We start from the raw sequence: 57,671 nt of genomic DNA on the forward strand, positions 1-57,671 counted from the left end.
AAGTAGGCATTATCCATATGAACGGAAGGTTGTACGATCCGTTATTAAGAAGATTTTTAAATGCGGATGAAAATATACAGGATCCTTACAATACCCAAAATTATAATAAGTATGGATATGTAATGAATAATCCTCTGATGTTCAATGATCCGAGTGGGGAATTTCTTTTCGGATTGGTTGAGTCAGCAATTGTTGCAGCTTTAATTATTGGAGCGACAGTGGGAGTTGTAAGCTATACAGCAATAACTTTGATCGCTGGTGAAAAGTTAACGTTCTTTGGGTTTTATAGTTCTTTAATAATGGGTGCCGTCACAGGTGCCGTTACGGCGGGTATAGGCGAAGTATTTTTGGCCACTACCCATACCTTGGGCAACACGTTGCTTCAGGGGCTCGCTCATAGTACTTTTCAAGGGGTATTGAGTGCCATGCAAGGAGGTAATTTCTGGAGTGCTGCCGGCGCAGGGCTTTTAGGTAGTTTAGGAGCTTCAGCATTTGGAGCAGTTGCGAAAGAAGCAGCTAGATCTGCTGTAGGTCAAATTGCCTTTGGTGCTGTAGCGGGAGGTGTAGGCTCAGAACTTGCAGGAGGTAATTTTTGGCAGGGTGCTTTGATTGGTGGGGTTGTTGCAGGGCTAAATCATGCGCTGCATAAAGTTTCTAACTCTATTGAATATAAAGAACAACTCACTCAATTTTTAAAGGATAATGGAGTAGATCCATCTGCAAAACCTACACAAGCAGTTTTAGATACATATAAAAGTATATTTAAAGAATATTGGGGTCAAAGTGCTCAATGGGCAGAATTTGCAGATGAAAAAACTATTGCACAGTGGGAAAAAGGAGACGGCTCTAAGCTGTCAGTTACTACGCGAGGAACTTTGAAACTTAGTACAGGAGGTAATGCTTGGGGAATTACAAATTCTAAAGGAGAAGTAATTTTAGCACCAGGTCTTCTCTCAAAAAACAATTATAGACTTGCCTCTACATTTATACATGAAATGAGACATTCTATAGATTATATTTCAGGTTTTTATAATACATTTTGGCAGTTACCTAATATTACCCATATCATGGAATATAGAGCATATTTTGAACAATATAAATGGACGGGAACTATGGATGCAGAAGGTTATAATAATAAAGTGAAAATAGGGTATGTACCCTCTTTCTTACTCATAAAATAATATAAAAATGAAAAGATTTTATTGCTTTTTTGGAATGTTTATATTCGGGCTTTATTTTTCCCAAATAAAAGTAAATAAAAGAAAAGATGTAGAAATTTTCTTAATGGATTCAGCTGTATCAATGGGAAGGTATCTTGATGCAAATAAAGCATACAAATACAAAATTGTAAATCATACAAATAATAATTATATTATAGATCCTCAAGGTTTTCGGGGTAAAACTTATGTATATGAATGTAATGAATTATACAGTCATCCAGAAAAGATGATTCCAAAAGGTTATTATTCGAGAGACTTAGAAGATTGTAAAGAAGATATTTTAATATTAAAAAAGAAAGAGTCTTTAGTAGTAGAAATGGCTATTTTGAATATTGACTTTTTTTACCATATCAAACCTAACAAAAGTTACTATTTAGATATTGAGTCTAAGCATAATGAGTATACTGCTACATTATTAGGTTGTACGGATTATATTAAGAATTTAAAAAAACAAGGTTATAAAGTCTTTGAGGATCAGATAAAAGTAAGAATACCATTAAAACCTTGATGAGAAGCGAATGTCAAAATTTAATAATCCCTACAGATATAGTAGGGATTATTAAATTTTGTATCGTCAGATATGAACAAGCAGTTGTAGATGCCTTATTGATTATGATTTAAAAAAAATGATTATTATTTTGAAACTTTAGAAGCTGAAATTTTTTTTTACTATCAAAAAATATTTTACAAGATTTAAGTAAATGATCAATCACACATTTTTTCAGTGACCTTAAAACATTAATCTGTAAGTCCCCCCGAACATTGGACAGAATTACACCCTCATTTCTTTATGTAAAACTATAAATATTTCATCCTGTTATTGTTGGTGTTGAAAAAATTTGATGGAAGGGAGGAAACTCTGTTTTGGGATTAGGGTTGGGTGAGTTTTCCTCTTTCAACAAATATTGTATTGGAGATAGATTTCCCAAGCTTTCATGAGGTCTATTGTTGTTGTAATGTTCCATCCAATCAGAAGTTATTTCCCGTACTTCTACCAAATTATTAAAAATTCTTGTATCTAAAACTTCTGTCCTATAACTTCTGTTGAACCTTTCAATAAAAGCATTCTGAACAGGTTTCCCCGGTTGAATGTATCGGATTTCAATTCTGTGTTTATGACACCAATTCGTAAAAACAGAACTCGTAAACTCGGGACCATTATCAGTTCGTATTGCTTTTGGCTTTCCTCTTTCTTTTACAATCCGCTTTCAGGTCTCGTACAGACAGCAAAAGAAGTAAAGCAGTATGTAAAAAGCGTCTTCGGTGCATCAAGCACGCAGTATAAGCAGATCAACGGCATAGAATTTAAAACGTATAAAGGAGCTTAAAAAGTAAGCACCTGATGTTGTAAATCAAGCAATTGATATTATAAAACAGGCACCGTAAAAGATATAACAAGCGACGCCGGCAATAAAACTTTTAAAGTCTCATTCATAATAAGCAATGTCATTTATAAATTTCATATCGAATAGAATAATGTAAGCGTCGGCAAGTATATAACAAGCGATGTCTGTAACAAAACTCTTGATGTCTTGTATAAAGTAAGCAATGTCATTCATAAATTTCATATCGAATAGAATAATGTAAGCGTCGGAAAGTATATAACAGGCAATGTCTGTAACAAAACTTCTGATGTCTTTTATAAAGTAAGCACCTGTACATATAAATTTAGCATCGGAAAATATAATGTAATTAATAGCAGAAAAGAACTTCTAAAGATCATTGTTATAAATTACATGCGTGTCTCAAAAGTCGTAAAGTTGCTGCTAAGAAACTTTACGGTTTCTTATAATTACCCTAAATTTGTACTATAAAGTTTGATTATGAGTAAGAGATTATATTTAAGCATGGCTATTCTTCTGTGCTTTTTTTCAAATGCGCAGCAGAAAACCTATTGTAATCCGATCAATATAGATTACGGATATACACCATTCAAAAATTTTTCAAGTCAGGGGAAACACCGTGCGACAGCGGATCCGGTAATTGTAAATTTCAAGAACAAGCTTTTTCTTTTTTCGACCAATCAGGAAGGATATTGGTACAGTGATGATATGCTCGACTGGAAATTTGTTCACAGAAAATTCCTAAGAGACAACAAATATATTCATGATCTGAATGCTCCGGCGGCTTGGGTGATGAAAGACACTTTATATGTTTATGGCTCAACATGGGAACAGGATTTTCCGATCTGGAAAAGCACAAATCCTACAAAAGACGATTGGCAGATTGCGGTAGATACTTTGAAAGTTGGTGCTTGGGATCCCGCTTTTCATTATGATGAAGATAAAAATAAGCTGTATTTATATTGGGGATCAAGCAATGAATGGCCATTGCTGGGAACCGAAGTTAAAGTTAAAACTTTACAGTCTGAAGGTTTTGTAAAACCTATTTTAAGATTAAAACCCGAAGATCACGGTTGGGAAAGGTTTGGTGAATATAATGATAATGTTTTCCTTCAACCTTTTGTGGAAGGAGCGTGGGTGACTAAATATAAAGACAAATATTATATGCAATACGGCGCTCCGGCAACCGAATTTAGCGGTTATTCAGATGGAGTTTATGTCAGTAAAAATCCTTTGGAAGGTTTTGAATATCAAAAGCACAATCCGTTTTCTTATAAACCCGGAGGTTTTGCAAGAGGAGCGGGACATGGGGCAACTTTTGAAGACAATTTCAAAAACTGGTGGCATGTTTCCACGATCTTTATTTCCACAAAAAATAATTTTGAAAGAAGACTTGGGATCTGGCCGGCCGGATTTGATAAAGATGATGTAATGTACACAAACACCGCTTACGGAGATTATCCTACATTATTGCCACAATACGCTCAGGGAAAAGATTTTTCAAAAGGCCTTTTTGCAGGTTGGATGCTACTTAATTACAATAAACCGGTTCAGGTTTCGTCAACTTTGGGCGGTTATCATTCCAATTATGCAGTCGATGAAGATATAAAAACATATTGGAGCGCAAAAACTGGAAATTCCGGAGAATGGTTTCAGACAGATTTAGGAGAAATTTCTACAATTAATGCTATTCAGATTAATTATGCAGATCAGGATGTTGAATTTTTAGGCAAAACTTTAGGTAAGATGCATCAATATAAAATTTATGGTTCAAATGACGGTAAAAAGTGGAAGGTGATTGTAGACAAAAGCAAAAATACAAAAGATGTTCCTCATGATTACATTGAGCTTGAAAAACCTGCAAAAGCAAGATTTCTGAAAATGGAAAACCTGAAAATGCCAACCGGTAAATTTGCTTTAAGCAGTTTCCGGGTTTTTGGAAAAGGAGCGGGAGCTGTACCTGGAAAAGTTCAGAATTTTGTCCCGTTAAGAGCTGATCCTAAAAAATATGGTGAAAGAAGAAGTATTTGGATGAAATGGCAGCAGAATTCAGACGCAGACGGATATGTGATCTATTGGGGAAAATCTCCCGACAAATTGTACGGAAGCATTATGGTTTACGGGAAAAATGAATATTTCTTCACCGGCGCCGATAGAGTAGATTCGTATTATTTTCAGATTGAAGCTTTCAATGCCAACGGAATTTCGGAAAGAACGGAAGTCGTGAAATCAGAATAAATTATTTTAAAACGCTTTGAAATTTCAGAGCGTTTTATTTTTATCAATCTGTTTTAGAAATTCATCGATTTTGTTAACTAAAAATCGCACATTATTTTCTTTGTTCCAATCAAGATGTCCGCCATCAAACTCAAATGATTCATTTTTTACGTTATTTACAGTTAATGCTGAATCTAAAATTTCTTTCTGTGATAAGGGAATAACCTGATCATTATTGCCATAAAAAGAAATTGTTGGTGGAATGTTTGTATTGATCCATTTTACAGGACTTGCAAAATTTTCCTTAGAAATGGTAGAAGGAATTTGTTTTGGATCAACTAAATTTTTTTCAACAAAATAATAATCACTGTAATCTTTAAAATTTTCATCAGCTAAATCAGAAGGTCCGACGATATTTACAACGGCTTTTACTTTTTTACCTTTATCAGACTTATAAGCATACAACATCGATAAATGGCCTCCTGCACTGTTTCCGATAAGAATGAATTGAGGTTTGTATTGCAGCTTTTTTTCCAGATAAAGAATAACATCATTGATGTCATCAGTCTGGTTCGGAATTGCAAAACGTTTGTTCGAAGCCAATCTGTAATTGATGTTTGCAAAAACATTATTAGAAAACTTTTCCATCATTGAAAATGTAAGCGATGAAATTTCTGATTTATTTCCACTTCTCCAACCACCGCCATGAATCATTATAAATACATCTTTACCTTTATGAAGTTGCGTAGGAATGTAAAGATCAATTTCCTGTTCAGGATCGTTTCCGTAAGAAATGTTCTTTCTGATTTCAAAAGATTTGTCAGTTCCCAGATTTACTGTTTTTTCTTTACAGGAAACCATTAAAAAGATCAGAAAAGTAAAAAGTAAAAATTTATTCATAACTAAAGATAAAAAAAACCTGCTGATTTCTCAACAGGCTTCGTACAAAATAATAAATATGAAGATGATTGTTTTCTATCTCGTTCTGCTTTTGATATCATCAGAAGCGCTTTCAATGTTTCTTACTTTCTTTACTTTTTGGTTTCCGAAAGTGTAAGTAATGCTGAATGTTCCGCCTCTGTTGTATCTGTTTTGGTGAATGTAATTGTAGTTTCCGTTTGCCTGATAATCTTCTATTTCAACAATGTTGGTATTTAAAATATCATTTACATTAAGTGCAAAAGTCCAGTCGTTCCAATTCTTTTTTAAGCTTATATCTAAACTCATCAAGTTTCTGAGTACTCCCAATTCTATTTGCTGTTTATCCACAAAGAAATAATTTACACCTAGAAACCATGTTTTCTTTTTGTCTAAACGAATGGTGTTGTTGGTTTGGATTATAAGACTTGTAGAGCTTCTTTTGTTACTGTAGACAACAGGTTTTCCGTCAATATCCTGAAAGCTGTCGCCTGTAGTAGGATCAATTGCTAAAGTTCCGTTGTTGATATTATGTTGTACACCAACATTGAAGTTTGTAGTCAGATATTGTTTGAAGAATGTCTTTTGCATACCAATCATTGCAGACATTTCCTGCTTGTCACCAAAATTGGTTCTGATATACCTCAATTGGTTTTGCATACCAACTTCTCCGGACGGACTTACCGGATAGCCTTGCAATGGAACTTGAGTAATTTGATCTTTGAAATATGAATGATTCAGAATCAGGAAATAAGAATTTTTATACATATATGTCAATTCCTGATTATAGGTTGTTGAAGCTTTTACAAAAGGATTGTTTTGAGTGTAGTTGTCTTCTGTCAGAATATTTCTTACCGGATTGATTTCCCAGAAGCTTGGTCTTCTCATTCTGCTGGAAAATGCATAAGAAATATTATTCTTATCATTAATAGCGTAATTTAAACTCAAATAAGGCAATATATTATTGTAATTTCTTTCAATTCTTCTGTATTCCGGAGCAGCGTTGTCGGATGTACCCAAGCTATTGGTGATTTCATATCTTGTACCTATTTTCCCTGAAAACTTATCGGAGAACTTTTTTTCTGCCGTTAAATAAAATCCATAAATGTTTTCATCATAAATAAAATGATTGGGTCTTAATACAGCAGCTTCACCTTCTTTGAATGTGTCATTTCTGGTATCATTATCGGTTTTCGTTTTATTATAATTTCCTCCAACTGAAATTGTAAGATCATTTTTAAACTTTTGAATATAATCAACTAAGCCGGAAAAATTATTTATTTTTTGAGGAAGATTCTGAATAATTGTTTGGCTTAATCCTGTATCATTTCCAAAAGCGTCTGCAAAATAAGTCTTGTTATCCGTAAACTGGAATCTTTTATAATTAAGATATGCAGCGTTCATATTTAGTTTACTTCCTAAAGAATCTGTTTTTAATTCATAATTTAAATTTACAGAATTGTTGTAAGAACGTGCATTTTCTACGTTTCTTGAGTTAGTATATCTTGTAACATATTCTTGGGTATCTTCATCATAAGAACGAATTGTATTAAACAGATTTACCGTCGAATTATAACTCTTGTTAGCAGAAGTATTCCAGGATAAGGCAAGATTGCTTTTCTCTGTCAGCTGATAATCAATATTCAGATATCCGCCAAGATATTGATTAGGATCGTCAATATCTCCTACAGATTCATTAGAAGCAGTACTATTTCCGTTTTTAAGTGTATAACGCTGCGCCTGAATGTTTTCTCCGCCATTTAAATTTGCAGAAATCCCCAATTTGTTTTTTCTGTAATTTGCTGAAAAGCTTGCAGAGTTTGCGTTGTATTTATTCTGAGAGTTTGCCATTCTCATGTTTCCATTCAGTCCGTCGCTCATTTTCTTTTTTAAGACGATATTGATGATTCCGTCCGAAGATTCAACCTGAAATTCACTTCCCGGAACCGTAATCACTTCAATTTTCTGAATATTTTCTGCTGGAGTATTTTTTAAAAACTGCGTTAAGGATTCCGCATCCATATTTGATTTTCTGCCATTAATATAAATCAGAGCATTGTTTTTCCCTGCAATTTTTAAAGTTTTATCATCTGTTGTAGAAAGCAACGGAGTTTGTCTTAAAAGGTCGAAAGTCGTATTTCCTTTTGCAACAGGTGATGCGGCAACATCATATACAAAACGGTCGCTTTGCTTTTTGAAAACCTGCTTTGTCAAGGTTACTTCTTCAATATTTTTAGTTTTTGTGGTATCTGATTTTTTTTCTTGTGCAGAAGCTAGTCCTGCGAAAAATATGGCTGCAATGAGAAGTGGCGTTTTCATGATTTTTAATTTAATAGTTTATAGATGCTTGTATTCGTTATTATTTTACATTGCAAAGATATATAATAAATTTAGTATCTTGCAATACAAAGTAGTAAAAATATTTTTATTTTTAATATAAATTGTTGATTATCAGATGATAAAATTTTATAAGTTTTTATTTTCTACCTTAATATTCTATACAATAAGACAACAGTAAGCATGGATTTGTTACAAAAATTATGAAAATTTGCTTACGATGTTTAAAACTTAATGTAATTATCGAGGTAAATGCTGTTAGAAAAGCTTGAAGATATTTCTGTTTTTTAGGAATACAGCAGAATTGATTAATTATCAATTATAATTAATTATGTAAAATATTTTGAATTTTTTTATTCTCTATCGAAGCGAGCCAGCTTTTTATCAATCCAGATTGTGGCAAAAGGAAAAAATGCAGCAATCAAAGCGAAAACTGAATCTTCATCGTCCCAAGTATATATTTTTCTTGTGGCAGGCAAAAATAAAAGGTAAAGTGTAAAAAAGAATCCGTGAATGCTTCCGATCGTACTTATGTAAACGATTGGCAAGATGCCTTCAGGATCAACTCGGATCCAGATCATTGCTGTAAACAGAAAAAACCATGACAAAGCTTCAGCCAGACATATTTGTTTAAACCATTTGATAACTTTTTCCTGAGGATATTTTGAGAAAAATTTTTCGATGAATTCCATTGTAAATAAAATTAATTCTGTCTAAACTATTTATAAAAATTACTTCCGTCCAAATACTCAAAAACTTCGGGAGGAAGCATTGGGCGTACATTTTTCCCATCTTTTATCATATTCCGGATTTCCGTCGCCGACAATTCAATAACCGGAGCCTTGATCATGGAAATATTTTCATGCTGAAGATATTCAGAATCTTTTTTCTCGCCATCAAAAACTCTTGGATAAATGATAATATGATGTTTTTTAATTAAAATGTCAGCATTTTTCCATTTATGAAGGCTGCTGAGGTTATCTTCACCCATGATTAAGCTGAAAGAATAATCCGGATGTTTTTCTTCAAGATAAGCCAATGTGTCAATTGTATAGCTTGGCGTGGGTAATGAAAATTCTACATTTGAGGCGCGCATTTGAGGATAATTTTTCACAGCAAGCTGCACCATATCCAGTCGGTTGTGATCTTTCAGAAGAGACTTTTTTTCTTTAAAAGGATTTTGTGGACTTACAACAAACCACAATTCATCCATATCCGAATTTTCAAGAATATAATTGGATAAAATCAAATGACCAATATGAATTGGATTAAATGATCCGAAAAAAAGACCGATTTTTTTCATTGTATTAAAAGTCAATTGTCAATTTCTGCTTTGTAAATCAATTCGCTGCACTTGTCAAATTATTCTAATTTCATTTTAAATTTACTATTCACTTTCTCTAAACTTCACATCTCGGATATTCAGATAATGTGTTACATTTCCTTTCCAATGGTTTTCTTCCAAAGTAAAGGCGATGTCAAAAGTCTTATTTCTAAAATCATCAGCAAACTGGCCGAGTTTAAAGCCAACACATTCTATATTTCTTCCGGTAGATTCCTGCTTGATGTAGAATTTCAGGTGATTATTATCTTTGCCCATTGTTTTTACATAACCTGCAATTTTCTGATTCCTCAAAACCAGATTAGGCTTCATATTGTGTGGACCAAACGGAGCCAATTTTCTGTGAAAATTAATAAAATCTCTGTTTATTTCGTCAATTTCCACATCAGAATCAATCGTAATGGAAGGTTCTTTTTGATGATCTTTTATTTTTTCGGCAACTATTTTTTCAAATTTTATTTTAAATTCTTCAAACTTATATTTTTCCATAGAAAGCCCGGCTGCCGCATGATGACCTCCAAACTTCAGGAAATATTCTGAACATAAATCCAAAGCTTCATGCACATCAAAATCTGAAACCGATCTTGCCGAAGCAACCATTTCTCCGTTATTTCCGTCCGTAAAAACTAAAGTAGGTTTATAATACGTTTCGGTAAGCCTTGAAGCCACAATTCCTATTACACCTTTATTCCATTCTGGGTGATAGACGATTGTAGCGTATTTGGTTTCCTGCTGAGATTCTATAATTTGATTTAAAGCGGAAAGAGTCGAATTCATATCGAGCTCACGCCTTTCATCATTCAAGTTCATGATGTCACCTACGATTTGCTGGGCATGTTTCAGGTTGTCTGAAACCATTAATTCCACAGCAGCTTTTCCGTGAGAAATTCTTCCGGCGGCATTTATTTTTGGAGCAATTTCAAAAACAATATTCGAAATTTCAAAATGCGAAAGCTTATCTTCCGGAATCAATAAACGAAGACCCATATTTCGGGTTTTTCTGAGAACTTTCAACCCCATTTTTGCTAAAACACGGTTTTCGCCAGTCATAGAAACGATGTCTGCGGCAATAGAAATAGCCAAAAGATCAGTAAGTTCAAACAATTCTGTCTCCGGAATTTTATAAATTGTATTTAAACCCTGGCAAAGCTTAAAACCAACTCCACATCCTGAAAGTTCTTTAAAAGGATATCGGCAGTCACTTCTTTTAGGGTCCAAAACAGCAATGGCATCAGGGATTTCGTCGCCTGGTAAATGATGATCGCAAATGATAAAATCAATGCCTAAACTTTTAGCATAATTAATCATATCACTTGCCTTGATTCCGCAATCTAAAGCGATAATCAACGAAAAGCCATTTTCTTTGGCAAAATCAATTCCTTCGGTTGAGATTCCGTATCCTTCAGAGTTTCTGTCCGGAATGTAAAATTCTAAATATTTTTTGTGAACTATTTTTCTAAGATATAAATAAGTCAGCGCAACGGCAGTCGTTCCGTCGACGTCATAATCGCCATATACCAATATTTTTTCGCCATTTTCAATCGCTGTGGCAATACGTTCCACTGCTTTTTGCATATCCGCCATTAAAAAAGGACTGTGAATGTCGGTAAAGTTCGGCTTGAAGAATTCTCTGGCCTTCTGATAATTGTCTATTCCTCTGAGAACTAGCAATTTGGATTCAAAAGTCCCAAAACCAAGCGACGAACTCAATCCATCAACAATCTCTTCATCAGGTTCGGTTTTATAAATCCACTTTTGACTCATTTCACAAAAATAGGGAAAATTTATTTTAAAATCACTATTGAAATATGGTCATAAAAAACAATTTATGGCTGTTTTTTATTTGGATTATTTTCAATGTTTTAAGGCTAATCTGATGTTTTTCTCAATAATTTTTAAAAATTTCAACTTTTAAAAAACCAATCTTGAGCAATTGTCGTAGATACTTTAAAATACTAAACCTTTTAAAAATAATATTATGAAAAAAACAGTCAATGTTTCCAGCCAGGGAGCCACTCTGGATACCAGCAGAAGAAACTTTTTAAAACTAAGCGGCATTGGTATTGTCGCTGCGGGGCTTACTTTGGTAGGCTGCGAAGACGATGATTTTGAATACAATGATAATAAAATATTTGATTTGGGAACCGGCGATGTAGGAGTTTTAAATTATGCATACGCTCTTGAACAATTGGAAGCCGATTTTTACACCAAAGTGGTCAATAATTTTTATGCAAATATCTCGACTAAAGAAAAAGAAGTTCTTATAGATTTGTATCATCATGAGGTCATTCACAGAGATTTTTTCAAAGCAGCGATTTCCGGTGCGACACCTAACGTTTTGCCAACACTTGAATTTCAATATCCAAACGTGAATTTCAATGACAGAAATTCTGTTTTAGCAACAGCAAAAGCCTTAGAAGATACCGGAGTTGCAGCGTATAACGCAGCAGGAAAGTATATTACAAATCCTGCTTATCTGGTACTTGCCGGTAAAATTGTTTCGGTAGAAGCGAGACATGCTTCTGCAATCAGAGATCTTATTAATCCCGGTACGGCGGCTTTTTCAGGTGATGATGTGATTGATGCCAACGGGCTGGATGTTGCTAAAGAACCTGCAGATATCGTAATGGCAGCAGGAGGATTTATTAAAACTCCATTTACCTGGAAAGAAAGAGGCATTAACTAAATTATTCATTTCAAAAATCTTATTATTATGAACATTCTTAAATTATTAGATAAACTTTCTGACGATTCATTTTTTACAAAACAGACGTCGAGATTGGAAAGTCTTACAGATATATCTTCATTTGGTAAAAAAGCGGCTGTTGCGGCTTTACCTTTAGGATTAGGAAGCTTTATGGCTACTTCGGCAAAAGCTGAAACTACAACGCCCGATACAGGTCTTGCGATGAAAAGCGCGCTTACAGATGCTTTGCAACTTGCATTGACTTTAGAATATTTGGAAGATGAATATTATAGAATCGGACTTAACACAGCGAATTTAATTCCTACCGCAGACCGGACTGTTTTTATGCAGATTTCGAAACATGAAGCAGCGCATGTTTCTTTTCTGAAAAACACGCTCAATTCATTAGGAACTGCTCCTGTAGCAAAACCTACTTTTGATTTTACGGCTGGAGGTAATTTTATGCCATTTAATGATTATCAGCAATTCCTTGTTTTGGCACAGGCTTTTGAAGATACCGGCGTAAGGGCGTACAAAGGACAAGCAGGAAATGTAATGTCAAACGGAGCTGTTTTGCAGGCTGCATTGCAGATCCATTCGGTTGAGGCGAGACATGCTTCTATGGTGAGAAGAATGAGGGCCAATAAAGGCTGGATCGAACTGGCGAACGGCGGAAATATGCCAGCTGCCACCAACGCTGTTTATGCAGGGGAAGATGTTACGGTACAAGCAGGTTTCAATACGGCAAATGCTTTTGGAGCGGCGGCAGGATCTGCGGCTTATGATGAGATTCTTACAGGTGCTGAAGCAACGGCTATTGCTTCATTATTTATTGTATAGTTTTTATAATATAATTTTGGTGAGCCTTTTCCGATGTTTTTCGGAAAAGGTTTTTAGTTGAAATTTTTAATATAAAAAACCGCTCAAGAAATTGAACGGTTTTGTTTTTTTAAGATTAAATCTTTATTTTTAAGAATACATCTTTTCTCTTAATTCTTTTACTCTTTTATCCGCAAGATATTCGTCGTATGTCGTTTCTCTGTCGATAATTCCGTTTGGAGTCAATTCGATAATCCTGTTACAAACTGTCTGAAGCATTTCGTGGTCATGTGATGACAATAAAAGATTTCCTTTAAAGTTTGACAAAGAGTTGTTCAAAGTCGTAATACTTTCAAGATCTAAGTGGTTTGTAGGTTCATCAAGCAAAAGAACATTTGCTTTCTGAAGCATCATTCTGCTGAACATACATCTCATTTTTTCACCTCCTGAAAGCACTTTACAAGATTTCAAAGCTTCATCACCAGAGAATAGCATTCTTCCCAAAAATCCTCTCATGAATTCTTCGTGACGTTCTTCATCGTTTTTAGTAAATTGTCTCAACCAATCAACCAAACTGATGTCTTCCTGAAAGAATTTGGTGTTATCTAAAGGCATGTGAGATTGGTTTGTCGTAACTCCCCAAGCGACAGTTCCTTTGTCTGGTTGAACATTTCCGGCTAAAATCTCGAAAAATTCTGTGATTGCCAATGAGCTTTTAGACAAAACAGCAACTTTATCACCTTTTTTAAGGTTTAAATCGATGTTTGAGAACAATAATTCTCCGTCTTTCGTTTTTTCTAAACCTTTTACATCCAAAATCTGATCACCAGCTTCTCTTTCCATTTCGAAAATAATGGCAGGGTATCTTCTTGAAGAAGGCTTAATATCGTCGATGTTTAGTTTATCGATCATTTTCTTTCTTGCAGTCGCCTGTTTAGCTTTTGCAACGTTTGAGCTAAATCTTGCGATGAAATCCTGAAGTTCTTTCTTTTTATCTTCCGCTTTTTTATTAGCCTGAGCTCTTTGTCTCGTCGCTAATTGAGAAGCTTGATACCAGAAAGAATAGTTACCTGTATAAAGATTAAGTTTAGCATAATCTAAGTCACCGATGTGCGTACAAACCGTATCCAAAAAGTGACGGTCGTGAGAAACAACGATTACCGTGTTTTCGTAATCTGCAAGGAAATCTTCTAACCAAGAAATTGTATCAATATCAAGGTCATTGGTAGGTTCATCCAGAATCAATACATCAGGATTTCCGAAAAGAGCCTGAGCCAAAAGAACTTTTACTTTGTCCTGATTCTCAAGTTCGCCCATCATTTGCCAATGCATATGATCTTTAATGCCAACATTTGAAAGCATGGTTTGCGCATCAGATTCTGAATTCCAACCGCCCATTTCGTCATAAATTACGCCCAATTCACCTGCTTTGATACCGTCTTCATCAGAGAAATCTTCTTTAGCGTATAAAGCGTCCATCTCTTCTTTTATCTCAAATAATCTCTTGTTTCCTCTCAAAACAGTCTCAAGAACAGTAAATTCATCATAAGCAAAGTGATCCTGCTCAAGAACTGACATTCTTTTTCCAGGTTCTAAAGATACGTGTCCTGTTGTTGGGTCTTGTTTTCCTGTTAATATTTTAAGGAATGTAGACTTTCCTGCACCATTTGCTCCGATGATTCCGTAGCAGTTTCCTTTGGTAAACATAATATTTACCTCGTCAAAAAGAACTCTTTTCCCGAATTGTAAAGATAAGTTAGATACTGTTAACATATAGTTTTGTAAATTTGGCGCAAAATTACGAAAAGAATTTGGGTAATTTATAATAATGTAATATTCAAGTTTTTAAATGGAAGCATTTTTGTATATACTTGAAAGAAATTTTAACATATGAAGATCGAGAAAACAGTCAATATATTTAATAAAAGAGCAAGATTCGAATACGAAATCATGGAAGAACTGGAAGCCGGAATGGTGCTTACCGGTACTGAAATAAAATCTTTGCGTTCTTCGAAAGCCTCTATAACAGAAGCTTTCTGCCAGTTTATTGACGGAGAATTGTATATTATTAATATGATGATTGATGAATATAAGCTGGGAACATTTTATAATCATAAAACAAAAAGGGAACGGAAATTGCTGTTGCACAAAAGAGAATTGTTAAAACTCGAAAAAAAACTAAAGGACGCAGGGAATACTATAATACCTCTAAAACTATATATAAACGATCGAGGCAAGGCTAAAGTGCTTATAGCATTAGGCAGAGGTAAAAAGCTTTTCGATAAGAGAGAGACAATAAAAGACAGAGAAAATAAACGCACACTCGATAGAATATTAAAGAAAAGTTAAAAATCATCCTGAAAACTTTGTTTTTAAAGAAAAATTATATTTATTTTGCATTATCAATTATTTAATCATTTAATTCTATGAAAAATCTAAAATTAGGAATTTCAGTATTGGCACTTACAGTTGCTTCTACTGTTTTCGCCCAGACTACCAACAATCCGTGGATGATCGGGGTTGGTGCTCATGCGGAAAACCATACAGCACAACGTGGTAACTTCAGCAACACGTTTTCTGCTAAAAATTTAACGAAGAATATGTTCAATATGAACAACTTCTCTATCACTCCACCATTATCAAAGCTTACAGTTGCTAGAAATATTGGTAAAGGTTTGGTAATCGACTGGCAAACTACTGTTGGTAATGTTGATAACAAAAGATTCAACATGGGGAAAGAATTCATGTTAATGACAGGTCTTGGTTTTCAAGCTAAAGCAGCTGGTCTTATCTGGGACGAAGAGTCTTGGTTTGACCCTTACTTAAGAGTAGGTGCTAACTATTTGAGACATGACTACACTTCTCTTACTTTCCCAAGACAGAGCTACATCGATGGAAGCCCTGCTGAAATGATTTCAAACGGAGAAAACGGTAATGAGAACGGTAAAGCTAACTTCTTTACAGTTGCTACAGGTGCTGGTATCAACTTCTGGTTGACTAAGAACTTCGGTCTTGGTGTTCAAGGAGATTATGTTTCAACTCCAGGCGATAAATCTACAGTTGCTAACTTCTGGCAAGCTTCCGCTTCTTTGAACTTTAGATTCGGAAACAGAGACAGAGATAAGGATGGTATCTTAGATAAAGACGATTTATGTCCAGATACACCAGGTTTACCAGAATTCCAAGGATGTCCTGATACTGACGGAGACGGAGTTCCTGATAAAGACGATCAATGTCCAGATGTTGCTGGTCCAGTTGAAAACAACGGTTGTCCTTGGCCAGATACAGACGGTGACGGTGTAATCGACAAAGATGATGCTTGTCCTACAGTTGCAGGTCCTGCAGAAAACAATGGTTGTCCTTGGCCAGATACAGACGGTGACGGTATCTTAGATAAAGATGATGCTTGTCCTACTGTTCCAGGTCTTCCAGAATACAACGGATGTCCTAAGCCTAAGGAGCAAACTGCTATTGAGGTTGAAACTAAATTAGGAAGCGTATTCTTTGATTTCAACAAAGCTACAATCAGACCTGAGTCTAAAGATGCTCTAGATTCTGCTGCAGATCTTATTAAGAAAGATGGCGGTAACTATCTATTAGAAGGTAGAACTGATGCTAAAGGATCTGAAGCTTACAACTTGAAGTTATCTAGAGAAAGAGCTGCTGCTGTAGTTGCTGCTTTAGATGCAAGAGGTGTAGATGCTAATGCTCTTAAATCTGTAGGTGTTGGTGAATCTAAAGCTACAGTTTCTGAAAAAGCTTCTGACGCTGAAAGACAAGTAGACAGAAAAGTAGTTGTAAAAGCTATCGAAAACATGGACGAGTGGAACGCAATCAAGAAAAGAGATTACGAAGATGCTCCAGTGAAGAAAGCTCCAGCTAAGAAAAAATCTACTAAAAAAAGAAAATAATTAATTTTTCTAAATAATAAATACCTCCAGTTTTCTGGGGGTATTTTTTTTATTGTTCATTTTAAGTAATTTTGTGAAAATTTAAATATAAAAATGGGAAGAGCATTTGAATATAGAAAAGCTTCTAAAATGGCCCGTTGGGATAAAATGGCCAAGACTTTCTCTAAAATAGGTAAAGACATTGCATTAGCCGTAAAAGCTGGAGGCTCAGATCCTGAAGCCAACCCTGCGTTGAGAAGATGCATTCAAAATGCGAAAGGTGCCAATATGCCAAAAGATAACGTTGAAAGAGCGATTAAAAAGGCAAGTGGTGCAGATGCAGAAAACTATGAAGAGATCACTTATGAAGGATACGGCCAAGGTGGTGTCGCTTTTTTTGTTGAATGTACAACAAACAATACAACAAGAACGGTTGCCAACGTGAGAGCTATTTTTAATAAGTTTGACGGGAATTTAGGGAAAAATGGTGAGCTTGCTTTCATCTTTGACAGAAAAGGTATTTTCAGTATTGATATGACGCAAATCAAGATGGATTGGGACGATTTTGAAATGGAAATGATCGATGGCGGAGCAGAAGATATTGATAAAGATCAAGATGAAGTGATGATCACAACTGCATTTGAAGACTTCGGATCTCTTTCTCACAAATTGGATGAATTGGGAATTGAGGTGAAAAGTGCGGAACTTCAAAGAATTCCAAACAATATCAAAGAGGTAACTCAAGAACAGTTTAAAGCAAATATGAAAATGCTTGACCGTTTTGAGGAAGATGATGATGTACAGAACGTATATCACAACATGGAAATCACTGACGAGTTGCTGGAATCTCTGTAAAACATAATATAGCATTCATATACAGTTCATTTTCAATTAGTTTCTTTGCATAAAATCATCTATGAAGAGAAACGTTGAATTGGTTGTCATTTCGGATGTGCATTTGGGAACTTACGGATGTAAGGCTAAAGAATTGTTAAGATATTTGAATTCTATTCAACCGAAAACTTTAGTTTTAAATGGTGATATTATCGATATCTGGCAATTTAAAAAGTCTTACTTCCCTAAGCCTCATTTGAAGGTGATAAAAAAGATTCTTTCTTTTGCCACCAAAAATACCGAAGTCTATTACATCACGGGAAATCATGATGAAATGTTCCGGAAGTTTACCGATTTTGAGTTGGGCAAACTAAAAGTATGTAACAAGCTTTTCTTAAATCTTAATGATCAAAAAACCTGGATTTTTCACGGAGATGTATTTGATGCTTCGGTTCAGCATTCAAAATGGATTGCAAAGTTGGGCGGAAAAGGGTATGATTTCTTAATTGTAATTAATAACGTTGTCAATTGGTTTTTAGAGAAAATGGGCAAAGAAAAATATTCATTTTCAAAGAAGATTAAGAACAACGTTAAAAAAGCAGTCAAATATATTGGTGATTTTGAACTAACGGCTTCCGAACTTGCCATTGATAACGAATATGATTATGTAATTTGCGGGCATATTCACCAGCCTCAAATTAGGGAAGTTGTCAACAAAAAAGGTTCTTGTACGTACTTAAATTCCGGCGACTGGATCGAAAATCTTTCAGCTTTGGAATATAATAACGGCGAATGGAAGATCTTTTATTATGAAGATCATAAACATTTGCTAAACGATGATGAAACCGAAGAAATTCAGGATATGAATAATTCTGAGCTTCTGAAAATAGTTACTCAATTTGCGTGATATGAAAGTATTGTATGCATTTCAGGGAACAGGAAACGGGCATGTGGCCAGAGCGCAGGAGATTATTCCGATCTTAAAAAAGTATGCATCGGTCGATACATTGATCAGCGGGCATCAGTCTCAATTGAATACAGATTTTCCTATAGATTTTAAGCATAAAGGGATTTCTCTTCTTTACAACAAAACTGGCGGAATTTCATATAAAAAAATACTTTTTGAAAATGATTTCCTCAAAGCTATTCAGACGATCAGCCAAATTAAATTAAAGCATTACGATTTGATCATCAATGATTACGAGCCATTAACGGCTTGGGCTTGCAAGCTTAAGAATGTAAAAATGCTTGAGTTGAGTCATCAGGCTTCGATGAGCTTTAAAGAAACTCCAAAGCCGAAACACAAAGATTTTTTAGGAGAATTTGTCTTAAAAAATTATGCTCCAAGTAAACATAAAATTGGTTTTCATTTTGAAAATTATCATTCTCAAATTAAAAAGCCGGTTATCAGAAAAAAAATAAGGAATTTAAATCCTGATAAAAAAGGTTTTTATGTTGTTTATCTGCCTAGTTTTTCTGATGAAAATATCATTAAGGTTCTGTCCGAAATTCCGGTTGAATGGAAAGTATTTTCCAAATATGCTAAACTTCATGTTAAAATAAAAAACGTTGAAATTTTTTCAATTGATGAACTTCACTTTCTGGAATGTTTCGAAAATTGCAACGGAATTCTTTGTAATGCCGGCTTTGAAGGTCCTGCCGAAGCTCTTTTTATGGATAAAAAACTTTTTGTAATTCCTATACAACATCAATATGAGCAGGAATGCAATGCTTGTGCTTTGGACCAAATGGGCGTTCCCAATTCTAAAATTTTAGACAGGGAAGAAATAAAAAGATGGGTAGAATCGGACGAGCATCTTCGCGTGGATTATCCTGATGATATTGAAGATATTATTCTGAATGACGTTTTAACGTTCCAATAAAATATCTTCCACATCATTCATGCGTCTCATTACAGATCTTGCATACGAACAGTGTGGGTAAATTTTCCAGTTGTTTTCTCTTGAAAACTTGATGGCTTCTTCGACCAGATATTTTCCCATTCCACGGCCTTCAAATTCAGGATGAACAAGCACAAAAGATATGACTAATTTATTTTCTTCAGGGAATATCGTGTAAGTAAGCCTTCCGACTTCTTTAATTTCATTATTAATGGTAATAACGCCGCCGTTTCCTGATTTATTATTTTCAAATTTCATAAGAACTGATTTACTAGAAAGATACAAAATCTGAACCGAACGGAAGATAATTGAAGTCGGAAATATGAAAAAGCGAATCAGTTAAATCTAATGTTTTGCATTAAATTGTAAAAATTATTCCCTTCCTGTGTAATAATTATAATCTTTAATAATAATTCCGATAAACTGTCTTTCCGTCATTTTTGTATGATCAATTTCCAGTTTTAGAATGCCTTTTATTTTATCTGAAAGTTTGCTGATGATTTGTCGGTCGTCGATTTTCAAAGCTTTAAGATAATTGTCTTTTATAATTCTCATGTCGTTATCACTCAATGCAATCACCTGCGGAAAAGTAGGCACATAATCTGTATGAAGGTTTTCTAAAATTGTGTGGGAAATATTAATATTGTTTTTTAAAGAAATAACAGCCGTTCCCGAAGCAATATCGCCCAAACGCTGATTATTTTTAGAAACGATCATAGAAATCAAACCAACAATCCCGGCAAAAGAAACATCAATCACCCGGAATACCCAACGGATCAGATAATCTCCGAAACTGGCCTGATAACCATCAATTTTTACAACCCGAATTTTCATCACTTTTTTTCCTGGAGTTTGGCCTTCCATTAAGCTTTCCAAAACGACAGGATAAATGTAAACCGGGAATGTAATGGCAATATAAATGGCCATTTGCGACCATTGATCAAGTCCTTCCAAAAGGTAGCCCAAATCAAATACACTAAAAAATATATAAAACGTAATAACAATGTATGCCGCTTTTATCAAAGTGTCGATAATAAAAGCAAGTATTCTTTCACCAATACTTGAAATGTTAAAATTAATATTTACATTTTGTGAGGTATTAATCGCAATTTGAGACATAATTTTTATTATTTTAGCCTTACAATTATGAGAGAAGTTTATTTTATTAAACAAAATAAAGAAAAATGGTTGGGAATCGAACAGGTTATTCAAGGGAAAATCAAAAAAAATCCTGATGACCTGTCTTCGCTGTACATCAACTTGGTCAATGACCTTTCTTTTGCCCAGACGTATTACCCGAAAAGTAATACAACGGTTTACCTTAATCACCTTTCTTCTCAGATTTTCCAGAAAATATACAAAACAAAAAGAGTAGAAGAAAACAGGATTTTGTATTTTTTTAAAACTGAAGTTCCGCTTTTAGTTTATCAGTACAGAAGATATTTGATGTATGCTTTCTTGTTTTTTATTGTTTTTACTTTGATTGGCGTTATTTCGGCAATTTATGATAAAGATTTTGCCAATATTATTTTAGGTGAAAGCTACGTAAATACCACCATCGAAAATATTAAAAACGGAAATGCGGTTGGTATTTATCAAAGCGGCTCAACTTGGGGAAGCACCATCGGAATTATATTTAATAACATCGGTGTTGGTGCAAAGCTATATATTTACGGGATTTTCTTTGGAATAGGATCGTTATACGTTCTTTTGTCCAATTCTGTAATGTTGGGCTCGTTTCAATATTTTTTCTATGATTACGGTGCTTTAAAAGACAGCGCAAGAGGAATCTGGCTTCACGGTGTATTTGAAATTTTTTCAATGGTTGTCGAAGCAATGTGCGGATTGATTTTGGGAGCGTCTATTTTATTTCCTAAAACTTTTTCGAGGTTTAATTCTTTAAAAAAAGGCTTAAAAGATTCTTTTAAAATATTTTTAAGCACAATTCCATTTACGATTTGTGCAGGAATTATAGAAGGCTACATTACCAGACATGCTCTGAAAATGCCTGAAATTTTAAATTTAATCATCATATTCGGATGTTTATTCATTATAGGCTTTTACTATTTTGTGTATCCTTACATCGTCAATAAAAAAATCAATAACCAAATCCTTACAAATCATGCAGTTTTATAAAAAAAGGGACTTTGGGGCTTTCATTAGCGACAGTTTCAGCTTTTTTAAATTATACGGTAAAAATTATTTTAAAAATTATATTCTGCTCAATGGGCTTCTGATGATCTTAATTGTTGTCGTGTTTATTTTTGGTTTCAGAGAGCTTTTTATGCAGCTTTTTGGTTCGAATATAAGCGGAAACGGAACTTACTTTGAAAACTATTTTCAAGACAATTTAGGGATGTTTATTGTGGTTGGAATCATCACATTTCTGCTTTTTCTGGTTTTAATGATCGTCAATTATCTTTATCCGGTTTTTTATTTGAAAAGATTAGCTGAAGGCGAAAAGAAAATCAGGACCGATGATATTTTAAGTGATTTTAAAAATAATGCCGGCAGAATAGGAATTCTTTGTTTGGGAATGATTTTTATTGTGACGCCTTTGTCGCTTATTTTAGTGGGAATTTCATATGCTTTACTATTGATTATTATAGGGTTTTTCCTGATGTTGTTGGTTTTTCCAACTTTATTCAATGTCATTACATTTTTAATGTACGATTATTTCAACAGCAAAAGAGGTTTTTTTGAGAGCTTAAGCTATTCGATCAGAGCACAGTTTTCATATACTCACGGAAGAGAAAAATCACCATTTTGGAAATATTGGGGCGCAACAATCATTATTTCGATTATTTTATATGTGATTACAACTATTTTCACCATGATACCGATGATTCTATTTTATACATCAATCCTCACTTCGGCTCCTGACGGGAATTATGAACAAAATCCGTTTGCCGGAACAATGGGAATCATGTTTTTTGTCGTGTACGGAATATCGATGTTGGTATCTTTTTTCCTTTCAAATATGATGTACGTTAATTCCGGATTGATGTATTACGACAGCAGAACAGACTTTCATCAAAAAATAGAATTGGCTGAAATAGATACGATTGGGATTAATGAATAGATTCTTTATTTTCCTGTTTACTTTTTTGTCTTTAGCATCTTCAAATGCTCAGGAATATGACAGCATGGCTGTTGTAGAAGCATTTGCGGAAGATTCTTTAAGCACGGGACATTACAAAAATATGTATCGTGCAGATTCTGTTTTGCTTAAAGATTCTGTTTCCGAAAATAGAGTTTACCCCAAAAATTTTAAAGAAGATATTACGTCAAGATACAAAGGAAACGAATTCGATTATTCTACTTCAAAACCCAGAGAATCATTTTGGGCTAAACTTCAAAGGAAAATTTTAAGACTGATACAATCTATTTTTGGAGAAACCAGTCTGGAAAGTTCGGCCAAAATCACGACCGTTATCATTCGTTTATTTGCGATTCTTCTTGTCGGATTTTTGCTTTATTTTATTATTAAATTTCTTTTAGGAAAAAACGGAAACTTCATTTTTGGAAAACGGAATAAAAAAGTGACGATCAATGAAGAAGAATTACACGAAAATATTCACGAAATCAATTTTCCTGAAAGTATTGCGTCTTTTGAAAGAGCAAAAGATTACCGCTCGGCTGTTCGTTACCAGTTTTTATTTATCCTTAAAAAGCTCAGCGATAAAAAACTCATCCTTTGGAATCCCGAAAAAACAAATAAAGATTATGTTGCCGAGCTGAAAGCAGATCACTTAAAAAACGAATTCTCAAATCTGTCGTATATTTTCGATTATGTCTGGTACGGCGAGTTCAGTATTGACGAGCAAATGTATTTAAAATTTAAAGAGCTTTATCAGTCTTTTAAACCATAATTTTAGAAAATAATGAATAAAACTTTCAAAATATATGCTATAATTTTCATCATTATCATGGTGATTTTGGCGTTGCTTGAAGTTAATAAAAAAGAAGTTACAGACTGGCGGAAAAATTTTGATGTTGATCAGAAATCTCCTTTTGGATTATTCGTTTTCAATCAGGAAGCACAATTTTTATTTAAAAACAATCTTAAAAAAGTAGATCTTACTCCGTACGATTATTACAATCAGAATAAAAAAAAGCAACATAATATTTTAGTTATCGAAAGCGACATCGACGTTGTTTCGTGGAAAAAAATTCTTGATGAAGTCTCGAAAGGATCCGATGCTATTTTGATTGGGAGCCAGATACCAAAAGATATTTCGGACAGTATTGGCTATTACGACTCGCAAATTTCTTTTGCTGATCAAAATGTTTTGAAACTGACTGATAAAAAATATTTAAATGATTTTATTAAATTAGATAAATTCCCTTCAGGAAGAGGCTTTTCGTACATCAAACCAGGCGTTGAGGTTTTAGGGAAAACCGTTGAAGAAGATAATTCTCATCAGGTAAATTTTATAAAATCAAAACTTGGAAAAGGAAATATTTATGTACATTCTGAGCCGCTTTTTCTTACCAATTATTATCTTCTGAAATCCGGAAATATAAAATATGCGCAAGATGTCTTTTCGTATTTTCAGGATAGAGAAACAGTTTGGTTTGTAGAAAGTAATACAAAAGAATCTCGTTTTTTTATGAGATTTATATTAAGCAATCCAGCCTTGAAATACGCTTGGTGGCTTTTATTGGGCGGCTTGGTTTTGTTTATATTTTTTAATGCTAAAAGAAAGCAACGTATCGTCCCGATTATCGAGCCGCTAAAAAATACTTCCGTAGATTTTGTGAAAAGTATCGGAAATCTTTATCTGCAGGAAGGTGATTTTCATGATATGATGGCGAAAAAAGCTCAGTATTTCCTGAATAAAATAAGGCTTGATTTCTTGATTGATACACAAAGTTTAGATGAAGAATTTGCAAAGAAGCTACAATTGAAAACAGGAAAAAGTTTAGATATCATCAACGAAGCTATAACTTTGATAAAGAAAGCACAAGATCCATACGCAAGCGTAATGAAGGAAGATTTAGCTAAGATGAATAAGCTTTTAGATGGTATTTTAAATTAAAGGCTTGAAAAAAAGAGCTCCGTAGGAGCGCAATATTTGTAGAAACAGATATTTTTTTAATAGAACTCCGTAGGAGTGAAACAGAAATGGCAAATACTTATATTCAGATTTATATTCAATTTATCTTCGCTGTACAGGGAAGGCAAAATCTAATTGACCCTTCAAAAAGAAAAGTTTTGCAACAGTATATTTCCGGTATTATTAAAAATAATAATCAAAAATTATTGGCTATTTATGCAAATCCTGATCATATTCATCTTCTTATCGGATTTAATACTTTGAATTTTAAAATTCCGGATCTTATTCGAGATATTAAAGCAAATTCGTCCAGATTCATCAATGAAGAAAAATGGCTGAATGGAAAATTTAACTGGCAGGAAGGTTACGGTGCATTTTCTTATTCAAAAAGTCAGATTGATAAAGTTGTAAATTATATTCTAAATCAGGAAGAACATCATAAAAAGAAAAATTTCAAGGAAGAATATCTTGAGCTTTTGAATAAATTTGAAATACAATATGATGAAAAATATCTTTTTGATTTTTACGACAGTTAAACGCCGCTCCTTCGGAGCTCACAAAACAGACTTAAATAAAGCTACAAACATTTCGCTCCTACGGAGCTCACAAAATTAAAGAAGTTATGGAAAACCTCGAAAACCAAAATACAGAATCTCAAATTCCTATTAATATAGATGATAAAGAAAACAGATTTGAATCAAGACTTGATATGACAGAACTTCGTATGAGTTTGGAAAAAGTAAAATCTGAAATTGCAAAAGTGATTGTCGGTCAGCACGATATGATCGAGCATCTTTTGGCGGCTTTACTATCAAATGGCCATGTTTTGATAGAAGGTGTACCCGGTGTTGCCAAAACAATTACCGCAAAGCTTTTGGCTAAAACAATTGATGTAGACTTTAGCAGAATACAGTTTACGCCAGATTTGATGCCTTCGGATATTTTGGGAACATCGGTTTTTAATGTGAAAAATTCAGAATTTGAATTTAAAAAAGGACCTATTTTTTCCAATTTTATTTTGATTGATGAGATCAACCGCTCACCGGCTAAAACTCAGGCAGCATTGTTTGAAGTAATGGAAGAAAGACAGATCACGATGGATGGAACACAATACGAAATGGATGCCCCGTTTTTAGTTGTTGCTACTCAAAATCCGATCGAGCATGAAGGAACTTACAGACTTCCCGAAGCACAATTAGACCGTTTTTTGTTTAAAATAAATGTTGGTTATCCAAATCTTGAACAGGAAATTTCGATCATAAAAAATCAGCATGAAAGCAGACAGGAAGATAAAACTGACGTGGTAAAGCCTGTCATAAGCGCACAACAGTTAAACAATTATCAAAAGCTGGTAAAAGAAATTGTTGTAGAATCTCAGTTGATGGAATATATTGCTAAAATCATCATCAATACAAGAGAAAATCAGTTTTTATATTTAGGTGCGTCTCCGAGAGCAAGTTTGGCTTTATTGACAGCCTCAAAAGCTTTTGCCGCATTACGAGGACGGGATTTTGTAACTCCGGAAGATATAAAAGAAGCAAGCTATGCAGTTTTAAGACACAGAGTAATCGTGTCGCCGGAAAGAGAAATGGAAGGTTTAACAGCCGATGAAATTATCCGCCAGATTTTGGAAGGTATAGAAATCCCAAGGTAGATTGCAGGTAAAAGGTTGCAGGTTATAGTTAACAATTCGTATTTAGAGGTTTGAGTTATGGCTAATTTTAAAGAGCTTTTAGTGTGGCAGAAATCAATAAATTTTGTTACCGAAATTTACAAAACAACTGATGCTTTTCCTAAAGATGAAACGTTTGGTTTAAAATCTCAAATCAGAAGAGCTTCTGTTTCAATTCCGTCTAATATTGCTGAAGGAAATTCAAGAAGAAGTAAACCTGATTATTTGCAATTTTTGAAAATATTAAGAGGAAGTTGTGCAGAAGTTGAAACACAATTGATAATCTCAAGAAATCTTAATTTTTTGAATGAAACAAATTATTTAAAATTGAATCAAGACATTATTGAAATTTCAAAAATGCTAAACGGACTTATTAACTCTAAAAGAAGCTTAAAACTTTAAAGATTCAACAACCTGCAACCTAAAATCTGAAACCTGCAACCCTAAAAATATGAAAAACTTATACATCAATACACGCTTCTTTTTCACGCTTATCGGTGTGGGAATATTGTATGTTTTGGCATTTTTCTTTCCGTTTTTTATGATGTTTGTGCACATTTTGCTGTTACTTGTTTTTCTTGCTGCAATGGTTGATTATTTGCTTTTGTTTAGGGAAAAAGAAGCGGTTTTGGCACAAAGAATCTTGCCTGAAAAATTATCAAACGGTGATGAAAATCCTGTAAAAGTTGATGTTAAAAACAATTACAGTTTTAAGATTCATATTAAAATTATTGATGAAATTCCGTTTCAGTTCCAGAAAAGAGATTTTTTAATTGAAAAAAAGATAGAATCCGGTAAAAACACATTGTTTCAATATATTCTTGAGCCCAAAGAAAGAGGCGAATACAATTTTGGAGCTTTAAATATTTTTGCATCTTCGCCTTTAGGTTTTATTTCCAGAAGATTTACCTTTCAGAAAAATGCCATGCTTCCCGCTTATCCGTCTTTTGTGCATTTAAGAAAGTATGAATTGATGGCTCTGCAAAACGAATTTTTGCTTGGCGGAATCAAAAAAATACGAAAATTGGGACATACAATGGAATTTGAACAGATCAAAGAATATGTTCCAGGAGATGACGTAAGAACGATCAACTGGAAGGCGACTTCAAAGTCCAACCGGTTGATGGTCAATCAGTTTCAGGACGAGAAATCCCAGCGTATTTTTATGTTGATTGATAAAGGAAGAACGATGAAAATGCCCTTTAACGGATTGAGCCTTCTTGATTATTCCATCAACGCGACAATGGCGCTTTCACATATTATTCTTAAAAAAGGTGATCGTGCAGGAATGATGACTTTCTCCAAAAAGACCGAAAATAAAGTTGCTGCAGACAATAAATCCGGTCAGTTGAGAAAGATTTCCGAATCATTGTATAACATAAAAACCGACTTTTTTGAAAGTGATTTCAACAGATTGTATCAGGATGTGAAATATTCTGTTAATCAAAGAAGCTTGATTTTACTTTTCACAAATTTTGAGACATTAGACGGATTAAATCGACAGCTCAAATATCTTCGTGGAATTGCAAAAAACCATTTGCTGGTTGTGGTTTTCTTTAAAAATTCAGAATTGCAGACGTTACTTCATAAAAACCCCGAAAACATGCAGGAAATTTATGATGAAATTATCGCTGAAAAATTTGAATTTGAAAAAAAACTCATCATTCAGGAATTAAGAAAATATGGAATTTATTCTGTTTATACGCTTCCCGAAAACCTGAATGTTGATGTGATTAATAAGTATCTTGAAATAAAAGCAAGAGGGATTTTGTAAATTAATAATAATAAACGCTTCGACTTTGCTCAGCGGACACAGTTTTTTTTTAAGCGAGTCGAAGAATCTTTAAATAATTTAAAATGAAAATAATACTTAACAGAATAAACGACGACTATCTATTTGAGTGTACCAACTCACAAGGAAACTCAATTCTTTTGGATAATACTTCACAACCGGGAGCCAAAGGCGTTTCACCAATGGAAAGCGTATTGATGGCGGTTGCAGGTTGCAGTGGAATCGATGTTGTTTCTATTCTTAAAAAACAAAGACAGGAAATCACGGATTTCAAGGCTGAAGTTGAAGGTGAAAGAATTGTTGTAGAAGATGCAAAACCTTTTAAATCTATAAAAGTTAAGTTTTTATTGGAAGGAAAAATCGATCCTCAAAAAGCATTAAAAGCATCACAATTGTCATTTGAAAAATACTGCTCGGTTTCAAAAACATTAGAACCCAACGTAGAAATTGGCTATGAAGTTTTTGTAAACGGAGAAAAAGTAGAAAAATAGAGTTTTGAGAGTTGTGAATATTTCACAACTCTCAAATTTCCAGATTATTATGCTAATCTTGGCTTCATTAGTTTCGCAACAGTTGCCGTCCAACCAGTTTGATGGGAAGCGCCAACGCCTCGCCCGTTGTCACCATGAAAATATTCAAAGAAAGTGATGTAATCTTTGAAGTGTTCATCATAATTAAATTTATAATTTCCTCCGTTAAAAGCTCTTTGTCCGCTTTCATCTTTTAAAAATATCGAACAAAGCCTGTTGCTGATATTTTGGGCTACTTCATCAAGATTTCGTTTGTCGCCACTTCCGGTCGGGAGCTCGACTTTTAGGCTGTTTCCGTAATAAAAGTGGAAACGCTGCAAACTTTCTACAATCAAAAAATTTATAGGAAACCAAATTGGGCCACGCCAATTGCTGTTGCCGCCAAACATGCGGCTGTCACTTTCTGCGGGAGTATAATAAACTATATTTTTGTTGCCGTGCACGGTAAAAACAAAAGGATTTTCTTCGTAAACTTTAGACATGGCGCGAATTCCATATTGGCTTAAAAATTCTTTTTCGTCAAGCATTCTTGATAATACTTTGGTGAGCCTTGTTTTGCGCAAAATACTCATCAGATGCTTTCTTCCGCTGCCTTCTTCTTCCCAATGCGAAACAAGATTGGCGAGTTCGGGCTTGTTTTTCAATACCCATTCCATTCTGTCACGGAAATTTGGCATTTTTTCAAGCAGATTATGATCGATAATTTCTACGGCAAATAAAGGAATCAATCCGACAATACTTCTCAAACGCAATGTTACACTTTCGCCATTGCCCAACTGAAGTACGTCGTAAAAGAATCCGTCTTCTTCGTTCCACAAGCCTTCTTTATCTTCCCCCATATTTTCCATGGCCTCAGCAATATAAAGATAATGCTCAAAAAATTTGATCGCCATATCTTCATAAACCTGATAATATTGTGCAAGCTCCATCGCAATACGCATCATATTGAGCGCATACATCGCCATCCAGCTTGTTCCGTCGGCCTGTTCCAGATGTTCGCCGTCTTTAAGCTCCATATTTCGGTCGAAAGCTCCGATATTATCGAGTCCTAAAAAGCCACCGCCAAAAATGTTTTTGCCGTTTTTATCTTTTCGGTTTACCCACCACGTGAAATTCAGCAGCAGTTTCTGGAAAACTTTTTCTAAAAATAATAAATCAGGTTTTCCGTTTGCCTTTTCATCAATTTTAAAAACCCTGAAGCAAGACCAAGCGTGTACCGGCGGGTTTACATCACTTAAATTCCATTCGTAAGCCGGCATTTGTCCGTTTGGATGCATGTACCATTCTTTGGTAAGCAGAAGCAATTGGTTTTTGGCAAAATCTCCGTCAATAATTGCATAAGGAACGCAGTGAAATGCCAAATCCCAGGTCGCATACCACGGATATTCCCACTTATCGGGCATCGAAATGATATCTTTATTGTGAAGATGTTCCCATTCCGTATTTCGCACATAATTATTAAAATCTCTCGGTGCAACATAATTAGGATCGCCTTTCAGCCATTTCCCAACGTTGTAATGATAAAACTGTTTGTTCCAAAGTAATCCTGCAAAAGCCTGTCGCTGGACGTTTTTTTCGTCTTCATTAATTACGTCCTGCTGTATTTCTTCATAAAATTCGTTTGCTTCGGCAATTCGAGTATTAAAAATATCATCAAAATCATAAAAGGCATCATCCATATCATGAGGAGATAAACGGAATTCAAATATTTCCGAAGATCCTGCTTTGACTATTTCGTCAATCATAAATGCAGCTTTTGTTCCTCTTTTTTCAGGATTTACAGTATTTGCCTGATGAATGATAAAATCGTTGATTCCGTCTTTATAAAATGCATTTTCAACTTCCGGCGTTCCGTAGATCTTTGGATTGTTGGTTTCATTATCACAAAACAGGCTTTGAGCGTTTTTATTTTTAGAGTAAAACTTTTTGATCCCCAAACTGTCATGATTGATATTGATACGGCCGTCCGAATCATGTTCCAATTGTCCTTTGTATTCATTATAGCCCCATTTCCAGTTGTTTCTGTACCACATTGTTGGCAAAACAATTATTGGAGCATCGCGGTTGCTTCTGTTGCATACTTTTACCCGCACCAAAATATCATTAATATCAGATTTACAGTATTCGATAAAAATATCAAAATATTCGTCCTGGTCAAAAATTCCGGTATCTATAATCTCATATTCAGGTTCTTTTTTGGTGCGTCTTCCGTTTTCTGCAAGAAGATCTTCATAAGGAAATTTATTGATCGGATATTTGTACACCATTTTCATATAACTGTGTGTTGGTGTATTGTCGAGATAATAAAAAAGTTCCTTAATATCTTCCCCGTGATTTCCCTGAGGATTGCTCAAACCGAAAAAGCGTTCTTTTATTCTTTCGTCATTTTTGTTCCAGAAAGATAATGCAAAACATAAAAGCTGTTTGGTATCCGAAATTCCGGCAATACCTTCTTCGCCCCAGCGGTATGTATAGCTTTCTGCATTATTGTGGTTGGCATAATGCCAGGCATTTCCGTTTGGGCTGTAATCTTCGCGCACATTTCCCCACTGCCTGTTGCTTACATAAGGCCCCCAGTTTAGCCAGCTTTTATCTTTCAGTCTCTGCTTTTCAATGCTCATAAAGAATCATTTTTCCATGCTAAGGTATATTTTTTAGCAAAAAAATCCAATTTTTTTAATCTGAATAATTCTTAACATAGTTTTAAAACCCTTCTGTTTACAGGCATTCAAAGATTAAAATTATGTTTTTATTGAAAATTAAAGAAAAAGTTTTATCTTTGCACCATTCGTTCATTCAAATATTGAAAATGTTATCCAGAAAGGTTGAGGGATTAGACCCTGTGAAACCTTAGCAACCCTTTGCGAAAGCAAAGAAGGTGCTACGTTCTACCAAATAATTTTATTTTGGACAGATAACTTACTGAAGTTCTTTTCAGCCATTTCTTGTGGCATTTTCAATTGTATTAAATTTAAATTAATAGAATTGGAAACAGAACTAAATTATATCAACTTTTCGTATAAAACCAATTCCCATAAGGAATACAATATCCCGTTGAGCTACCAGCTTTTCGGGAAAGACTTGTTTTCAGCACCGATCATTTTGGTAAATCACGCCTTAACCGGAAATTCAAATGTTGCCGGAAAAAAAGGATGGTGGAAAAAATTAATTGGTGAAAACCAGGTTATTGATACAAATAAATATACAGTTCTGTGCTTCAATATTCCCGGAAACGGATTCGATGATTTTTTAATTGATGAATATGAAGATTTTACGCCTTCGGATATTGCAAATATCTTTTTAAAAGGACTGGAATTTCTTAAAATTAAAAGTTTGCACGCTATTATCGGAGGTTCGCTTGGAGGAGGAATCGGTTGGGAAATGTTGACAAAAAATCCAAATCTTGCCGAAGTTTTCATTCCAATTGCCTGCGATTTTAAAACTCATGACTGGCTTCACGCACAATGTCTGGTTCAGAAATTTTTGCTAAACGGAAATGATAAGCCATTGCAGAAAGCCAGAATTCATGCGATGTTGTGTTACAGAACACCTCAATCTTTGAACGACAGATTTCAAAATAAATATAATTCGGAAAAACAGCTTTTAGAATCTGAAGATTGGCTCGTTTATCACGGAAATGCATTAAACGAAAGGTTTAGTTTAAAATCTTACCAACTGATGAATCATTTATTAATGAACATCAATGCGGAAGAAAGTCAATTGGAAAAAATCCAGGCACGAATGCACATGATCTCCGTTGATACAGACTTATTCTTTCCCGCTTCCGAAATCCGGATGTGTTTTGAAAAGCTTAAAGTAAAAAAGGAAAATGTTTTCTATCACGAGATCAAATCAATTCATGGGCACGACGCCTTTTTAATGGAATACGAACAATTAAATAGCATCATTAAAGATACTTTACAAGATGAAAAATAACGAAATAAAATTTTTAAAAAACAGATCAATCATCAAATTTGAAGGAGAAGATTTCTTAGGTGAAATCGGAGTTGACGGACGAATTTTCAAAGCACTTACTTTGGCGCGAATCAGTGTTGGAATAATTTCTCAACAGGCAGTCGAAAACGGAATATCGATTTTAGTGCAGGAAAACGACTCTGAAAAAGCGGTCAATTGCCTAATCGAAGAGTTTGAAAAAGAAAGAAAATCAGGAAAAGTTTCTCAGATTTACAGCATCAATAATGTTTCTGTAATAGGCTTTGTTGCAGAAGATTTTAATAAAGTTTTATCAGAATTAGCTAGAAATAATGTCTTTCCATTGCTTTTAAACCAAGTTGCTAGCGAAGGACGTGTAAATATCGTCGTAAGTTCTGCACAAGACGAAAAAGCAAAAAATATCATCGAATCTGAAACTTCTAAAAAACCAAAAACGGTTCATTTGGCGATTATCGGTCATGGAAATGTTGGGAAAACATTGATCAATCAGGTTTTACAGTCATCAGAAGAAATCAGAAGACGTAAAAAGATTGATTTAAAAGTTGTTGCCGTTGCGAATTCAAGAAAAATCGCTTTCAATAAAAAAGGTTTTGATAACAATTGGAATGATGAGGTTTTGGTGGCAGAAAGTCCGTCAAATGTAAACGAACTTATTAGTTTCTCAAAAGAAAATCAACTGGAAAACTTGATCGTTGTTGATAACACTGCAAGTAAAGATTTTGTTAAAAATTATCATACTTTGGCTGAAAACGGTTTCGATCTGGTTTCTTCCAACAAAATTTTTAACACACTTCCGATCGAAGAATACCGCAAACTAAGATATACGCTGAACAAAAATAACAGACGTTATCTATACGAAACCAATGTTGGCGCTGGTTTACCGTTAATTGACACAATTAAACTACTTCACCTTTCTGGAGAGAATATTACAAGAATCAAAGGTGTGTTTTCTGGTTCGTTAAGTTATATTTTCAATAATTTTTCTATTAGAAACGATAAATTCTCGACCGTGATTGGAGAAGCAATGGAAAAAGGGTTTACAGAGCCTGATCCACGCGAAGATCTTTCCGGAAATGATGTTGCAAGAAAATTGTTGATTTTGGCAAGAGAATTAGACTTAATTAATGAATTTAGTGATATTAATATTCAAAATTTAATTCCTAAAGATCTTCTTTCAATTGAAAAAAATGAATTTATCTCAAGATTGAATGAATTGGATGAAGAATATCAGAAAATAAAGGAAAATCAAGAGCCGAATCATGTTTTACGTTATGTTGGCGATCTTCATGGCGATCTTCAAAAAGATAAAGGTGAGCTTGATGTAAAGCTGATCTCTGTTCCCGCAACTTCCGCTTTAGGACAATTGAAAGGTTCAGACTCAATTTTTGAAATCTATACGGAAAGTTATGGTGAAAACCCGATCGTAATTATGGGAGCCGGAGCCGGAGCTTTAGTGACTGCAAGAGGAGTTTTCGGAGATATTTTAAGAGTAAGTGAAAGTAAATAAATTTGTAAATGTATTAATGATGAATAACGAAGAAAAACCATCAACTAATTTTGAAACCCTTGCTATAAGAACACAAACCGAAAGATCTCAGTTTGACGAACATTCCACGCCGTTGTATTTGACTTCCAGTTTTGTTTTTGAGGATGCGGAAGATATGAGAGCGAGTTTTGCAGAAGAAAAACCAAAGAATTTATACAGCCGGTTTTCAAACCCGAATGTCACGGAATTCACAGATAAAATCGCAAAAATGGAAGGTGCGGAAGCCGGATATTCTTTTGCGACCGGAATGGCGGCCATTTATTCAACATTTGCGGCTTTGTTAAATGCTGGCGATCACATCGTGAGCTGTCAATCTGTTTTTGGCTCAACGCATACTTTGTTTACAAAATATTTCCCTAAATGGAATATTGAAACAACCTATTTCAAAGCCGAAGACGCAGGAAATGTTGAAAAATATATTCAACCCAACACAAAGATTTTATATCTGGAAACACCGACAAATCCGGCAATTGAAATTTTAGATTTAGAATTTTTTGGACAAATCGCCAAAAAGCATAATCTAATTTTTATTGTAGACAATTGTTTTGCCACGCCTTACCTTCAGCAGCCGATAAAATATGGTGCAGATATTGTTGTGCATTCTGCAACGAAATTGATTGACGGACAAGGACGAGTTTTGGGTGGAATAGCGGTCGGAAGAGAAGATTTAATTCGTGAAATTTATCTTTTCGCAAGAAATACAGGACCTGCAATGTCACCTTTCAATGCTTGGGTTTTATCAAAAAGCTTGGAAACATTGGCAATTCGTGTGGAAAGACATTGCGAAAATGCTTTAAAAGTTGCCGGGTTTTTAGAAAATCATCCTAATGTAGAATTGGTGAAATATCCATTTTTAAAATCTCATCCGAGCTATGAAGTGGCAAAAAAGCAAATGAAATTAGGCGGAAATATCGTTGCCTTTGAAATAAAAGGCGGAATTGAAGGCGGAAGAAACTTTTTAGATAAAATAAAAATGTGCTCGTTATCTGCAAACCTTGGCGACACAAGAACAATTGTAACGCATCCAGCATCCACAACACACTCGAAACTCACAAATGAAGAAAGAAATGAAGTAGGAATTACAGCAGGTTTGGTCCGTTGCTCGGTAGGCTTGGAAAATGTGGATGATATAATTGCTGACTTAAAGCAGGCATTAGATTAATTAGAACTTAGAAATAATTTAGCCAAAATTTATAAATGAAAAATTCAGAACAGTTATATAAAGCATTATCCGAAAGAATTTTAATTCTCGACGGAGCAATGGGAACGATGCTTCAGCGATACAAATTTGAGGAAGAAGACTATCGTGGCGAGCGTTTCAAAGATTGGGAACATCCCGTAAAAGGAAATAATGATTTGCTTTCTTTGACGCAACCCAACGCGATTGAAGAAGTTCATAAAAAATATCTGGAAGCAGGAGCAGATATTTTGGAAACCAACACTTTTTCAGGAACGACAATCGCAATGGCAGATTATCACATGGAAGAATTGGTTTACGAACTGAATTACGAATCTGCAAAAATCGCAAGAAAAGTTTGTGATGAATTTACAGCTAAAAATACGGACAAACCAAGATTTGTAGCTGGCTCAATTGGTCCGACAAACAGAACGGCAAGTTTGAGTCCTGATGTAAACGATCCGGGTTATCGTGCAATTACTTTTGATGAATTGAGATTGGCGTACAAGCAGCAATCAGAAGCTTTGTTAGACGGAGGTTCGGATATTTTATTGGTTGAAACAATTTTCGATACATTAAACGCAAAGGCGGCTCTATTTGCAATTGATGAAATTCAGGAAGAAAGAGGAATTAAAATACCGATCATGGTTTCAGGAACAATCACAGATGCTTCGGGAAGAACGCTGAGCGGTCAAACGGCGGAAGCATTTTTGATTTCAGTTTCGCATTTGAATTTATTGAGCGTTGGTTTCAACTGCGCTTTGGGAGCGAATCAGTTGACTCCATATTTGGAAACTTTAGCGCACAATTCAGAGTTTTATGTTTCGGCTTATCCGAATGCAGGTTTGCCAAATGCTTTTGGAAATTATGACGAATCTCCTGAATTTATGGCTGAACAAATCAGGGAATATGTAGAAAAAGGATTGATCAATATTATTGGTGGCTGTTGCGGAACAACTCCGGATCATATTAAAGCAATTGCCGATTTGGTAGAAAATTATAAACCGAGAAAAGTGAAAGAATTTGTATAGTATTTGCTGTTGTTAAATAAAAAACATGGATTGATATTATTTTTAAAACAAAAAAATTAATGATAATGGAAAAACCAAGTTACAGTAAGAATACCGACGAAACAAAATTGTTTAATGAATTAAGAAAAAGGGTGAATAAGCGAATCGAAGAGATACCTGAAAACAGAGACTTTTATATAAAAATAAAGGCTTTGCTATTGCCTTTGCTTTATTTCGGTCTCTATTTTTTTGCAATTTTCAATGCAGGCAATCCCGCGATCTATATTTCATCTTACGTGTTGATGGGAGTAATGCTTGTTTTGATTTACTTGAATTTAATACATGAAGCCGCACACAACAATATTTTTAAAAATAAAAAGCTCAATTCTGCTGTGATGAGTATTTTTGATTTTATTGGTGCCAATTCGTACATCTGGAAAAAAAGACATATCGCAAGCCATCACGCTTATCCGAACGTAGACGGTTGGGATACAGACATTGAGCAAAGCGGTTTACTTTTGATTGTTCCGTGGATTAAAGCGAAAGGTGTGCAAAAATATCAACATTTCTTTTTCTTTTTAGTTTATCCGCTGTATTTGTTCAACTGGATGTTTATCAGGGATTTCAGGGATTTTTTTGATAAAGAAAGAGTGATTTTGAAAACACAAGGGAAAATTCCTGTTTCTGAGAAAATAAAAATGATCAGTTTCAAATTATTTTATTTTTTCTACCAGATCGCAGTGCCGATTCTGTTTTTTAGTGTTTCGCCGGGCTTGGCTTTCGAAGCATGGTTTTTACAGGTAATTGTAGCAAGTATTTTTGCGCTTTTTGTGCTGTTACCTTTGCATCCACTTCCTGATAATGCTTTCCCAAGGCTTGATAAAGACAATCACCTTCCGTACAGCTGGCTGCGTCATCAGTTGGAAGTGACCAATGATTTAACGAATAATAACTGGATTGTAAGAAATGTTCTCGGGAATTTTAATTTTCATGTTGCTCATCATTTATTTCCTAATTATAGCTATTTATATTACAACGAAATTACGGAAGAAGTAGAAAAGTTTGCAAAAGAACACAATCTAAACTACAAAAGATTTCCAATAACCACAGCGCTTGGTAAGCATGTGGATTTGCTTAAAAAGAATGCATCAAACGCATATTACATTTTAGAAGAATAAAAAATTAATGAAGTATTTAAGATTATCAGGCCTTGAGCCTTTGATCATAACTCCCGAAAGCAATTTCATCAACGTTGGAGAAAGAACGAATGTAGCAGGTTCCAAAAAGTTTTTAAGATTAATAAAAGAAGAAAAATTTTCTGAAGCTTTAGATATTGCCCGTCATCAGGTTGAAGGCGGCGCACAGATTCTTGATGTTAATTTTGATGACGGATTGATCGATGGAAAAGCTTCCATGATAAAATTCCTGAACTTAATTGCTTCAGAACCCGATATTTCCAGAATTCCAATCATGATCGATTCTTCAAAATGGGAGATTTTGGAGGCCGGATTACAAGTTGTTCAAGGGAAATCTGTGGTAAATTCAATCAGCTTAAAAGGTGGTGAAGAAGAATTTATAAAGCAGGCAAAAGCAATCAAAAGATACGGTGCAGCGGTCATTGTAATGGCTTTTGATGAAGATGGCCAAGCCGATACATACGGCCGCAGACTTGAAATCACAAAAAGATCTTATGATATTTTGGTTAATCAAGTACAATTTCCTGCCGAAGATATCATTTTTGATTTAAATATTTTTCCTGTTGCAACCGGAATGGAAGAACACCGAAGAAATGCAATCGACTTCATCGAGGCGACAAGATGGGTTCGACAAAATCTTCCGTACGCTTCTGTGAGCGGAGGAGTGAGCAATGTTTCGTTTTCTTTCCGCGGAAATGATACGGTGAGAGAAGCGATGCATTCGGTTTTTCTTTATCACGCCATTCAGGCTGGAATGAATATAGGAATTGTAAATCCCGCAATGTTGGAGGTTTATGATGAAATTAATAAAGAATTATTAGGTCTTGTTGAAGATGTAATTTTAGATAAAAGAGAAGATGCAACGGAAAGACTTTTAGATTATTCCGAAAGAAATAAATCCGTCAAAAAAGAAGTCGTTGAAGAACTTGAATGGCGAACAAGACCTTTGCAGGAAAGAATTACACATGCTTTGGTAAAAGGAATCGACCGTTTTATTGAAGAAGATGTGGAAGAAGCAAGATTACAGTCTGCAAAACCTTTACACGTTATTGAAGTTAATTTAATGACCGGAATGGGCGTGGTCGGAGACTTATTCGGAAGCGGAAAAATGTTTTTACCACAAGTTGTAAAATCGGCAAGGGTAATGAAAAAAGCGGTTGCTTATTTACAGCCTTATATTGAAGCTGAAAAAGACGGCTCAAGACCTGCCAACGGAAAAATTTTGATGGCAACGGTAAAAGGTGATGTTCATGATATCGGTAAAAATATTGTGAGCGTTGTTTTGGGTTGTAACAATTATGAAATCGTCGATTTGGGAGTGATGGTTCCTGCTGAGAAAATTATTCAGGCCGCAATTGATCATAATGTTGACGTGATCGGATTAAGCGGTTTGATCACGCCAAGTTTGGATGAAATGGTTTATATCGCATCAGAATTGGAGCGCCAGAATCTTAATTTTCCTTTATTAATCGGTGGTGCAACGACTTCAAAAGCGCATACGGCGGTAAAAATAGATTTAAAATATAAAAATGCGGTTGTTCATGTAAATGATGCTTCCCGAGCTGTAAATGTTGTAAGTTCTTTGCTGGGCGATAGAAATAAAGAATATGTTAATGATTTAAAAAGTGACTATTCAGATTTCCGTGAAAAGTTCTTAAATAGACAAATTGATAAAGAATATGTGTCGATTGAAGATGCAAGAAGAGATAAATTTAAAATTGATTGGGAAAATGAAGAGATTTTCACGCCAAACCAATTAGGAATACAGGTTTTTGAGAATCAGGATTTGAATGAATTAGTTCCGTTCATCGACTGGTCACCGTTTTTCAGAAGTTGGGATCTTCACGGTAAATATCCGAATATTTTTGATGATGAGGTTGTTGGATCTCAAGCGAAAGAATTATTTAAAGATGCTCAGATTATTTTAAAGAGAATCCTTGACGAAAAATCATTAACTGCAAAAGCAATTTTCGGAATTTTTAAAGCTAATTCAACTGAAAATGATGATATTTTAATTTTTGATGAAAACGGTCAGCAACAGTCAAAATTTATCACATTAAGACAGCAATTACAGAAATCAAAAGGAAAAGAATATTTAGCGTTAAGTGATTTTATTGCACCTCAAAATTCTGGAAAAACCGATTATGTCGGAGCTTTTTGTGTGACAACAGGCTTCGGAACCGATGAATTGTCGGAAGAATATGAAAATGCCAATGACGATTATAATGCGATCATGGTAAAAGCTTTGGCAGACCGTTTTGCAGAAGCTTTTGCTGAATTTTTACATAAAAAAGTAAGAACCGAATATTGGGGTTATGCCAATCAGGAAAGTTTAAGCAATGAAGATTTAATTGCCGAAAAATATAAAGGAATCCGTCCTGCACCGGGTTATCCAGCCTGTCCCGACCATTTAGAAAAACATGCGATTTGGGATTTATTAAAGGTTGAAGAAAATATTGGAGTTTATCTCACCGAAAGTTTGGCGATGTTTCCAACGGCTGCAGTTTCAGGTTATTATTTTGGAAGTCCGCACGCGAAATATTTCGGATTGGGAAAAATCGCAGAAGACCAATTGAAAGATTATTCAAAAAGAAAAGGAATTTCTTTTCAGGAAGCCAGAAAATGGTTGTCACCTAATTTAGCAGAGTAAAATTGAACATGAAGATTACAGACCACATAAAAAACGCAAACGGAAAAACATTATTCTCTCTCGAAGTTGTCCCGCCTCAAAAGGGAATTGGGATTGAAGATTTATATAAAAATATTGATCCGTTGATGGAATTCAAACCGCCTTTCATCGATGTTACGACTTCCCGCGAAGAATATATTTACATTGATAAAGGAAATGGTCTGATGGAACGCCGAATCACCAGAATGCGTCCCGGAACGCTCGGAATTTGTGCTGCAATTCAACATAAATATAATGTAGACACCGTTCCACATTTACTTTGTGGAGGTTTTACAAAAGAAGAAACCGAATATCTTTTGGTAGACTGTATGTATTTGGGAATCGACAACATTATGGCACTTCGTGGCGACGCGATGAAAGGTCATCAGTATTTTGAAGCCACTCCTGGCGGTCATGCAAGCGCAATGGACTTGGTGAACCAGATTAATAATCTGGGAAGAGGAAAATATCTTCATGACGATCAGGCTTGTGATGATCACAACAAATTTTGCATTGGTGTTGCAGGTTATCCAGAAAAACACATGGAAGCGCCGTCAATGAATTATGACTTAAAATGGCTAAAACAAAAAGTCGACGCAGGAGCAGATTATATCGTAACACAAATGTTCTTTGATAATAAAAAGTTTATTGAATTCGTTCAAAAAGCCAGAGAAATGGGCATTACCGTTCCTATTATTCCCGGAATAAAACCTATTGCAACGAAGAAACATTTAAAGCTTTTACCGCAAGTTTTTAAAATTGATTTGCCTGAAGAGTTAATAAATGAAGTAGAAGCGGCCAAAAATAATGAAGCCGTAAAACAAATCGGAATCGAATGGGCTATTCATCAATGCAAAGAACTACTTGATTTTGGAGTTCCTGTTTTACATTTTTATTCGATGGGAAAAAGTGATAATATTAAAAAAGTGGCGGGAGAATTGTTTTAAAAAATATTCAGGATTTTAATAATTTTCGGCGCAGCCAAAGGCTGCGCCGAAAATTATTTATAGCATCGGATGCCTTTCAAACTCTTTATTTTTATCAAACAAAAAACGATAAGTTGCGAGCTTTCTCGTCACTTTTGTGTCTAGATTTTCTGCAATTTTTATCATTTTAGGGTTAAAATCACCAATCCATTGCAGTTCGGTAACCTTAAAATCAGTATGTTTTCTCAAATGTTGGGTTCCTTCCCAGATCATGTAGCCTTCAATCCCTTTTTTTTGCCATTCAGGAACAACACCAAAAACCAGTCCGACCATTTTTTCATTTTTCTTGAATCTTTTAATCCATAAAAATTTAAGTTTCTCAATAAAACCAAACTTTCCGTTCAGAAATTTAAACCATTGATTCAAATCCGGAATATTCATCCACATCGCAATGGGCTTTTCATTCTCATAAACAAACCATGAAATATGTTCATTAATAATTGGTTTCATAGTTTTAAACATTTTCAGAACTTTAGCCTCGCTCATCTGTTTTCCTTCTCCGTGTGAAGACCACGCTTTATTATAAATTTCTGTAAAATCCTTTGCAAATTTTTCCAGGTTATTCTTTTTAAGTGGTTCTGCAGAAATATTTGGATTTTTGCTGTGTTTTGCATGCATCACCGTAAAAACTCTCGAAACTTCTGCAAAAATTGGTCTTGTAAAACAAAGCTGCTCAAAATAAATTTTCAAACCATAATTTTCAAAAAGATCTTTATAATAGGAAAAGTTATAATTCATTCCATATAAAGGCTCGACAAAACCATCAATAAGAAGTCCCCAAAATTTATCTCTTTCCCCAAAATTAATCGGTCCATCCATCGCTTCCATTCCTCTTTCCTGAAGCCAACTTTGGCAATGATCAAAAATAAAATTGGCTGTTTTCTGATCATTAATGCAGTCAAAAAAGCCAATTCCGCCGGTCGGTTGTGCTTGTTTATAAAATTTGTTGACGAATACGGCAACTTTACCTACAGTTTCACCATTGTCATTTTTATAGATAAACCTTTTACATTCTCCATTTTTAAAAAATCTGTTTTTTTCAGGATTAAAAATCTCCTCAATATCTTTATTTAAAGGGCGGATGTAGTTTTTGTCGTCTTTATAAAGCCTTACCGGAAATTCTAAAAATTCCTGTTTTTGCGTTTCATTGAGTACTTCTTCGGCAATGATCATATTTTTTCAAATAATATATGGTGAAGGGTAATTTTAATTTTGGGCTAATTTAAAAATATATGAATTAATTTTATCCGTATTTTTGTTGCAAAATAAATAAAATGGTTGATTTTACTGATAACGACGATGATATTTTCACCGGAAAAGAGCATACGCCGATCCGTGAAGATGCTTTTGAGAAATCGCCACAGGAAAAGATAGAAAAAATTACAGAGCTTTTTGGAGAAATAATGCAGACTTTGGGGCTTGATATGGAAGATGATTCGTTAAAAGATTCTCCAAAACGTGTTGCCAAAATGTATGTGAATGAAATTTTCGGTGGTCTTCTTCCTGAAAACAAACCTGGGATTTCTACATTTTCAAATAAATATAAATACCGCCAAATGTTGGTAGAAAAAGATATCACGGTATATTCTTTTTGCGAGCATCATTTTTTGCCGATTATCGGTAGGGCACATGTTGCCTATATTTCGAACGGCGAAGTGATTGGTCTTTCAAAAATAAACAGGATTGTAGATTATTATGCCAAAAGGCCGCAAGTACAGGAAAGATTGACAATGCAGGTTGTAAATGCACTGAAAGAGGCTTTAGGCACGAAAGACGTTGCCTGTATCATTGATGCTAAACATCTTTGTGTAAATTGCCGTGGAATAAAAGATACGGCAAGCTCTACAATTACCGCAGAATTGAGCGGCATTTTCAGGACAAATCCAATTACCAGACAAGAATTTCTGCATTACGTGGGAAGTCACGCAAAATTAGATTAATGTTAATTTAAATGGATTATCAGATTCTTAAAAATATTGTTGAAGAACAGCTTCTGAGATTCGAAGAGATCTACGAAGAGGACTGGGCATATAAAGTTTCTCCAGAAAAATGGTCGAAAAAAGAAATTCTTGGTCACCTTTGCGACAGTGCTTTAGCAAATATCAGAAGGTTTGTGATTACGCAATATAAAGAAAATGAAAATATTGTCTACAATCAGGATTTTTGGGTGAAAGCACAGAATTATCAGCATGTTCCGACTTCTGATATCATCAATCTTTGGAAATTTTTAAACCTTCAAATCGTAAATGTTGTAGAAAATATTCCTGATGAAGCTTTGCAAAAAACTTGTGATATGACGAAAACCGAACCGCGGATTTTTACGCTGGAATTTATTATTAATGATTATATTAGTCACTTACAACATCATTTAAAAGCTATTTAATAATGACAAAATTTAAAAAAGTTTCGGATAAAATTTTTGTAACTACGATTATTTGTTGTTGCTGCAAATGTTGCGATTGAAGATTTCGTCTTTAATGTGCAGAAACTTAAATTAATTTTAAATTATTATATCAAAACAAAACGATGCAATTAAAAATATACAACTCGCTTACGGGAGAAAAAGAAATATTCAAGCCAATTTTAGACGGAAATGTCGGAATGTACGTTTGTGGGCCAACGGTTTACAGCAATGTGCATTTGGGAAACGTGAGAACATTCCTTTCTTTCGATTTTATTTACAGATCACTTACACATTTAGGCTATAAAGTAAGATATGTAAGAAATATCACTGATGCAGGCCATCTTACGGACGATGGAGACGTGAATAATGACAGATTTGTAAAGCAAACCCGTCTCGAAAAACTTGAACCAATGGAAATTGTACAAAAATATACCGTAGATTTTCATAAGGTTTTGGATATGTTCAATTTATTACCGCCAAATATTGAACCTACTGCAACGGGCCATATTGTTGAGCAAATTGAATTGACTCAAAAATTAATCGAGAAAGGTTTTGCTTACGAAAGCAACGGTTCTGTTTACTTCGATGTTCTTGAATATAATAAAAGAGGTCTGAATTATGGCGAACTGTCAAAACGTAATATTGAAGAGCTTTTTGCAAATACCCGAGATTTGGACGGACAAGGTGAAAAGAAAAATCCGCAGGATTTTGCTCTTTGGAAAAAAGCCTCTCCGGCGCACATCATGAGATGGAATTCGCCTTGGGGAGAAGGTTTTCCGGGATGGCATCTTGAATGTACTGCAATGAGCACGAAGTATTTAGGAGAAACTTTTGATATTCACGGCGGTGGAATGGATCTTAAATTTCCGCATCACGAATGTGAAATTGCGCAAGGAAAAGCATGCAACGGAGCTTCTCCTGTAAATTATTGGATGCATGCCAATATGTTGACAATGAATTCTCAGCGGATGAGCAAATCAACAGGAAACTATATTCTGCCGATGCAATTGGTTTCCGGTGAAAACGATTTTTTTGAGAAGCCTTTTCATCCCACAATTGTTCGTTTTTGCTTTTTACAGGCGCATTACAGAAGTGTTCTTGATATTTCAAATGACGCCATGATTGCCAGCGAAAAAGGATTTACCAGATTAATGGAAGCGGTTAAAATCTTAAATTCAATCAGTCCGAATGAACAGAAAGAATCAAATTTTAATCTTGAAGATTGGAAAAATAGAGCGTATGACGCATTAACAGACGATTTCAATTCTCCAATTCTGATTGCGCATTTATTTGAAGCAGCGAAGTTTATTTTTGCTTTAAACGACGGAAAGGAAACGATTTCTTCAAAAGATTTAGAAGATTTAAAATCAACTTTAAATGCTTTTATTTTTGATGTTTTGGGACTTCAGGCAATCGAAGAAAATAATAATGAAAAGCTGGATCAGACGCTTCAGGTTTTAATTGAGCTGAGAAATCAGGCCAGAAAATCTAAAAACTTTGAACTTTCCGATCAGATCAGAGACAAGCTTTTAGCTGAAGGAATCGAGTTGAAAGACGGAAGAGACGGAACGACTTATGTTTTGAATTAAAACAAACGAATTTTAAATTATATCTCTCGCAAATTTTAAAGATTACACAATCTTGAAATTTGCGTAAGTTTTTTTGTTATTAGAATGAAGCAAGCGTCGAAAATAAAGATTCTTTTAAGAAAAGGCAGGCAATTTTATCAAAAATTTTTTCACATTCAATTTAAAAATTGCTTAACTTAGTCATAATAAAATCATTACAAATTATTATGCTATGAAAAAATATTTATTCCCTGCCATTTTATTACTTCTTGGAAATACAATAAATGCACAACAGGACTTCTTTGCTCTTGCCGGAAAGGACTCTCCGAGAATTGAATTCAGTGATTTTCGTGCCATGAATTCTAACGGAACATCAGGCGAAAGTATCTTTGGTGCTTCTTCGCAGGCAACAGTGGTTTCTCAATCGAGAAATGCTCAAATAACAGAAGATAAAAATTCGTACAATCACGCTCAGGCAATAACTTTGGCAACTTTGGCTTTTGATTCTTCAGGTGATAATCTGGTGTATATGCCGATGTTTTCTTCAAACATTTATGTTTTAAATCAAAAAACCAAAGAAATTACTTTAGTTGAAAATAATGCAGCCAGAGTTACGGCTTGCGATATCAATTCGCACATGACGAGAATGACGGCGGGCTATGACGGAAGTATTTATGCAATAAACAATGCAGGAACTCAGTTTATTCAGATCAGTAAAAAGAGCAGTCAATATGTGGTAAATGATCTTGGAATTATAAAAGACGATCCGTCAAATGGTAAAAATTCGTTTACCGCAATGGAAAGTGGTTTTGGCGGAGATATGATCGCCGACGCAGAAAATAATTTCTACGTTTTCTCAACTTCAGGAAATGTTTTTAAAGTTTCAACTAAAGATTTAAAGGCGAAATTTATCGGAAAAATAACGGGCATTCCTGAAAACTATTCTGTGAACGGAGCTGCGGTGAATTCCAAAGGAAATATAGTGATTGCAAGCGCAAAAGGCGCATCTTTATACGAATTGAATTTAGAAAATCTGCAGGCAAAGCAACTTTCCGGAGAAAATAATTTGCATATTTATGATCTTGCAAGTAAGTATTTTGTCAACGACAGAGCGGCTTCAGCAAGCGTTTTTGCCAATCTTGATATTTATCCTACGAAAGTAGATGAAGATTTTATTTATGTAAATGTAAATGACAAATCTGTAAAAGGGAATATTAAAGTAAATATTTTTGATATTTCAGGAAAAGCAATCATGGCGCAAACATTATCCGTGAAAGATGGTTTGCTGAAAAAGCAGATTTATCTGAAAAACTTAGTTAACGGTTCTTATATCGTCAATATTACCGATGCTTCCGGAAAAGCATTATTAAATAAAAAGATTCTGGTAACAGAATAAATTTTGATTTTTTATATTATTAAAAAGAACCTTTTTTCGAGTCTGAGAAAAGGTTTTTTTAATGAATATTTGATATTGCAACCCCTTGTTTTTCAATTTTAAAAATGTATTTTTATACAAAAAATATAGATGAAATTATATTTAAACGTTGGCTATCGAGCAAAAGTTGGTGAAAAGCTGCAAGTATTGATCGATGAAAATGGAGCGACTTCCAGAGTTCACGCTATGTTTTATACGGAAGATCATTTTTGGAAATGTGAAGTTGATTATTTCTCAAAATCAATTTCTTACAAATATCAGTTAATTGATGAAAAAGGCAGTATTTTAAGAGAAGAATTTGTTTCTCATAACCTTAATTTCCCGCACAATTATAAAGAATTTTTGATTTTTGATGAATGGAATAATAAGAATTTTCCGGAAAATTATCTCAACAATAAAGTTCTACAAAATAAGCTGAATCATTTTATTCCTCAGAAACTTAGCGTTCTCAAAAAGCATACGCACTTATTTAGGATTGAGGTGCCAATTTACAATCCCGAGTGGGAAATTGTTGTATTTGGAATTACAGCTTCTTTGGGAAATTGGGATTATGAAAAAGCAATTCATCTTTTTCAGACTGACTTTGGAATTTGGGAAGTTTCTGTTGAGATTCCCGAAAATCAAACGATAGAATATAAGTATGCTATTTATGATAAAATTACAAGAAAAGTTATTGATATAGAAAATGGCGACAACAGATTTGCAACACCAAATCTTCAGAAGGATGTTTTGCAGATATTGTCCAATCATTATTTTAAATTCAAATCATATCAAATGTATCATGCGGCGGGTGTTGCAGTTCCTGTGTTTTCTTTGAGAACTGAAGAAGGATTCGGTGTCGGGGAATTTTCAGATCTGAAAAAGCTTGCAGACTGGGCTTATGAAACTTCTTTGGGAATTATTCAGATTCTTCCGATTAATGATACAACCGCAAATTATTCCTGGACAGATTCTTATCCTTACGCGGCGGTTTCCGTTTACGCCTTGCATCCGCAATATATTTCTTTAGAAAATTTGGATTTTGATTTACCTAAAGACTTAGTCGATGAATATCATTCAGAGAAATCAGAACTTAACTCTTTTGATTTAATTGATTACGAAAAAATGATTTCGAGCAAATGGAAATTTTTAAAAGCCGTTTTCAAGGCCGAAAAAGATAAAATATATAAAGACAGAAATTTTAAAAAATTCATTAAAGACAACGAAAGCTGGCTTCTTCCGTATTCGGCTTTCTGTGTTTTAAGAGATAAATATAAAACTCCTAATTTTAACGATTGGAAGACGCATAAAAAATACATCGCAGGGAAAATTTCACCATTTTTTTCAGCTAAAAATAAGGAATATGATACGGCAATGCTTCATGCCTGGGTTCAGTATCAACTACATAAGCAGTTGAAAGATGCTGTAGACTATATTCATAGTTTAGGAGTTTCTCTAAAAGGAGATTTGCCGATCGGGATTTATCGATATTCTGTTGAAGCCTGGGCGGAACCTGAGCTTTTCGGAATGGATTTCCAAGCTGGTGCACCACCTGACCAATTCACAGATTTAGGTCAAAACTGGGAATTCCCAACTTATAATTGGGAAGCCATGAAAGCGGATGATTATCAATGGTGGAAAAACAGATTCAAAGCATTGGAGCAATATTTTGATGCGATGAGAATTGACCATATTTTAGGTTTTTTCAGAATTTGGGGAATGCCGATTTCTGCTACGCAAGGGATTTTAGGATATTTTTATCCTGCGGTACCTGTTGTTTTGGATGAATTCAAAGCAAGACATATTCCTTTTGATTTTGACAGATATTGTAAGCCTTTTATAAATGATCAGATTCTTTGGAATTACTTTGGCGAAGACAGCGGCAAAGCACTTGAATTTATCAATAATAATTTTGACGGAACCTATTCCTTAAAAGATGAATTTAATAGTCAGAGAAAAATTTCAGATTATTTTAAGACAAAGAAAGAAAGTATTTCAATTGAAGAAAAACTAATTTCATTATGTGCAAACGTCTTATTTTTAACGGAAGAAAAGAATGGAGAAACCGTTTATCATCCTCGATTTAATGTTTTCAAAACAGATTCTTACAAGTATTTATCAGATTGGGAACGCGGAGCAATTTATGAATTGTATCACGATTATTTCTTCAAAAGACAAGATTATTTATGGCACGAGAAAGCTATGGAAAAACTTCCTGTTATTTTAAATGCTACAAAAATGTTGATCTGTGGTGAAGATTTGGGCATGGTTCCGGATTGCGTCCCTGATGTGATGAATGAATTGGCGATCATTGCATTAAAAGTACAACGTATGCCATCGGATGATATTCCTTTTTACAATCCTAAAAACGCTGGCTATCTGAATGTTGTTACGGCCTCTTCGCACGACAGCTCGACTTTAAGACAATGGTGGACCGAAAATGCAGATTTGACACAGGCTTATTTTAATCAGCAGCTCATTCAGTATGGTAAAGCTTCAGAAAAACTGGAGCCGCATTTAGCGGAAATTATCATGAAACAGCATCTTTATAATGATGCAATGCTGGCGATTTTTCCGTTGCAGGAGTTCTTGGCAACAGATGCAGAACTTGCGAATCCTGAAATTGATAATGAAAGAATTAATAATCCTGCCGTATTTCCGCATTACTGGCGTTACAGGATGCATCTGAATATTGAAGATTTAAAGGAAAATGCAGCATTTAATCAAAAAATTTCAGGGTGGATAAAAGATAGCGGACGGTTATAATTGAAAATAATTGTATTGATTATCAATTGATTAATGATATTTACAAGGAAGTTTTATCTAAGGATTTAACTTCCTTTTTTTCTTTACATCAAAAAGATAAGAATGAAAGTTCTGCTATATTAACCAATTAATGCTTATAGAAATGAAAAAAATACTTTTGGGATTAATGCTGGGTTTCACGACTTTGTCGTTTGCACAGCAGTATCCAAACAACGGATGGGGAGACGACGATGGATATAATGATGGATATTACGATGACGATGAAGACAGGAATTATTTTCCGGATGATTATTATTACAATTATCCTCAGGATTATTATCCAAACGATTATTATCAAAGTTACTACAATGATTACAGAAGCAGTATTGTCAATATCAACTGGAATGTTTTCTTTAGACAAAACAGATTAAACCGTTGGCAGATTGATCAGATTTTGTATCTCAACAATTTGTATTCAAGCTTCTCTGCATGGAACAATTTTTACAGATATAATCCCGACAGATGGTATTACGACAGGTTTTATGCAATGGAAAGAATTTTAGGACCGAGAATATTTGTTGTATTCCAAAACAATTATTATCGCAGACAAAGTCCGATCGTGTATTTCCAAAATTACAGAAGAACGCATTACACGCCAAGATTCAGAGTGACGCCGAGATACAGGAATGTGAATATAAATATTTATAGAGTTGACAGAAATAATTTCAGACGACAAGATAATCCTACTTTGAAAGTGGTAAGATCTTCAAGAGATTCTGGATTTAGAAATAAGGGAAACAGCAACTCGTCAGGTGGTTTCAGAAACTCCAATAATGCAGTAAGAAACAATAATGGAGGAAGTTTCAAAAAATCTGACAATAATGTAAGAGGTAATAATGGCGGATTCCGAGGCAATGATAACAGAACATCTGATAACAGAAAAACAAGAGAAGTTGCTCCTCGAAGTGAAAACAACGGAACAAGAGGAAATGGAGGTTTCAGATCACAACAGAGAAAAGAAAATTCGAGTCCGAGAATTCAAAATAATTCTCCGAGACAGAATAACGGAAATGAAAGAAAAGCCGCAGGAATGAGAAACGGATTTAGTTAATAAATAATTTTCATATATTATATTTGAGTGGTGTAGGGATCAGGTTTTATTGCCTGATCTCTTTTTATTTTAAATAATCTTTGAAAAATTAATATTAAAATTTAACATTATTTATGAATTTCGTTTTTAACTTTGGCTGTTATTCCGTATCAAAAAGATATAACAAACCAATTAATTAATTTAAACAAATGAAAAAATTAGTACTAGCAATAGCATTTATCGGAATGGGAAGTTTTGCAATGGCACAACAGACAACTCCACAAGACAAAGAAGTAAAAAGAGCTGAAATGAAACAGAAAATGCAGCAGAGAGAGCAGGAAAGAATAGCAGAAATGCAGAAAGAGCTTAATCTGAATCAGGATCAGGTTTCACAAATTAAAGATCTTCATGCAAAAAGAAGAGCTGAAATGCAGGAAAAGTCTGCTCAGACCAAAGAAATCAGACAGGCAAGAATGCAGGAAATGAAGGCTAAAAGACAACAGATGGATAATGATATGAAGAAAATCTTGTCTCCCGAACAGTATGATAAGTGGCAAGCGGGAAGAAAAGCGAAAATGGAGCAGAGAAGAGCAATGTTGAAAGAAAAAGGAATGAAAGGAGATCGCGGAATGAAAACGCAGGGATTGTAAGATTTCTCAGTCAAATAAACTGATAGTTTATAATTTTGATTTTTTAATGTTAGAGGACAGAAGTAATTCTGTCCTTTTTGTATTCAATCTAAATCTAAATTTCAGTAAAATTTTTCAATTCATCTTTTAATACGTATTTTTGAATATATATATTTATTATGGTAAGCGAAAAAATTGCAACACTAATCAACGAGCAAATAGTTCACGAACAATATGCAGCACAATATTATCTTTCAATGTCCGCCTGGTTTTCGGCAAAAGACCTTGATGGAATTGCCAACTATTTCAGAGTTCAAAGCAAAGAAGAATTGATGCACGCCGACAAAATGTTTGATTACTTGAATGATGTTGGCGGAGAAATTATTTTAGGTGAAATTCCAAAACCACCTCATGAATTTTTCAATGCCATTGATATTTTTGAAAAAGCATTGGAACATGAAAGAAAAGTAACAAAAAGCATTTTCAACATCGTAAAAAATGCTAATGATGAAGGCGATTTTGCTACAACATCTTTTTTGCAGTGGTTTATCAACGAGCAGGTGGAAGAAGAAGCGAGCGCATCGCAATATGTGACTAAAATTAAAATGGTTTCTGATAATCCTTCTGCATTATATCTTTTTGATCAGGAATTGGCAAAAAGAGTTTTTGTAGCAGATACGAAAGCATAAATTACAAACTTGGGTAATTTACCCTTAATTAAAACTCCAAAATATTCTTATATATTTTGGAGTTTTTTTTGGTTTATAAGGTTACTTAATATCTCAGTTTCTTTTTTCTAAATTTTTTACTGAAAAATATAAATAAAGTAATATCCATAAGTTAAAGTAAACATATTTAGTGTATTTTTTGTTATTTTACCTTTTTTAACATATATTTACCAAAATAATTGCAATTATTATTAATTTTATTATATTAAAATTGATTATTGATTAAAAATATAAATAGAGAAATATTCTATTGAAATCTTTACGAATTTAAAAATGAAATGAAATAAATGGTTGAGGTTATCTTCATATAAAACCTAATCAGTTTAAAATTTCAATGCAAAAAAGCTAATAATTTTCAGTAACACTTCAAATAAATTATTTATGAAAAACAATTTTATGAGAATTAAAATAACTATAATGTTAGTCGTATTTGTGCCTTTGACATTTTGGGCACAGAAAAAGCCAAACATCCTCATTATTTGGGGGGATGATATTGGCACCTGGAATATCAGTCACAATAGTCGCGGGATGATGGGCTATAAAACACCAAACATCGACAAGATTGCCAAAGAAGGCGTTTCCTTTACAGATTATTACGGGCAACAAAGCTGTACCGCAGGAAGAGCAGCATTCATTAGCGGCAGTGTTCCTGTAAGAACGGGGATGACCAAAGTAGGGATGCCCGGCGCTAAAGAAGGCTGGCAAAAAACAGACGTTACAATTGCAACGGTATTGAAGAATCAGGGATATGCAACCGGGCAGTTTGGGAAAAATCATCAAGGAGACCGAGATGAGCATCTTCCTACAATGCACGGATTTGATGAGTTTTTAGGAAATCTATATCATTTAAATGCTGAAGAAGAGCCGGAAAATGAGGATTATCCGACAAATATGATAATGGAGAATGGTAAAACATTCAAAGAAACTTTTGGTCCACGTGGTGTCATTCACAGTTGGGTTGATGGTAATGGTGGGCAACGTATAACAGATACTGGTCCTTTGACAAAGAAAAGAATGGAGACAATTGATCAGGAATCGATTGCTGCTGCTAAAGCATTTATCAAAAAGCAAGTTGATGCTGGTAAGCCATTTTTCACTTGGTGGAATGCTACACGTATGCACTTTCGCACACACGTTAAGGCGGAACACAGAGGCATAAGCGGACAGGATGAATACAGCGACGGTATGGTAGAGCATGATATGATGGTTGGCGAATTGTTAAAATATGTAGAAGAACTAGACATCGCAGATAATACTATTATAATGTATTCAACCGACAATGGTCCACATTTCAACAGTTGGCCGGATGCAGGAACTACACCTTTTCACGGTGAGAAAAACTCCAATTGGGAAGGCGCTTACCGTGTGCCTGCTTTCATAAAATGGCCTGGTCATTTCCCTGCTGATGTTACTCTTAATGGTATTGTTTCACACGAAGATTGGCTTCCTACTTTTGCAGCAGCTGCAGGGAATGATAAAATCATCGATCAGTTAAAAAATGGTGTGACGCTGAATGGACGCCATTATAAAAATCATATTGATGGAGCCAATCAGTTAGATTACTTAACCGGTAAATCAAAAAAATCCGGCCGTGAAGGTTTTGTTTATGTAACCGATGGCGGTGAAGTAGCAGCGCTACGTTATGGTGATTGGAAGGTGACCTTTCTCGAAGAACGTGCCAAACAATTACAGATTTGGATAGAACCTTTTGTTACATTGCGTGCGCCATATTTATTTAATCTAAGAAGAGATCCGTTTGAAAAAGCATTGGAAGGTTCTAATACTTATTTCGATTGGTACTTGAGTAGAGTATTTGTCATCACTCCTATACAGCAGTATGCGATTAAGTTTTTGTCAACGTTTAAAGAATTTCCACCAAGCCAGACACCAGGCGACTGGAGCTTAACTAAAATCCAAAAGCAGGTAAATGAAATGAATGTAAAAGCAAATTAGCATTGTGATTTACTTTGTAATAAGCAGAAGGGGAGTGAGCTCCCTTTCTTTAGCTAAAGATATGTTCATTATGAAACAGCAACAACTTAACAATGAAAATTAAATCAACTTTAGTTATCATGTTTTTTTCGATTTTTCTGATGGCCTGTAAACAGGAAAGCACAAAAGAAGAAACAAACCAAACAACAGAAGTGGCAACAGATCCGCTGCCTTCTTGGAACGACGGTGTTAACAAGAAAACCATCATCGATTTCGTTACAAAAACCACTGCCGAACGAAATGCCGCTTTTATTCCTGCTGACGACCGCATTGCCTGTTTTGACAACGACGGAACGCTTTGGAGCGAACAGCCGATGTACTTTCAACTGGCATTTGCTATAGACCGCGTTAAGGCAATGGCAAAAGACCATCCGGAATGGAAGGAAAAAGAACCCTTCAAATCCGTGCTCGAAGGCGATATGCAAAAAGTAATGAGCGGTGGCGAACACGCCTTGCTTCAATTGGTAGCCGCATCGCACGCGGGAATTTCAACGGAAGAATTCAATCAAAATGTAAAAGATTGGTTGAAAACAGCAACGCATCCAAAAACGGGAAAACCGTACAATGAAATGGTGTTTCAACCAATGCTGGAGTTACTTCATTATCTTCAGGCGAACGATTACAAAACCTTTATCGTTTCCGGCGGGGGCATTGATTTTATGCGTGTTTGGGCGGAAGAAGCGTACAATATTCCGAGTCATCAAATTATCGGAAGCTCTATAAAAACCAAATATGAAGTTGGCGAAGACGGCATTCCGAAATTGATAAAATTGCCCGAATTAAATTTTAATGATGACAAAGAAGGTAAACCGGTTGGCATTCATCAGCACATTGGCAAGCGGCCGGTTTTGGCATTCGGAAAAGATCGAAATTTAATAAAAAATATTATACAAAATTCGTGAAAGCAATAGGTGTAGACAAAGCAACCACTTTTTTCTTCCTGAAAAAACATATGGATAATCAGGTTGAAACAGCTAAGCTTGAATTCTTAGCACGCTAAAAAATCCAGACTATTAAATTTTGATCTTAAAAATGACAGTAAAAACCATATTAATAATAATCTTTGCAATGCTTTTTAGTTGCAAAAAGACTAAAAAAAGCTTTTCGGCTGATCCTGAAAACACAACTTCTAAAGCGCCAAGAGGAATGGTGTTGATAAAAGGGGGAGAATTCAATATGGGAAGTGATGCTGCTGAAGCACCTAAAACAGAATATCCGGCATATAAAGCATCCGTTAAAAGCTTTTATATGGATGAGACTGAAGTGACCAATGATGAGTTTGCTCAATTTGTTTCAGAAACCGGCTATGTAACTGTTGCTGAAAAACCCATCAATTGGGAAGATTTAAAAACCCAGTTGCCACCGGGAACACCAAAGCCTGATGATAAAATGTTGGAGCCGGGTTCTTTAATTTTTGAGCCAGCTAAGAAAATTGATAATCTCTATGATATTGCACAATGGTGGACTTGGAAAAAAGGTGCCGATTGGCGACATCCAAGCGGACCGGATAGTTCTATTGAAGGAAAAGGAAGCCATCCTGTAGTGCATATTTCTTATGAAGATGCTGAAGCTTACGCAAAATGGGCCGGAAAGAGATTGCCTACCGAGGCAGAGTGGGAATATGCAAGTAAAGGTGGAGAGTCAAACAGAAGCTATGCATGGGGTGATCAATTGGTACCCGATGGAAAATATTTGGCTAATTTTTTTCAAGGGACATTTCCAAAAAGTAACACCAAATTGGATGGCTTCGATACAACCGCTCCTGTGAAAACTTTCCCTGCAAATAAATATGGCTTATATGATATGATTGGCAATGTCTGGGAATGGACAAGCGATTGGTTCCGCTATGACACGCATGCCCGCAACAAATTAAAATCAAATCAGGCTACTTGTAAAAATCCGCAAGGGCCTTCACAAAGTTACGATCCAGATGAACTATTGGTTCCAAAAAGAGTAATAAAAGGAGGGTCGTTTTTATGTAGCGAGCAATATTGCAGCAATTACCGTCCGAGTGCGAGAATGGCTACGGCATTTGATTCCGGGCAAGAGCATTTGGGATTCAGGTGTGTAAAAGATGTGAAATTTTAAAATAATTTTATTTTGAGATTATTTAATTCTTAAAAAATAGATGAGAACTAAAGCCTTATTTCCTTTATTGATTTCCTTTTTCAGTCCGGGAATATTTTTCACCCAGGAAAAGGATGAGTTCTTTCATGAAATGAAAGTGGTATACACATTCGTTAATAATGATAAATGGCGTGGAGCTATTACCGCCAACTGGAAGCATATTTATGATGAGATCGGTTGGCGCCGATGGGGAGGAGATGTTTATATTTCAAGGAAAATAAAAGCTATTGCCATCGAATCCGGAATCACGGTAAATTATACTTTCGATAAAGATATTGTCAATTATGTTGATTTTCGTCCTTGGCTGGGATTACGCTCAGATTTGCAGTTAAGTGAGCGGACGCTTCTTATGCAAAAATTTAAGATCGAAAGCCGCAATTTGTATTTCGATGAATCTTATAGAAACGAACATTTATTAAGAAGCAGATATTTCCTGTCATTAAAATATAATCTTTTTAAGGATAAAGAAAGCTGGAAGCTCAACCCCACGACGGAATGGTATTTTATTGACAGACAATCAGATTCGGAGCGTTTTGTGAATTCTGTGGAATTTGGATTAAGAATTATTAAGGTGCTTAAAAATGAAAATGAACTTGCTTTCGGGTATAAAATGGAAGCTTTTAAAAAAACAAACTTATCCGAAAACTCTGGACGCGGGCACATTTTGGTGCTTGAATATGGTTTTTAAAAGTAGGGTAATATTTATTATATTGAATTTCGGCGGCACCAAAGGTGCCGCCCCGAAATTTTACAGGTAAATCAGCTGTGTTTTCAAAACCTTCAATCCCAAACTTTCTAAAACAGTTTTATAGGTTTGTATTTGTTTTTCATTTTTTTGAGATTCTTCTCCGGTTTTAAAATCTACGATAATATAGCCTTCATTGCTCTTCAATATTCTGTCTGGTCTGTAAACCAGGCTTTCATTATTAGTGGAAATCATGATGTCTTTCTCATTAATCACTTCCCACTTTTCATCAAAAAACTCTGAATAAGTATTAATAATTTCTTTTAAATTTTGATGTATTTTAGCTCTTTCCTCAAAAGTAATCAGGCCTTCAAGCGTGTAACATTCCAAAACTTTTTCAATATCTTTTTCGGTATTTATTTTTGATAATAATTCGTGGACGAAAATTCCCGTTCTTACTTTTTCATTCCTTTCCTGATACGTTTTTGACGGTGTTGCAATTTTTATTGAAGTGCTTTTTTCATGCTGATTGTTCAGGGTTTGAATATTTTTTGTTTTATAAGATGTAGTTTTGTGTTTGGAATATTTCTTTAGCGTTTCAGGATTGGTTTCATACAAATCGAACTCATCAAGATTTTCAGTGTTTTTAGATTGTATAAATTCTAAAATTTCAAGATTATTTGACGTTTTATTCGCTTTTTGAAGATAGAAAAAAAGCTGCTCAACGGGCCTTGTTGTCGCAACGTATTGCAGACAAATCCGATCTACAAGATTTTTATATGAATTTATTTTGTTGAATTTTTGAATTTCAGGATCGTATGTTTCTAGATTCTTATTGAATTGATTAATGTTCACAGATTTCAGAGCTTCATCAGTTTCTGTTTCAAACCAATTGTTGAATTGATTATCCGAATTTTTATTTTCTAAAGGAATAAAAACAACCGGAAATTCCAGACCTTTTGCCTTGTGAATTGTCATAATCTGAATTGCATCAATATTCTCAGACGCCTGAATGGAATGTTTTGAAGCTTCTTCATCCCAATATTTTAAAAATTCTTTGCTGCTCGCGCCGGCATTTTGTGTGAAATTAAAAAGCATTTCCAGAAAATTCAGAAGAAAGTCGGTTTCTTTATTTTCTACTGCAAACTCATTGATGTAATATTCAACGAAATTGTACAAATTAAATTTCGG

The 57,671-nt window shown here is 34.6% G+C and carries 51 protein-coding genes and 1 riboswitch (2 of these 52 running past the window's edge); of the genes, 39 read left to right on the forward strand and 12 right to left on the reverse strand.

From position 1 onward, the window contains the following. Both AC6CHK_RS03565 and AC6CHK_RS03570 read left to right on the forward strand, forming a co-directional pair. On the forward strand, positions 1–1,181 hold the 3' end of the coding sequence (locus AC6CHK_RS03565) for an RHS repeat-associated core domain-containing protein (protein WP_498093596.1). The gene continues 5,524 nt to the left of window position 1, outside the view; the window shows 1,181 of its 6,705 coding nt (coding positions 5,525–6,705); its start codon lies beyond the left edge, outside the window; its stop codon occupies positions 1,179–1,181. A 7-nt stretch (positions 1,182–1,188) separates the two neighbouring features. Continuing rightward, positions 1,189–1,728, forward strand: coding sequence for a hypothetical protein (locus AC6CHK_RS03570; protein ID WP_498093598.1), 540 nt, complete (start codon positions 1,189–1,191; stop codon positions 1,726–1,728). Positions 1,729–2,029: 301 nt separating this feature from the next. Here the strand turns inward: AC6CHK_RS03570 and AC6CHK_RS03575 are convergent, their stop codons facing one another. Further along, entirely contained in the window at positions 2,030–2,422 is a 393-nt protein-coding gene (locus AC6CHK_RS03575) for an integrase core domain-containing protein (protein WP_498093877.1), read from the reverse strand. On the opposite strand from AC6CHK_RS03575, the gene AC6CHK_RS03580 reads away from it, so the two are divergent. After that, on the forward strand, positions 2,336–2,548 hold the full coding sequence (locus tag AC6CHK_RS03580) for a hypothetical protein (protein WP_498093600.1): 213 nt from the start codon (positions 2,336–2,338) through the stop codon (positions 2,546–2,548). The genes AC6CHK_RS03575 and AC6CHK_RS03580 overlap by 87 nt on opposite strands. A 495-nt stretch (positions 2,549–3,043) precedes the next feature. Then, positions 3,044–4,801, forward strand: a complete 1,758-nt coding sequence (locus AC6CHK_RS03585) for a discoidin domain-containing protein (RefSeq protein ID WP_498093602.1) — start codon at positions 3,044–3,046, stop codon at positions 4,799–4,801. A gap of 24 nt (positions 4,802–4,825) precedes the next feature. Here the strand turns inward: AC6CHK_RS03585 and AC6CHK_RS03590 are convergent, their stop codons facing one another. From AC6CHK_RS03590 to recJ, 5 genes are all read right to left on the reverse strand, one after another. Further along, positions 4,826–5,680, reverse strand: coding sequence for an alpha/beta fold hydrolase (locus AC6CHK_RS03590; protein WP_498093604.1), 855 nt, complete (start codon positions 5,678–5,680; stop codon positions 4,826–4,828). A 75-nt stretch (positions 5,681–5,755) separates the two neighbouring features. Continuing rightward, complete coding sequence (locus tag AC6CHK_RS03595; RefSeq protein WP_498093606.1) at positions 5,756–8,017, reverse strand: TonB-dependent receptor domain-containing protein; 2,262 nt, start codon at positions 8,015–8,017, stop codon at positions 5,756–5,758. Positions 8,018–8,388: 371 nt separating this feature from the next. Then, the gene (locus AC6CHK_RS03600; RefSeq protein ID WP_498093608.1) at positions 8,389–8,727 is read right to left on the reverse strand and encodes a DUF3817 domain-containing protein; all 339 of its coding nucleotides are present in this window, start codon (positions 8,725–8,727) and stop codon (positions 8,389–8,391) included. 26 nt (positions 8,728–8,753) lie between these two features. Then, complete coding sequence (gene nadD, locus AC6CHK_RS03605) at positions 8,754–9,338, reverse strand: nicotinate (nicotinamide) nucleotide adenylyltransferase (protein ID WP_498093610.1); 585 nt, start codon at positions 9,336–9,338, stop codon at positions 8,754–8,756. An 84-nt stretch (positions 9,339–9,422) separates the two neighbouring features. Then, positions 9,423–11,141, reverse strand: coding sequence for a single-stranded-DNA-specific exonuclease RecJ (gene recJ, locus AC6CHK_RS03610; protein ID WP_498093612.1), 1,719 nt, complete (start codon positions 11,139–11,141; stop codon positions 9,423–9,425). 214 nt (positions 11,142–11,355) lie between these two features. Between recJ and AC6CHK_RS03615 the strand changes: the two genes are divergently transcribed. Together AC6CHK_RS03615 and AC6CHK_RS03620 are read left to right on the forward strand one after the other, a co-directional pair. Next, positions 11,356–12,063 carry a ferritin-like domain-containing protein gene (locus tag AC6CHK_RS03615; RefSeq protein WP_498093614.1) on the forward strand — a complete coding sequence of 236 codons (708 nt, stop codon included), beginning with the start codon at positions 11,356–11,358 and terminating at the stop codon, positions 12,061–12,063. A 27-nt stretch (positions 12,064–12,090) separates the two neighbouring features. Then, entirely contained in the window at positions 12,091–12,903 is an 813-nt protein-coding gene (locus tag AC6CHK_RS03620) for a ferritin-like domain-containing protein (protein WP_498093616.1), read from the forward strand. A 129-nt stretch (positions 12,904–13,032) separates the two neighbouring features. Here AC6CHK_RS03620 and AC6CHK_RS03625 read toward each other — a convergent pair whose 3' ends face one another. Beyond that, positions 13,033–14,655, reverse strand: coding sequence for an ABC-F family ATP-binding cassette domain-containing protein (locus AC6CHK_RS03625; RefSeq protein ID WP_498093618.1), 1,623 nt, complete (start codon positions 14,653–14,655; stop codon positions 13,033–13,035). Positions 14,656–14,772: 117 nt separating this feature from the next. Here AC6CHK_RS03625 and smpB point away from each other — a divergent pair, with 117 nt between their 5' ends. From smpB to AC6CHK_RS03650, 5 genes are all read left to right on the forward strand, one after another. Then, positions 14,773–15,231 carry an SsrA-binding protein SmpB gene (gene smpB, locus AC6CHK_RS03630; RefSeq protein ID WP_498093620.1) on the forward strand — a complete coding sequence of 153 codons (459 nt, stop codon included), beginning with the start codon at positions 14,773–14,775 and terminating at the stop codon, positions 15,229–15,231. A 77-nt stretch (positions 15,232–15,308) separates the two neighbouring features. Next, positions 15,309–16,793 carry an OmpA family protein gene (locus AC6CHK_RS03635; RefSeq protein ID WP_498093622.1) on the forward strand — a complete coding sequence of 495 codons (1,485 nt, stop codon included), beginning with the start codon at positions 15,309–15,311 and terminating at the stop codon, positions 16,791–16,793. Between the two features lie 93 nt (positions 16,794–16,886). Further along, entirely contained in the window at positions 16,887–17,627 is a 741-nt protein-coding gene (locus tag AC6CHK_RS03640; protein ID WP_498093624.1) for a YebC/PmpR family DNA-binding transcriptional regulator, read from the forward strand. A 61-nt stretch (positions 17,628–17,688) separates the two neighbouring features. Then, positions 17,689–18,513, forward strand: coding sequence for a UDP-2,3-diacylglucosamine diphosphatase (locus tag AC6CHK_RS03645; protein ID WP_498093626.1), 825 nt, complete (start codon positions 17,689–17,691; stop codon positions 18,511–18,513). Position 18,514: 1 nt separating this feature from the next. After that, on the forward strand, positions 18,515–19,489 hold the full coding sequence (locus AC6CHK_RS03650) for a glycosyltransferase family protein (protein ID WP_498093628.1): 975 nt from the start codon (positions 18,515–18,517) through the stop codon (positions 19,487–19,489). Here the strand turns inward: AC6CHK_RS03650 and AC6CHK_RS03655 are convergent. Continuing rightward, on the reverse strand, positions 19,475–19,765 hold the full coding sequence (locus AC6CHK_RS03655; RefSeq protein WP_498093630.1) for a GNAT family N-acetyltransferase: 291 nt from the start codon (positions 19,763–19,765) through the stop codon (positions 19,475–19,477). The genes AC6CHK_RS03650 and AC6CHK_RS03655 overlap by 15 nt on opposite strands. Before the next feature lie 114 nt (positions 19,766–19,879). Next, positions 19,880–20,626 (reverse strand): RDD family protein, encoded by a 747-nt coding sequence (locus AC6CHK_RS03660; protein WP_498093632.1) that lies wholly within the window; start codon positions 20,624–20,626, stop codon positions 19,880–19,882. 27 nt (positions 20,627–20,653) lie between these two features. On the opposite strand from AC6CHK_RS03660, the gene AC6CHK_RS03665 reads away from it, so the two are divergent. The 9 genes from AC6CHK_RS03665 (at position 20,654) to AC6CHK_RS03705 (ending at position 28,522) form a co-directional block, all read left to right on the forward strand. Beyond that, the gene (locus AC6CHK_RS03665) at positions 20,654–21,643 is read left to right on the forward strand and encodes a stage II sporulation protein M (protein ID WP_498093634.1); all 990 of its coding nucleotides are present in this window, start codon (positions 20,654–20,656) and stop codon (positions 21,641–21,643) included. After that, positions 21,630–22,589 (forward strand): DUF4013 domain-containing protein, encoded by a 960-nt coding sequence (locus tag AC6CHK_RS03670; protein WP_498093636.1) that lies wholly within the window; start codon positions 21,630–21,632, stop codon positions 22,587–22,589. The genes AC6CHK_RS03665 and AC6CHK_RS03670 overlap by 14 nt, the downstream gene beginning before the upstream one ends. Next, entirely contained in the window at positions 22,582–23,379 is a 798-nt protein-coding gene (locus AC6CHK_RS03675; RefSeq protein ID WP_498093638.1) for a DUF4129 domain-containing protein, read from the forward strand. Before AC6CHK_RS03670 ends, AC6CHK_RS03675 begins: the two co-directional genes overlap by 8 nt. Positions 23,380–23,391: 12 nt before the next feature. Beyond that, positions 23,392–24,549 (forward strand): DUF4350 domain-containing protein, encoded by a 1,158-nt coding sequence (locus AC6CHK_RS03680; protein WP_498093640.1) that lies wholly within the window; start codon positions 23,392–23,394, stop codon positions 24,547–24,549. Between the two features lie 86 nt (positions 24,550–24,635). Continuing rightward, positions 24,636–25,103 carry a transposase gene (locus AC6CHK_RS03685; RefSeq protein WP_498093642.1) on the forward strand — a complete coding sequence of 156 codons (468 nt, stop codon included), beginning with the start codon at positions 24,636–24,638 and terminating at the stop codon, positions 25,101–25,103. Between the two features lie 86 nt (positions 25,104–25,189). Beyond that, on the forward strand, positions 25,190–26,221 hold the full coding sequence (locus tag AC6CHK_RS03690; protein ID WP_498093644.1) for an AAA family ATPase: 1,032 nt from the start codon (positions 25,190–25,192) through the stop codon (positions 26,219–26,221). 57 nt (positions 26,222–26,278) lie between these two features. Next, a complete protein-coding gene (locus tag AC6CHK_RS03695) occupies positions 26,279–26,641 on the forward strand; it encodes a four helix bundle protein (protein WP_498093646.1) in 363 nt (120 codons plus the stop codon). Between the two features lie 49 nt (positions 26,642–26,690). Continuing rightward, positions 26,691–28,013, forward strand: coding sequence for a DUF58 domain-containing protein (locus AC6CHK_RS03700; protein WP_498093648.1), 1,323 nt, complete (start codon positions 26,691–26,693; stop codon positions 28,011–28,013). Between the two features lie 83 nt (positions 28,014–28,096). Beyond that, a complete protein-coding gene (locus AC6CHK_RS03705) occupies positions 28,097–28,522 on the forward strand; it encodes an OsmC family protein (RefSeq protein ID WP_498093650.1) in 426 nt (141 codons plus the stop codon). A 47-nt stretch (positions 28,523–28,569) separates the two neighbouring features. Here the strand turns inward: AC6CHK_RS03705 and AC6CHK_RS03710 are convergent, their stop codons facing one another. After that, positions 28,570–31,182: an MGH1-like glycoside hydrolase domain-containing protein gene (locus tag AC6CHK_RS03710; RefSeq protein ID WP_498093652.1), complete on the reverse strand. Its 2,613-nt coding sequence runs from the start codon at positions 31,180–31,182 to the stop codon at positions 28,570–28,572. A gap of 188 nt (positions 31,183–31,370) precedes the next feature. Next, positions 31,371–31,482: riboswitch (SAM riboswitch) on the forward strand. A 64-nt stretch (positions 31,483–31,546) separates the two neighbouring features. Between AC6CHK_RS03710 and AC6CHK_RS03715 the strand changes: the two genes are divergently transcribed. The 7 genes from AC6CHK_RS03715 (at position 31,547) to metF (ending at position 41,059) form a co-directional block, all read left to right on the forward strand. After that, complete coding sequence (locus AC6CHK_RS03715) at positions 31,547–32,497, forward strand: alpha/beta fold hydrolase (protein WP_498093654.1); 951 nt, start codon at positions 31,547–31,549, stop codon at positions 32,495–32,497. Next, positions 32,487–34,022 carry an ACT domain-containing protein gene (locus AC6CHK_RS03720; protein WP_498093655.1) on the forward strand — a complete coding sequence of 512 codons (1,536 nt, stop codon included), beginning with the start codon at positions 32,487–32,489 and terminating at the stop codon, positions 34,020–34,022. The genes AC6CHK_RS03715 and AC6CHK_RS03720 overlap by 11 nt, the downstream gene beginning before the upstream one ends. 16 nt (positions 34,023–34,038) lie before the next feature. Then, entirely contained in the window at positions 34,039–35,223 is a 1,185-nt protein-coding gene (locus AC6CHK_RS03725; RefSeq protein WP_498093657.1) for an O-succinylhomoserine sulfhydrylase, read from the forward strand. Positions 35,224–35,258: 35 nt separating this feature from the next. Beyond that, the gene (locus AC6CHK_RS03730) at positions 35,259–36,269 is read left to right on the forward strand and encodes a homocysteine S-methyltransferase family protein (RefSeq protein ID WP_498093659.1); all 1,011 of its coding nucleotides are present in this window, start codon (positions 35,259–35,261) and stop codon (positions 36,267–36,269) included. A gap of 65 nt (positions 36,270–36,334) precedes the next feature. Then, positions 36,335–37,426 carry a fatty acid desaturase family protein gene (locus tag AC6CHK_RS03735; protein ID WP_498093661.1) on the forward strand — a complete coding sequence of 364 codons (1,092 nt, stop codon included), beginning with the start codon at positions 36,335–36,337 and terminating at the stop codon, positions 37,424–37,426. 7 nt (positions 37,427–37,433) lie between these two features. Next, complete coding sequence (metH, locus tag AC6CHK_RS03740; RefSeq protein WP_498093663.1) at positions 37,434–40,094, forward strand: methionine synthase; 2,661 nt, start codon at positions 37,434–37,436, stop codon at positions 40,092–40,094. An 8-nt stretch (positions 40,095–40,102) separates the two neighbouring features. Continuing rightward, positions 40,103–41,059 carry a methylenetetrahydrofolate reductase [NAD(P)H] gene (metF, locus tag AC6CHK_RS03745; protein ID WP_498093665.1) on the forward strand — a complete coding sequence of 319 codons (957 nt, stop codon included), beginning with the start codon at positions 40,103–40,105 and terminating at the stop codon, positions 41,057–41,059. Between the two features lie 57 nt (positions 41,060–41,116). Here the strand turns inward: metF and AC6CHK_RS03750 are convergent, their stop codons facing one another. Next, positions 41,117–42,271: a hypothetical protein gene (locus tag AC6CHK_RS03750; RefSeq protein ID WP_498093667.1), complete on the reverse strand. Its 1,155-nt coding sequence runs from the start codon at positions 42,269–42,271 to the stop codon at positions 41,117–41,119. 101 nt (positions 42,272–42,372) lie between these two features. Between AC6CHK_RS03750 and folE the strand changes: the two genes are divergently transcribed. The 12 genes from folE (at position 42,373) to AC6CHK_RS03810 (ending at position 56,483) form a co-directional block, all read left to right on the forward strand. Beyond that, entirely contained in the window at positions 42,373–43,038 is a 666-nt protein-coding gene (gene folE, locus AC6CHK_RS03755) for a GTP cyclohydrolase I FolE (RefSeq protein ID WP_498093669.1), read from the forward strand. Between the two features lie 11 nt (positions 43,039–43,049). Next, a complete protein-coding gene (locus AC6CHK_RS03760) occupies positions 43,050–43,481 on the forward strand; it encodes a DinB family protein (RefSeq protein WP_498093671.1) in 432 nt (143 codons plus the stop codon). A gap of 143 nt (positions 43,482–43,624) precedes the next feature. Continuing rightward, positions 43,625–45,091 (forward strand): cysteine--tRNA ligase, encoded by a 1,467-nt coding sequence (gene cysS / locus AC6CHK_RS03765; protein ID WP_498093673.1) that lies wholly within the window; start codon positions 43,625–43,627, stop codon positions 45,089–45,091. A gap of 211 nt (positions 45,092–45,302) precedes the next feature. Continuing rightward, positions 45,303–46,466 (forward strand): T9SS type A sorting domain-containing protein, encoded by a 1,164-nt coding sequence (locus AC6CHK_RS03770; protein WP_498093675.1) that lies wholly within the window; start codon positions 45,303–45,305, stop codon positions 46,464–46,466. A 129-nt stretch (positions 46,467–46,595) separates the two neighbouring features. Further along, the gene (locus AC6CHK_RS03775) at positions 46,596–49,250 is read left to right on the forward strand and encodes a 4-alpha-glucanotransferase (RefSeq protein WP_498093677.1); all 2,655 of its coding nucleotides are present in this window, start codon (positions 46,596–46,598) and stop codon (positions 49,248–49,250) included. A gap of 142 nt (positions 49,251–49,392) precedes the next feature. Next, on the forward strand, positions 49,393–50,340 hold the full coding sequence (locus AC6CHK_RS03780; protein ID WP_498093678.1) for a hypothetical protein: 948 nt from the start codon (positions 49,393–49,395) through the stop codon (positions 50,338–50,340). 188 nt (positions 50,341–50,528) lie between these two features. Then, positions 50,529–50,969 carry a DUF4890 domain-containing protein gene (locus AC6CHK_RS03785; RefSeq protein ID WP_498093680.1) on the forward strand — a complete coding sequence of 147 codons (441 nt, stop codon included), beginning with the start codon at positions 50,529–50,531 and terminating at the stop codon, positions 50,967–50,969. A gap of 158 nt (positions 50,970–51,127) precedes the next feature. Continuing rightward, positions 51,128–51,637: a ferritin gene (locus AC6CHK_RS03790; protein ID WP_498093681.1), complete on the forward strand. Its 510-nt coding sequence runs from the start codon at positions 51,128–51,130 to the stop codon at positions 51,635–51,637. A 456-nt stretch (positions 51,638–52,093) separates the two neighbouring features. Continuing rightward, positions 52,094–53,629: an arylsulfatase gene (locus AC6CHK_RS03795; protein WP_498093683.1), complete on the forward strand. Its 1,536-nt coding sequence runs from the start codon at positions 52,094–52,096 to the stop codon at positions 53,627–53,629. A 92-nt stretch (positions 53,630–53,721) separates the two neighbouring features. Then, positions 53,722–54,570 carry an HAD family hydrolase gene (locus AC6CHK_RS03800; protein WP_498093685.1) on the forward strand — a complete coding sequence of 283 codons (849 nt, stop codon included), beginning with the start codon at positions 53,722–53,724 and terminating at the stop codon, positions 54,568–54,570. 166 nt (positions 54,571–54,736) lie between these two features. Further along, on the forward strand, positions 54,737–55,756 hold the full coding sequence (locus AC6CHK_RS03805; RefSeq protein ID WP_498093687.1) for a formylglycine-generating enzyme family protein: 1,020 nt from the start codon (positions 54,737–54,739) through the stop codon (positions 55,754–55,756). Between the two features lie 40 nt (positions 55,757–55,796). Further along, the gene (locus AC6CHK_RS03810; RefSeq protein WP_498093689.1) at positions 55,797–56,483 is read left to right on the forward strand and encodes a hypothetical protein; all 687 of its coding nucleotides are present in this window, start codon (positions 55,797–55,799) and stop codon (positions 56,481–56,483) included. 60 nt (positions 56,484–56,543) lie between these two features. On the opposite strand, the gene AC6CHK_RS03815 is transcribed toward AC6CHK_RS03810, so the two are convergent. After that, a protein-coding gene (locus tag AC6CHK_RS03815) for a UvrD-helicase domain-containing protein (RefSeq protein ID WP_498093691.1) crosses the window boundary here: on the reverse strand, positions 56,544–57,671 show its final stretch. It continues 2,013 nt past the right edge of the window; only the last 1,128 of its 3,141 coding nucleotides appear in the window; its start codon lies beyond the right edge, outside the window — the gene reads right to left on this strand; its stop codon occupies positions 56,544–56,546.

Source organism: Chryseobacterium sp. GQ58 (assembly GCF_059758895.1).

What these genes read in the sequence shown, in the direction of transcription:
- AC6CHK_RS03570 (WP_498093598.1), top strand. Translation starts at nt 1,189, where the DNA reads ATGAAAAGATTTTATTGCTTTTTTGGAATGTTTATATTCGGGCTTTAT.
- AC6CHK_RS03580 (WP_498093600.1), top strand. Translation starts at nt 2,336, where the DNA reads ATGACACCAATTCGTAAAAACAGAACTCGTAAACTCGGGACCATTATC.
- AC6CHK_RS03585 (WP_498093602.1), top strand. Translation starts at nt 3,044, where the DNA reads ATGAGTAAGAGATTATATTTAAGCATGGCTATTCTTCTGTGCTTTTTT.
- AC6CHK_RS03590 (WP_498093604.1), bottom strand. Translation starts at nt 5,680, where the DNA reads ATGAATAAATTTTTACTTTTTACTTTTCTGATCTTTTTAATGGTTTCC.
- AC6CHK_RS03595 (WP_498093606.1), bottom strand. Translation starts at nt 8,017, where the DNA reads ATGAAAACGCCACTTCTCATTGCAGCCATATTTTTCGCAGGACTAGCT.
- AC6CHK_RS03600 (WP_498093608.1), bottom strand. Translation starts at nt 8,727, where the DNA reads ATGGAATTCATCGAAAAATTTTTCTCAAAATATCCTCAGGAAAAAGTT.
- nadD (WP_498093610.1), bottom strand. Translation starts at nt 9,338, where the DNA reads ATGAAAAAAATCGGTCTTTTTTTCGGATCATTTAATCCAATTCATATT.
- recJ (WP_498093612.1), bottom strand. Translation starts at nt 11,141, where the DNA reads ATGAGTCAAAAGTGGATTTATAAAACCGAACCTGATGAAGAGATTGTT.
- AC6CHK_RS03615 (WP_498093614.1), top strand. Translation starts at nt 11,356, where the DNA reads ATGAAAAAAACAGTCAATGTTTCCAGCCAGGGAGCCACTCTGGATACC.
- AC6CHK_RS03620 (WP_498093616.1), top strand. Translation starts at nt 12,091, where the DNA reads ATGAACATTCTTAAATTATTAGATAAACTTTCTGACGATTCATTTTTT.
- AC6CHK_RS03625 (WP_498093618.1), bottom strand. Translation starts at nt 14,655, where the DNA reads ATGTTAACAGTATCTAACTTATCTTTACAATTCGGGAAAAGAGTTCTT.
- smpB (WP_498093620.1), top strand. Translation starts at nt 14,773, where the DNA reads ATGAAGATCGAGAAAACAGTCAATATATTTAATAAAAGAGCAAGATTC.
- AC6CHK_RS03635 (WP_498093622.1), top strand. Translation starts at nt 15,309, where the DNA reads ATGAAAAATCTAAAATTAGGAATTTCAGTATTGGCACTTACAGTTGCT.
- AC6CHK_RS03640 (WP_498093624.1), top strand. Translation starts at nt 16,887, where the DNA reads ATGGGAAGAGCATTTGAATATAGAAAAGCTTCTAAAATGGCCCGTTGG.
- AC6CHK_RS03645 (WP_498093626.1), top strand. Translation starts at nt 17,689, where the DNA reads ATGAAGAGAAACGTTGAATTGGTTGTCATTTCGGATGTGCATTTGGGA.
- AC6CHK_RS03650 (WP_498093628.1), top strand. Translation starts at nt 18,515, where the DNA reads ATGAAAGTATTGTATGCATTTCAGGGAACAGGAAACGGGCATGTGGCC.
- AC6CHK_RS03655 (WP_498093630.1), bottom strand. Translation starts at nt 19,765, where the DNA reads ATGAAATTTGAAAATAATAAATCAGGAAACGGCGGCGTTATTACCATT.
- AC6CHK_RS03660 (WP_498093632.1), bottom strand. Translation starts at nt 20,626, where the DNA reads ATGTCTCAAATTGCGATTAATACCTCACAAAATGTAAATATTAATTTT.
- AC6CHK_RS03665 (WP_498093634.1), top strand. Translation starts at nt 20,654, where the DNA reads ATGAGAGAAGTTTATTTTATTAAACAAAATAAAGAAAAATGGTTGGGA.
- AC6CHK_RS03670 (WP_498093636.1), top strand. Translation starts at nt 21,630, where the DNA reads ATGCAGTTTTATAAAAAAAGGGACTTTGGGGCTTTCATTAGCGACAGT.
- AC6CHK_RS03675 (WP_498093638.1), top strand. Translation starts at nt 22,582, where the DNA reads ATGAATAGATTCTTTATTTTCCTGTTTACTTTTTTGTCTTTAGCATCT.
- AC6CHK_RS03680 (WP_498093640.1), top strand. Translation starts at nt 23,392, where the DNA reads ATGAATAAAACTTTCAAAATATATGCTATAATTTTCATCATTATCATG.
- AC6CHK_RS03685 (WP_498093642.1), top strand. Translation starts at nt 24,636, where the DNA reads ATGGCAAATACTTATATTCAGATTTATATTCAATTTATCTTCGCTGTA.
- AC6CHK_RS03690 (WP_498093644.1), top strand. Translation starts at nt 25,190, where the DNA reads ATGGAAAACCTCGAAAACCAAAATACAGAATCTCAAATTCCTATTAAT.
- AC6CHK_RS03695 (WP_498093646.1), top strand. Translation starts at nt 26,279, where the DNA reads ATGGCTAATTTTAAAGAGCTTTTAGTGTGGCAGAAATCAATAAATTTT.
- AC6CHK_RS03700 (WP_498093648.1), top strand. Translation starts at nt 26,691, where the DNA reads ATGAAAAACTTATACATCAATACACGCTTCTTTTTCACGCTTATCGGT.
- AC6CHK_RS03705 (WP_498093650.1), top strand. Translation starts at nt 28,097, where the DNA reads ATGAAAATAATACTTAACAGAATAAACGACGACTATCTATTTGAGTGT.
- AC6CHK_RS03710 (WP_498093652.1), bottom strand. Translation starts at nt 31,182, where the DNA reads ATGAGCATTGAAAAGCAGAGACTGAAAGATAAAAGCTGGCTAAACTGG.
- AC6CHK_RS03720 (WP_498093655.1), top strand. Translation starts at nt 32,487, where the DNA reads ATGAAAAATAACGAAATAAAATTTTTAAAAAACAGATCAATCATCAAA.
- AC6CHK_RS03725 (WP_498093657.1), top strand. Translation starts at nt 34,039, where the DNA reads ATGATGAATAACGAAGAAAAACCATCAACTAATTTTGAAACCCTTGCT.
- AC6CHK_RS03730 (WP_498093659.1), top strand. Translation starts at nt 35,259, where the DNA reads ATGAAAAATTCAGAACAGTTATATAAAGCATTATCCGAAAGAATTTTA.
- AC6CHK_RS03735 (WP_498093661.1), top strand. Translation starts at nt 36,335, where the DNA reads ATGGAAAAACCAAGTTACAGTAAGAATACCGACGAAACAAAATTGTTT.
- metH (WP_498093663.1), top strand. Translation starts at nt 37,434, where the DNA reads ATGAAGTATTTAAGATTATCAGGCCTTGAGCCTTTGATCATAACTCCC.
- metF (WP_498093665.1), top strand. Translation starts at nt 40,103, where the DNA reads ATGAAGATTACAGACCACATAAAAAACGCAAACGGAAAAACATTATTC.
- AC6CHK_RS03750 (WP_498093667.1), bottom strand. Translation starts at nt 42,271, where the DNA reads ATGATCATTGCCGAAGAAGTACTCAATGAAACGCAAAAACAGGAATTT.
- folE (WP_498093669.1), top strand. Translation starts at nt 42,373, where the DNA reads ATGGTTGATTTTACTGATAACGACGATGATATTTTCACCGGAAAAGAG.
- AC6CHK_RS03760 (WP_498093671.1), top strand. Translation starts at nt 43,050, where the DNA reads ATGGATTATCAGATTCTTAAAAATATTGTTGAAGAACAGCTTCTGAGA.
- cysS (WP_498093673.1), top strand. Translation starts at nt 43,625, where the DNA reads ATGCAATTAAAAATATACAACTCGCTTACGGGAGAAAAAGAAATATTC.
- AC6CHK_RS03770 (WP_498093675.1), top strand. Translation starts at nt 45,303, where the DNA reads ATGAAAAAATATTTATTCCCTGCCATTTTATTACTTCTTGGAAATACA.
- AC6CHK_RS03775 (WP_498093677.1), top strand. Translation starts at nt 46,596, where the DNA reads ATGAAATTATATTTAAACGTTGGCTATCGAGCAAAAGTTGGTGAAAAG.
- AC6CHK_RS03780 (WP_498093678.1), top strand. Translation starts at nt 49,393, where the DNA reads ATGAAAAAAATACTTTTGGGATTAATGCTGGGTTTCACGACTTTGTCG.
- AC6CHK_RS03785 (WP_498093680.1), top strand. Translation starts at nt 50,529, where the DNA reads ATGAAAAAATTAGTACTAGCAATAGCATTTATCGGAATGGGAAGTTTT.
- AC6CHK_RS03790 (WP_498093681.1), top strand. Translation starts at nt 51,128, where the DNA reads ATGGTAAGCGAAAAAATTGCAACACTAATCAACGAGCAAATAGTTCAC.
- AC6CHK_RS03795 (WP_498093683.1), top strand. Translation starts at nt 52,094, where the DNA reads ATGTTAGTCGTATTTGTGCCTTTGACATTTTGGGCACAGAAAAAGCCA.
- AC6CHK_RS03800 (WP_498093685.1), top strand. Translation starts at nt 53,722, where the DNA reads ATGAAAATTAAATCAACTTTAGTTATCATGTTTTTTTCGATTTTTCTG.
- AC6CHK_RS03805 (WP_498093687.1), top strand. Translation starts at nt 54,737, where the DNA reads ATGCTTTTTAGTTGCAAAAAGACTAAAAAAAGCTTTTCGGCTGATCCT.
- AC6CHK_RS03810 (WP_498093689.1), top strand. Translation starts at nt 55,797, where the DNA reads ATGAGAACTAAAGCCTTATTTCCTTTATTGATTTCCTTTTTCAGTCCG.